Here is a 57,671-nt window from a genome sequence, read left to right on the forward strand (position 1 = left end):
AAAACCGAGCAACAAAGAGTAAATGGCCCCTAGGCAGAACCCTTCGGGCAGCGCCTGTTTGGCATTTATGCTACGTTATCGCCTATTTATGGGGAACAACCACACTGCATAGGCTCTGCCTTGCCTAATTCCCAAACAGACTGCTGCAAATTCAACCTCGAAAGATAAACAGGCCCTAGAAAAATAAAACAATGTCACTCTCACAGGATCTAAATATGGCCAGCGAAATAAACTACATGAGCGGTTTTGGCAATGAGTTTGAAACCGAAGCGCTACCCGGTGCATTGCCTGTTGGGCAATTTACCCCACAAAAGGTGAAGTACAATTTATACACCGAGCAATTTAGCAGCACGGCCTTTACGGCACCGCGAGCCGCTAATCGTCGCACGTGGCTGTACCGCCTTCGTCCATCGGTGGTACAAGGTGAATACACCGCTATAGATAACGCACTAATAAGAACAGCGCCTATAACTGAAGCAATTACGCCACCTACAATGATGCGCTGGAGCCCTATTGATATTCCCACAAAGCCTACTGATTTTATTGATGGCTTAATTACAATGGCTGCAAATGGCAGTGCCAATGGGCAAACCGGTATTGGTATTCATGTTTATGTTGCTAACAGTTCTATGCAAGGGCGTTATTTTTGTAATGCCGATGGTGAGCTGTTGTTTGTGCCTCAGCATGGCGAACTGTTATTACACACCGAATGTGGAAAGCTCACAGTAAAGCCGGGGGAAATTGCCGTCATTCCTCGCGGGATTAAATTCTCGGTTGATTTAATTGATGAAACCGCACGTGGCTACATTTGTGAAAACTATGGTCATGCATTTGAACTTGCCGAGCGCGGCCCCGTCGGTGCAAATGGCTACGCCAACGACAGAGACTTTAAATACCCTGTTGCTGCATTTGAAGATAAAGAAGGTACCTTTGAATTAGTCACTAAATTTAACGGTCATTTATTTAGTTGCCCTATCACACACTCGCCTTTTGATGTAGTTGCTTGGACCGGTAACAGCGCACCGTACAAATACGACTTAGCACGTTTTAATGTTATTAATACCGTGAGTTTTGACCACCCAGATCCTTCTATATTTACTGTACTTACCTCCCCTTCAGCCACTGAAGGCATGGCAAATGTAGATTTTGTAATTTTTCCACCGCGCTGGATGGTGGCAGAGAATACATTTAGACCTCCTTACTATCATCGCAATATTATGAGTGAGTTTATGGGCTTAATAGAAGGGGTTTACGATGCAAAAGAGCACGGGTTTGTACCAGGAGGCGCTAGTTTGCATAATTGTATGTCGCCACATGGGCCTGAAGCCGAGGTATTCGAAAAAGCATCTAACGCTGAGCTTGCACCGCAAAAATACGAGAACACGTTGGCCTTTATGTTCGAGTCTCGTTACATAATATCGCCCACTAAATATGCCCTTGAAGGAAAAGAGCGCCAAACTAATTACACTCAGTGCTGGCGTAGTATCACAAAACATTTTACAGGCGAGGAATAATAACAATGAAACTATACAGCTACTTTCGCTCATCTGCCGCATACCGTGTACGCATAGCACTTAATTTAAAAGGCATTGAGCATGATATGCAATTCGTTAATTTACTTAAATCTGAACAGCTAGCGCAGCCTTACTTAGATAAAAATGTGCAAGGTTTACTTCCTGCTCTTGAAACGGACGAAGGCGTATTAGCGCAATCACTGGCTATTTTAGAGTGGTTAGATGAAAGCTATCCGCAAACGCCGTTAATTTATGGCACTGCATGGCAAAAAGCGCAAATTCGTAATATTAGCTATGCAGTGGCATGTGATATTCACCCAGTAAATAATTTACGAGTGCTGAAGTATTTAAGCAACGAATTGGAGGTAGACGAGCAAGCTAAAGCCGCCTGGTATAGGCATTGGGTAGAGCTTGGATTTGAAAAAATTGAATTGATGCTAAGTGAAAACAATGAGTTTTGCGTAGGCAATACACCCACTCTCGCTGATATATGCTTAGTGCCACAGGTATTTAATGCGTTGCGTTTTAATGTAGATATGGCTGCGTATCCAAAAATTGCAGCCATTTATGCACGTTGTAATGCATTACCCGCTTTTAGTGACGCCGCGCCGCAAAATCAGCGCGATGCAGTTTAACTTTTTAATGCGCAGTGAATAACACTCACGTGCTCTATTAAATCAAGACCCAGTTCGGTTAAATAGCCGCCATCTGGGCTGTCTATCACGCCTTTATCAAACAACCTTTGCGCCGCGCTTAATAAATTTGGTTCAGCATCCGAATGTAACTTAATCCCTTGCATTTTGCTCTCACGTGGAAATTTAGCTAATAACGTAAATTCATCTATCATTGTTTGATTAAATTGCATGTGTTCACCTTTTTATAATTGTGTGTTTAAGTCAGTGTTGTTTAACGCTATTACTTACCCTAGCATGTTTTTTAATCGTGTGTACTATTTTTAAACTATCAAAATTCGAGGTCGCTCATGCGTCATATTATGGTTTTATTTATTTTTTTAATTGCGTTCACTTTGGCCCCTAGCAGTTATGCAAAAACAGTCAAAACCCATTCTATTATTGACGCTAATGAGATTATTAATAATGGTGATATTTGTTGGTACGACAACAAACGTTATAGTGAAGGCGCGCTGGTACAAGTACATTCTTTTACCTTAGTGTGCGCTGCTAATAACCCGCAGCATAATAACAGTGAGCTAATTTGGCTAAAATTAGATAAAAAAGGCAATATTGTTTATCCCACAAAGCCTAAAACCATTACGGTCAATTAGCGCTAAAAGAGGATTTACGCTACAATGCGCACAGTTTAAATAAGTAGTATGGCTATGGATAATCAACCAAAAAATCCTCTTCATGGGGTAACGTTAGAACAAATTTTAGTAGAGCTTGAGCAGCGCTTAGGGTTTAAAGCCATGGGCGAGCAAGTAAACATTAAATGTTTTACCGACTCACCGAGTATTAAATCAAGCTTAAAATTTTTGCGTAAAACCCCTTGGGCTCGCGATAAAGTTGAAGCTCTCTACTTACATACGTTAAGTAACAAACCGCTGCGTAAACCCAAAAGCGCTCAGCGCCCTAAGCCTGCCAGCCAAAGCGATAGCAGTGGTTTTGTTTGGCCAAGCATTAAAAAGTAATACACAAAAATGCACGTTAAATACGTGCATTTTGTATTTTATAACTCCTTACTAATTACTTTTAACGAGGCAGGGTCAACTGTAATAGTAAGCGTATCCGCTGTTTTTATTTCACCATCCAGTACATACTTAATTTCTTCGTCTGCGGTTATCGTTACTTTTTTAGCGTTGGTATGATGCGAGCTAATTGCTAAATGCGTTTGTGTAATACTACTAAACATAAGTTCAGCAATGCTTAACACGCGGGTGGTGTTTTCATCACTAGGTAGCAGCCAATTAATGTCTAATAGGCCATCTTCGTGATCGGGCTGACCACCTCCTTGGGCTAATAACGTAGTAAATGGCGCAGCATTAGCCACAATAAAACTATTTGTATTTACCTCCTGCGTTTGATTATCATCAAGGGTGACATAAAGGGTTTGCGCTTTTTGCTCACTAAATGCCTGAAAAAAACCACTTAAATAGGCAAGCTGACCCGATTCGTTTTTTGAGTCTCTATCTGCTTTTTCTACCATTGATTGCTCATAACCAATCCCAGCTAACAACAGCATAAGCTCGTCATTACAATAGGCCGTATCAATTGTTTGGGTTTGCCCATCAATAATAAGATCGCAGGCCTGCTCAACAGGAATGATTTTAGAGCTAATCCCCATAAGCACATGCGCTAATGCATTGGCTGTGCCCATTGGGATAATACCCAGCTTGCACTGAGTGTTTACCAACACACTTGCTACTTCTGTCACGGTTCCATCGCCGCCACAGGCAATTATTATATCTGGCTTATCTTTAATGGCTTGTTTAGCAAGCTCAATACCGTCTATTTCTTTGGTGGTGGTTAATACTTCTAAATCATAATACGCCGACAACCTAGCCACTATTAAATGCTCTTTGTCTTGCCACATTTTGGTACCCGACACGGGGTTTGCAATAATAACGGCTTTGTTTTTAATAACTAGCTCGCCCTTTTTATGTCGCTTTGCTAAATGACGAAGCTGATGCTTATTAAGATTTGCGGTTTCGCGGGTTTCTTTTATTTGCGCGAGCACTTGGTGAACATCGGCGTTTTTATCTTGGCTCAGTAAATACGCTGCCATAACAAATACCGAACGCCCTCTGCCCAGTGCACAGTGAACTACCACGCGGCGGTCTTCTTTAATATGATGATGTATCCAGTTAATGGCTTGGTTTAATTGCGAATGGGTAGGCACACTATGATCAAGCACCGGAATATTTAAATAGCTAATATTTTCTTGTGTAGAGCTCCATTCTAAGCCATCAAACTCACACGTTACATCTAATATTGCCGTTATGCCGTTTTCTTTTAACGTATCTATATCAGAGGGGAACAATCGGCATGCTAAAAATAAATGGTCGTTAATTTTTTGAATGGGAGGGACTTTATCGTGCTTGCGAGAATACGCATTGTAAATTTGAGCACCCAGTAAAAAAGGCACAAATGCCCAGCGAATATAAAATGGGATGACACCATTTTCACGCTTTCTAAAAATTTTCGCCAAATTAAAAATGTAAGCACCACTGACAAGAATTAACGACAATGCACTCCAGTAAAATACCACTGCAAAATATACCGAGTTAACCTCCCACCCTATAAATATAAAAATTAACGCTAAAATTAAATAACTCGTTGCAGCCCACATATTTTCTCCTTTATTTTTACTGTTTTGGCACATTTTTTTACAGCTGTGTATAAGTGTAGTAGCAATTTACACGCCAACAAAAGTTGTTTTTTAGGAACAAAAACAACACTAAGTAACTGATATAAAATAAATAAAAGTAGCTAGCTTTAGCTGTATTCGCATATTAGGCGCTTTTTACACAGTAATCGGTCATTTTTTCTCACTACTCAAAGGTAACTGTTTATATTTAAAACTTGTTTCAATGTGTACAGCAGCTAATATAAATGTCAGCTTAAAAGTTTTTGCATCCAATCACTCTTTTCACACGTTTATTGAGAGTGTGTTTATCTTTATTGGTTAAATTTATAACAGCCTGTTTAATCTCTATTTCAAAGCGATTAAGTTGCGCTTAAATAAAACAATTTTTAATTCACGAAGCCCAACACACCTCGGTAATAATAAAAACAACAGGAACCTTATGGAAAACGACAATTTACTTCCTCTTTTGTGTAAAACAGCACAGGGTAACAAAGCCGCGTTTGCTGATTTGTATCAGCAAACAAGCGCAAAGCTTTTTGCGATTAGTTTAAATATGCTGTCAAACCGCGCGCACGCAGAAGAAGTACTGCAAGAGGCATTTATAAAAATTTGGCATAACGCGTCAGAGTACAACTCATCTAAAGGCACAGTTATTAGCTGGATGATAAGCATTGTGAGATACCGCAGCTTAGATGCATTGCGTTATCACAAGGTAAGAAAAGAGCAGGCAATGGGTGACGATGAATACGATGAACAAGCTGTCGATGTTAGTTACGACGAACAAACCAAACTTGTTAATTGTATTGAGCAACTTGACCCCCAACAAAAACAAGCCATTCATTTAGCCTATTACAAAGGGCTAAGCCATGGTGAGTTAGTCAATCACATAGAAACGCCCTTAGGCACAGTTAAAAGCTGGATCAGGCGTGGTTTGCAGCAGTTGCAGAGGTGTTTAACATTATGAATTATAATAAACCAGAATTACTTGATGCTTTAGCAGGGCAGTATGTATTAGGTACTTTAAAAGGCCTGGCACGAAAACGTTTTCAGCGCTTAATGCTCAGCTTACCGCAAGCCCGAGAAGCCACTATAATGTGGGAGCAAAATTTAAATGATTTAGCCAGTGCAATTACACCTCAAACACCCAGCGCGCAAGTGTGGCAAAATATTTTAAATACATTAGAACACACCAACCAACCCGTTAAAACGGTCATCAAACCAGCTACATCGCTATGGCGCAATTGGTCATTTATAGCCACAGCTGCCTGTATTATCTTAGCATTTTTGGTTATTCAGCCCACAACTCAGCCCCAATACAGCCAACAAATTGCAGTAGTACAAAATCAAGATAAGCAATCACTGTGGTTTATTAACGTAGATGAGCAAACATTATCGGTTAAAGCCAGTGATAAACTCGTTGCGCAAACCGATAAAGACTACGAGCTGTGGATGATTTTAAAAGGGCAAGACACGCCAATTTCGTTGGGTCTACTGCCTAAAAACGGTGAAAAACAGTTACTCAAAGGCACGCGCTTTAAGGCACAAGACATTGCCCTACTCGCTGTTAGCTTAGAGCCTTTAGGTGGCTCGCCAAACGGCCTACCAACACAAGTACTGTACACGACAGATTTAGTTATTTTATAACTAAATAAACGCGACTGGTTGGTCAAACTTTGTTTGGCCAACCTTTTTATTTACCTTGGGTAACCATTAATATTTGATTAAACTAAAGTAGACTTAATCGCAGTGCGATGCTTATCATATTGTGTGCTCAATACCTGCTGCGTTATTTTAATTGCATACACCCCCTGTAATAAGTATAAAACCAAACCGCTTCAGCCCCTTAACACTCTCTTATCACTTCCTTATCTAAATGCAAAACAGCCTGCTGAAAATTTAATCTTGAACGTTAAACACCCCTTTATTAACAAAATAAAAAAATATTTAACTTTTTTGCATCCATTGTGCTTTTTGTTTCGTTATTAGTTATGACTCCAATCAAAACTAAAGGAAAAAGTCATGAAAGCTTTAACTCCATCTATACTCGCAGTAGTAGTATGCAGTACCTTAGTAAGCACCTCTAGCGAGGCATCAAGTCATCGTGAAGCGCCGAACATTAGCCGCTTTCCAACCTTAGACTCTACCGACTTTTACGTATTTAATAGTTATGAAGCAGGCAGAGACGACTACGTTACATTTATTGCCAACTATATTCCTCTACAAGATGCCTACGGCGGCCCTAACTACTTTGCTATGGACCCAGATGCAACCTACAGTATTCATATTGATAACGACGGTGATGCAGTTGAGGATATTACCTTTGCTTTTAATTTTACCAGTATGCTGCCAAACGATAATCAAGGCGTGCAATTAACCGTTGGCCCAGAAGATAATCAGCGTACTGTATCTGTACCTCTTAAAAACGTTGGTGGTGTAGCAGCAGGTGATGATAGCGCCGCTAATTTTAGCGAGTCATATACACTCAGCATTATAAGCGGTCCACAACGCACGGGTACCAGTACAGCATTAAGTAATACCACCACCAGTTCAACCACGTTTAATAAACCGCTTGATTATATTGGTGACAAAACATTTGGTTCAATGGCTGATTACCAAACCTATGCAGATCAGTTTGTTTATCAAGTTTCGGTACCAGGCTGTGACAGTATGGCCAAAGTATTTGTTGGTCAGCGCAAAGACCCATTTGTCGTTAACTTAGGTAAAACATTCGATTTAGTAAATTACGTTCCCGTTGAAGGTGATAGTGCGCCAGGTGCTGGGGATGGCGGTGGTTTCCCTGGAGGGATTACACAAAGCAGTGAGAATGACGACCTCGTAGATAAAAACGTTACCTCAATTGCAGTTGAAATGCCTAAAAGCTGTATTGTAGGTGAAGGCAACGGCGTAATTGGTTCATGGACAACAGCGAGCCTACCTCAAGCACGCATTTTAAACCCTAACGCTAAATTTGCAGATAACGCGGTAAATGGCGGTGCATTAACGCAGGTTTCACGCCTAGGTAATCCATTAGTTAATGAGCTAGTTATTGGTATTAAAGACAAAGATACCTTCTCAACGGCTCACCCTAAAGACGATGCACAGTTTTTAGATTACGTTTCGCACCCGTCTTTACCAGAGCTGTTAAATATTTTATTTAAAGATGCAGTAAATACCACACTTGGCGCTAATTTAGAAACTCTTGCTCCAACTAACTTTCCACGTACTGATTTAATCACCGCATTTTTAACTGGTTTTGCAGGGGTAAACCAACAAGCCACCGTAACGCCATCAGAAATGCTACGTTTAAATACTGCAATTGCAGCGACAGCACAAACTGATCAGTCTGCATTTGGTGTAGCCGGTGATGATTTAGCAGGTTTTCCAAACGGGCGCCGTCCAGGTGACGATGTCGTTGATATTGCACTTCGCGTGGTAATGGGGCGTTTATGTCACCCTATTCCTGTAAATGGTGAAGACACCGACTTAGGTCTATGTACACCAGAGGATGCTGATGTAGGTACAGTGCCATTCACTGATGGTGCTCCAGTTGATGCGAGCATGATGGATGCCACTTTCCCATACTTAGCCACCCCACTTGCAGGCTCTAAATAAGGAGTAACGTATGCGTAATTTAAACCTTACCCATAGCAGTATATTGTTATGCGCTTTGGCACTAGGCGCGTGTAGCAGTGATGATGATAACAAACAACCCACACCGGTTGTAAATTCTGCGCCCAATGCTAGTGATGCAATGTTAACCACACAAACAGAAGTTGAAATTAACGACATGTTAGTGGCCACCGATGCTGATGGCGATACATTAACATACACATTAACTTCGCAGCCGACATTAGGTAACGCTGTAGTAAATAGCGATGGCAGCTTTACCTATACCCCAAACAAAGAAGCAACCGGTAGCGACAGCTTTATGTTTGGTGTATCAGACGGTGTTAACCAGCAAGTGACTGCAGCGGTAAATATAACCATTGAAGCACTGCAAGTGGACTTTGCACAATTTGCAAGCGATGCATTTAATCAAAGCCCCACTGCGCAACCGCTATCTACCAACGGACGTGTCTTTATCAATACAGACACAGACGTAAGCGGTATTTCATCAGGCGCTTCTGGTAACTAACTCAGTAAGTAAATTAAGCTGATGGCCATGGATGGCTTTTTTAAGAGGATAAAACAATGCGCAGTCATTATAAAAAAATGCTCTTTGTTTTTTGCGCTGCACTGTGTGTAAATAACGTGCTTGCAAAACCAATTACCCCAAAAGATAACGCAATTATTGCCTCAAGCAATGCAACATTAAGTGCTAATTTAACCCTTGAGCAACTCACTGCGCTGGTGCTAAATAGCCAATACATAGGCCAAACAGAGCGCTATCAAGGTGTATTAAAAAAACGCTTAAAAAACCTATATACCGCTTCTGCAACTGCACAAAGCGGTTATTTATATGCACGGGTACTTCAAAAGGAGCATGCGTTTTCGCGTGCCATAGACGTTGCTAATAACGTATTAAAAACCCAGCCAGATCATGTAAACACCCATTTATTACTCGCTAATATGTTGATGACACAAGGCAAATTTGAACAAGCTAAGCGCCATTGTGTGGCATTAATTGGTAACACCAGCCTATTAACGGCCAGCACGTGTGTGCTAGATGTACAAAGCCAACAGGGCAAACTGAGTGAAAGCTATCACGCGTTAGTTAAGCTTACGCAAAACAAAAACAGCAGCTTAGCGACAAAACATGTGCTCAGCGAAATGGCGTTTAGACTCAATAAATTCACCCGTGCGCAGCAGCATATAAATAATATTGATTTAAACACAGCCCCAGTGAGCCTTATTGTGCTGTGGGCCGATATTCAACTGCAGCAAAACAACCCTGAAAAAGTGCTTAATACACTCGGTAAACTTGCCAATAGCCACTCATCGCTTGAAGACGCTATTTTGCTCAAGTTAGCCATAGCTGAAAAACGCAGTAATAAGCACACTAATACGGTGTGGCAACCGCTCATGCAACAGCGCGTAAAATTACGTGAACAACGCCAAGATACCTTCCATGCCAACGACTTAGCTAACTACTATATTCATGTACAAGCAAACCAAGCCAAGGCACAATACTGGGCAAATATAAATTGGCAGCAAGCAAAAATGAGTACAGATAAACACTTACTAAGCCAAGCAAATACGATGGTTAGGGATTCTTTATGAGTAAAATAAACGCGTTATTTGTTTTATTTATAGTTGCACTATTTGCCAACTTTAGTGTGCAAGCACATCAGTTGAGCACAAGCTATATTTCACTGGATAATACCGACAACGAAAAACAATATACAGGCACCTGGCAAATAAATATTAGCGATTTAGAACAGCACATTGCGCTTGATGTTAACCAAGACACACAAATAAGCTGGGGCGAATTAAAATCACAAAAATCAGCTATTAATCGCTATGCCAAAAATACTCTATTGGTTTTACAAAATGAGCAAACTTGCCTATTAACAATCACCGATAACTACCAATTAGATAATCATTTTAATGAAGCATATTTAGTGTTACCGCTAGTTTTTAGCTGTAACACTGATGCAGATGTAACGTTAACGTACCGCGCTTTTTTTAACCAAGACGCAAACCACAAAGTTATTGTAAATGTAAATCAGGTTTCGCGGGTTTTCACTATAGATGAGCAACAACACACTTTTACCACTGGGCAATCGAGTTATTTAACGACTTTTAACCAATATGTTTATCAAGGCGTGTTACATATTTGGATTGGTATTGACCATATTTTATTTTTAATTGCACTACTTTTAACCTGCGTTTTAACACGCAATGATAGTCACTGGCAGGCAATAGCAAGTAAAAAGCACATTATTAAGCACACTGCGTGGATTGTGACTGCGTTTACCCTTGCGCATTCACTTACCCTTACTGCTACGGCTCTTAATCTTGTTTCGCCAAGTAGCCGCTGGGTAGAGCTAGGTATTGCAATCTCGGTATTATTTGCGGCTTTAAACAATGTATGGCCGGTTATATTACGCCTTGGCTGGCTTACTTTTGCGTTTGGTTTGTTACATGGAATGGGCTTTGCCAGTGTACTGGGTGAGCTTGGGCTCTCGAGCGATTATCAATTGCTCAGCATTTTAGCGTTTAACTTAGGTGTAGAGCTTGGGCAGCTGAGTATACTGTGTATTGCACTGCCGGTGTTACTAACAATGCGCAATAAACCTATTTACATAAAATGGGTGATGCCAATTGGCTCTCTTGCAATCGCTGCAATGGCGCTATTGTGGTGCGTAGAGCGCATTTAGCATTAAAAAAGCGAGTCGTTTGACTCGCTTTTTAGTTTTCTATTACTTGGTTTTATCAAACGGCATTAGCAAGGTTTTCATCGCAGGCCTTAGCGCGATTAACACCGTTTCTTCGGTGAGCTCAGGGTAGAGCATCTTACGAAGCAGTAACCCCGCCATCATCGAAAAAATAACGTTAATGCGGCTTTCAAGCTCGTGTTCATCAGTGTCTTTAAGTGCACTACGTTCACTGGTGAGTAGTTGGCGCATGCGCCCCCGTGCTTGAATATCCATATCTCGTAAAAGCGAGGCCACTTTACTATTGCGACCCGCTTCCGCCATCATGTCTAAATCAACCACACAGGCACCGGTATCCATATGCCTTTGTACACCAATGTTTAAGCCATCTATAAGCGCTTGTAGAACATCACCTGGGTGATCTTCAAACTCCTGAAAGATAGAAAACATTTCTTCCATGTCTTTAGCAATAATACTTTCAATTATTGCCTCTTTGCTTTCAAAGTAGTTATATATATGCCCAGCGCTCATGCCTGCCGTACGGGATATTTCGGCCATGCCTGCGCCATGATATCCCTTGCGTTTAAAACACTCTGAGGCAGCACTAAGCACCTGCTCTCGCCTAGCTTGTGCTAATGCTGGGTCTATATGCCTTTTAGCTTTCGTGCTCACAACCCTACTCCGGTATTAAGCGCATATTTAATACAGCGTAAGCTCATTGCATAGCTTAACTTAACAACACCTTTCATTTTACTGCTCTTGCACAGGTGTTTTAGCTATATTCCAGCCGCCACCTAAAGCTTTATACAAATTAATTTGGCTGGCAAGGTAAGCCTGCTGACCTGTTATTAACTGCTGTTGAGCCGAGTACCACGTACGCTGTGCATCAAGTACCTGTAGGTAGCTATCAGCGCCTTTTTCGTAACGCATTTTTGATAAATCGTACGTTAGCTGACGCGAACTAATTAGCATATCGAGGGCATCAAGTTGCTCTTTGTAGCCTTCTCTATCTGCTAATGCATCGGCGGTTTCACGAAACGCATTTTGAATTTTTTGCTGGTACGTCGCCACCGCAATTTCTTGATCGGCCTTTGCCACATCAAGGTTTGCCTGATTACGTCCCATAGTAAAAATTGGTAAGTTGATTGACGGTACAAAGCTCCACGTCCCTGAGCCTGAATCAAACAAGCCACTTAAATCACTAGACGTACTGCCCGCAGTCGCGGTTAAGCTAATGCTTGGGTAAAACGCCGCACGCGCTATACCTATATTCGCGTTAGCGGCTAATAAAGCATGCTCAGCGGCTTTAATATCAGGGCGCTGCGTTAATAAATCAGAGGGTAAACCAACAGGTACTTCTGGTAAATCCAGTAAATTAGTTAACGAGTTAGTCGGTAATAAATCACTCGATACAGGACGCCCTACCAGTAAATCTAACGCGCTTTTATCACGTTTTAACAAGCGTTTATATGTTGCTATATCTACTTTTGCAGTGGCAACCGTACTTTTAAGCTGCTCAAGCGTAATTGCCGATGTAGCGCCTAAATCAAAGCTTTTTTGCGTAAGCGAGAGCGACTCCTGCTGCGAGCTTAATGTTTCTTTAGCAAGCTCTAATAGCTGCAAGTCAGTTGCGTAGTTTAACCAAGCATTGGCAAGCTCAGCAATGAGTGAAATTTGCGTGCTGTATTGCGTAAGCTCAGTGTTATAGAGGTTTTGCAGGGCTTGCTCTGACTGGTTACGTACCTTGCCCCAAATATCTAATTCATAAGAGGTAATACCAACCGTTGCGCTGTACTGTGAGCTAATACCTGCTTCACCCGTACTGGTTAAATCAGCCGGTAAACGTTGGCGCGTAGCCCCACCATTAAAATCTAATGAAGGGTATAAACCCGAATCTTCAATTTGGTATAAACCTCGTACACGCTGCACATTTAATACCGCAATTTGCATATCTTTATTATGCTCAAGGCTTAAGCTAATCAAGGTTTGCAATTTTTCATCATTAAAAAATTGCTGCCAATGTAACTGCTGCGCTGCTGCTTGCTCAGTGTCAGATACATAAGTATCTGGCACTGGTAAAGCAAGCTCTTTTTGCTCAGGGGCTAGTTGGCAGCCACTTAAAACAACTAATGTAATTGCGCTTAAAGTGAAGCGTTTAATGCTCATTGTGCGCTCTCCTTCTTATCGTCGGTGTTTTTCATTGGAAATACACGACGAACTAAAACAAAGAATAACGGCACAAATACCACCACTAGAATAGAAGAGGCAAGCGTACCACCTATAATCGAAATACCCAGTGCATTTTGCGCTCCTGAACCGGCACTTGAGGCAATAGCAAGCGGTATAACACCACAAATAAAGGCCATTGAGGTCATTAATATTGGACGTAAGCGTAAGCGTACTGCTGCAATAGCCGCATCGACCAACCCTAAGCCTTCTTGCATTTTATGAATCGCAAATTCTACGATTAATATTGCATTTTTAGAGGCTAATCCTATGGTGGTTAATAAACCTACCTGAAGATAAATATCGTTAGATAAACCTGCCATTACCGCGGCAACCGTAGCTCCAAATATACCTAATGGCACAATAAGCATAACCGCAAATGGTACAGACCAGCTTTCATAAAGCGCTGCTAAACATAAAAATACAAACAATAGCGATAAACCGTAAAGTAACGGGGCTTGGCCACTGCTAGAGCGCTCTTGAAACGAAATACCCGTCCACTCAGAGGCAATTCCATTAGGAAGTTGTTTAACTAAGCGCTCCATTTCATCCATTGCTTGGCCAGTACTGTAACCTGGTGCAGCAGTACCTTGAATTTCCATTGCTGAAAAGCCGTTATAACGCTCAAGACGTGGTGAACCATAGGTCCAATACGAACTTGCAAAGGCTGAAAATGGCACCATATCGCCGCTGTCATTACGTACATACCACTTGTTTAAATCCTCTGGCACCATACGTCCTTGCGCTTCACCTTGAAGGTAGACCTTTTTAACGCGGCCACGGTCAATAAAGTCATTAACGTAACTACTACCCCACGCAGTTGATAGCGTGCTGTTAATATCAGCCTGAGACACACCCAGTGCTTGTGCTTTAGCAAGGTCAACATCAAGTTGCAGCTCGGGCATATCTTCTTGTCCGTTAGGGCGTACACCCGCCAAAATTGGGCTTTGACTCGCTAAACCAAGTAATTGATTACGCGCTGCTAATAAAGCATCGTGGCCAAGTCCAACCCTGTCTTGTAAGAAAATATTAAAACCATTTGCAGTACCTAGCTCAACAATGGCTGGCGGCGGGAAAGCAAACACAAACGCTTCTTTAATCGTTGAGAAATAGCCCATTGCTTTACCTGCCACACCTTGCACAGATAAATCATCACGTTCGCGCTCATCCCAATGCTTAAAGTTTACAAACCCTATTGCTGAGTTTTGACCAGAACCTGCAAAGCTAAATCCGGTTACCGTAAAAATACCGTTAACAGCTTCAGATTGATCGTTTAAATAGTGGTTTTCTACTTTTTTAACCACTTCTAATGTTTCTTCGGTAGTTGAGCCTGCAGGCAGTGAAACCTGGTTAAACAAAATACCTTGGTCTTCATCAGGTAAAAACGCTGTAGGTAGGCTTGAAAAGATATACACCATGCCCGCAACAATAAGGCCATAACATAAAAGGTAGCGCTTAGATAAGCGGATCATACGGCTTACAAAACTTTGCGCGCCGGCATTTGTTTTATCAAACCCGCGGTTAAAACCACTGAAAAAACGGCCAAACATCGAGCTATTATCATGCACGTGGCTAGGCTTTAAAAGCGTGGCACACAATGCAGGTGTTAAAATAAGTGCTACTAATACCGAGAGCCCCATTGCTGATACCAGCGTAATAGAAAACTGACGATAAATAACACCGGTAGAGCCACTAAAGAACGCCATCGGAATAAATACAGCCGACAGCACCATGGCAATACCTACTAGCGCGCCTTTAATTTCATCCATCGATTTACGTGTTGCTTCAAGCGCAGAGAGTTTTTCTTCACTCATTACACGCTCAACGTTTTCTACTACAACAATCGCATCATCAACCAGTAGACCTATGGCAAGTACCATCGCAAACATGGTTAATGTATTTATTGAATAGCCAAACGCGTACAAAATACCAAAAGTACCTAACAACACCACAGGTACAGCTATAGTTGGAATAAGCGTAGCGCGGAAGTTTTGTAAAAACAGATACATAACAACAAATACCAGCACAACCGCTTCTATTAATGTATGCACTACTTTTTCAATCGATAACGAAACAAACGGAGTAGTATCATAAGGAACAACAACATCTAAGCCTTCAGGAAAAAACGCTTTTAACTCTTCAATAGCAGCTTTTACACCTTCTGCGGTATCGAGTGCATTTGCCCCACTGGCAAGCTTAATACCTAAGCCTGATGCTGGTTGTCCATCGTAACGCGCTACAACACGATAGCTTTCACCACCAAGCTCTACACGGGCTACATCTTCAAGGCGTACAAACGAGCCATCGGCGTTTGCCTTAACTATAATGTCTTCAAACTCTTTTGCTGTTTGTAAACGGCTTTGTGCAGTAACGGTAGCATTAAGTTGCTGACCTTCAACCGCAGGCATGCCGCCTAATTGCCCAGCAGACACTTGGGCGTTTTGAGCACTGATTGATGCACTAATATCAGCAGGGGTTAACTTGTAATTTTGCAGCTTAGCTGGGTCTAACCAAATACGCATAGCATACTGAGAACCAAACAGCTGAACCTCACCTACCCCTTCAACACGCGAAACAATATCTTGAACATTAGATGACACATAATCACCAATATCGATATTCGTCATGCTGCCATCTTTTGATACAAAACCCAGTACCATTAAAAAGTTACGTGCAGACTTAGCCACCGATACACCTTGCCTTTGCACTTCTTCAGGTAGCAAAGGAGTGGCTGTGGCTAACTTGTTTTGCACTTGTACCTGTGCAATATCCGGGTCAGTTTCGGCGCTAAATGAAAGCGTAAGGGTTGCTGAACCACTCGACTCAGAAGTCGATGACATATATAGCAAACCATCAAGGCCTTTCATTTTTTGCTCAATAACTTGGGTAACCGTATCCTCTAGGGTACGTGCTGATGCGCCCGGGTATGTTGCAGTAATACTAATTGCCGGCGGGGCAATTGACGGGTACTGAGCTATTGGTAAACTTTGAATAGCTAAAACACCTGCAAGCATAACCACGATAGCAAGTACCCATGCAAAGATGGGTCTGTCGATAAAAAATCGTGACATTAAAACTCTCCGTTATTGCGCTTTGTCAGCTGTTGCTGATGGTGAAACTTCAGTCGGTGTTACCGGCGCTCCAGGGCGAATTTTTTGTAACCCTTCAATAATCAGTTTATCGCCATCGCTTAGCCCGTCGGTTACTAACCAGTTTGAACCAATCGTTCTGTCTACTTTTAAAACGCGGCTTTCAACGGTGTTTTCTTTGCTAACAACCATGGCTGTTGGCTCGCCTTTTGTATTACGGCTAACCCCACGTTGCGGCACTAAAATAGCGTCTTGTTTTACGCCCTCAACCACAGAGGCACGCGCATACATGCCCGGTAATAATAACTTATCAGGATTTGGGAATTTAGCGCGTAAGGTAACCGACCCTGTGCTTGGGTCTACAGTCACTTCAGAGAACTGTAACGTGCCTTTAAGTGGGTAAGTTGAGCCATCTTCCATTTGCAGTTCAACATCTGTTTGCGATTGTGAATCAACACTCAATGAACCTGAAGAAATAGCTTTTTTAAGTTGAGTTAGCTCGTTGCTTGATTGGGTTAAATCAACATAAATAGGGTCAAGCTGGGTCACTGTTGCCAGTGCTGTTGTTTGATTAGCGCTAACAAGCGCACCAACAGTAACGCTCGATTTACTAATTTGGCCACTGATTGGAGAAGATACATGGCTGTAGTCTAGGTTAATTTGCGCCGATTTAAGCTGTGCTTTTGCCGTTAATAGCTCTGCTTGTGCTTGCTTTTGCGCTGCATCTGCTTCGTCAAAGTCTTGCTGACTTACGGCTTTAATTTTTAAAAGCTCGCTATAACGCGACGCTTTTGATTTAGTGCTGGCAATACTTGCCTCAGCGCGGGCCACAGCTGCTTCGCTTGCTGCTAGGTCAGCTTCAAACGTAGCGGGGTCAATTTGATAAAGCGCTTGGCCTTGCTTAACTTGAGCACCTTCTTTAAATAAACGCGATTGCACAATGCCACTTACTTGCGGGCGGATTTCCGCAATTTGAAAAGCACTAATGCGACCGGGAAGCTCCTTTTTTAGTGTAAGCGCTTGGCTTTTTAATGTAATTACACCAACAGGTACTGCTTGTGGAGCTGAAGCTTGTTGCGAGTCAGCTGCTTGGTCGCAACCTGTTAAAGCAACAGATCCAACGAGGGCTGTTAATACAAATAAAGCGATGCGAGAACGCTGCATGTTAAATACCTTTTAGTCTATTTATGTCTAGAGTGAACGATCATTCTAAAGTAAATCTAAACGAGAATAAATTAAAACGGGTGCAAATTTACACTAACTTACAGTTGCAAAATTAAACTACGCCATAGGTTGTAGAAGGTGTTAATTTGATGAAAAATAAAACGGACAAGTATGAAAAATAAACTTTATTGCGGTGCGTTATTTATTAACCTGCAACAAAAAAGCCAAGCTAAGCTTGGCTTTAATACAAATTTATAACTATTTACTTATACGAGACACCAACAATTGCTCAACCCTTATGCCCTCAACATCAACCACCTCAAATTTAAAGCCATTAAAGGTAAAGTGCTCAGCACGTTTAGGTATACGCTTCATTGTGTATATTAAAAAGCCAGCCACGGTTTCAAAGTGCATTTGATCGGGAAATTCTTCAATGTCTAATACTTTTGCTAAATCAGAAATCGGGGTTAAGCCATCCACTAACCATGAGTGCTCATCGCGGGCAATAATAAGTTCATCGCCTTGATGGGTAATTAAATCTCCCATAAACCCTTTCATTAAATCTTTTACGGTAACAATACCGACTAACAAGGCATATTCATTTACTACCACAGCAAACGGTTTAGCTGCACTTTTAAATGCATTTAGCGCCTCAGACAGGCTTAGGGTTTCTGGTAAATAAAACACGTCTGTTTCAATCAGCTCTTGCTTAATATTAGCTGGCTCACCTTTTAGTACTTGTCGTAGTATATCTTTTGACTCAACAGAGCCGTGTAATTTATCTAAATTACCCGAGACCACTAAAAAATGATTATGGGGGTTTTCAATAATTTTAGTGGCTATATCGTGGCTGCTTTCATTTAAGTCAAAATAAACTATTTGGTCGCGTGGGGTCATTACACTTGATAAAAAGCGTGCTTCTAGTTCAAACACATTGCCAATTAGCTCATACTCTTGTTGTTGTAAGCTGCCGTATTCTGCGCCCGCGTCCATCATCGCCACAATGTCTTCGGTGGTAACAATGTCTTCTCGCTCTGCGGGTACTTTAAATAAACGCAGTACAAAATTAGTTAAACCATTAAAAAACATCACTAATGGCGTAAGTGCAAAAGTAACCCATCGCATTATTGTTACCACACGCACAGCCACCGCTTCGGGCATGATCATCGCTAAACGCTTTGGCATTAAATCAGCAAATAATATAAACAGCGAGGTAATGGTAAAAAACGAAAATAAAAAGCTAATTTTTTCAAGGTGTACACCTTGATAAAAAAGCACCAAGATACTTTGTACATAAGGCGATAGCGCTTGTTCGCCCACTATTCCGCCTAAAATAGCAATCGCGTTTAGGGCAATTTGGATCATCGCAAAAAACGCCCCAGGGTTTTCTTGCAGTTTTAATACCGCGGCCGCGTTATCACTGCCTTCATCGGCCATTACCCGCAGTTTAATTTTACGCGACGCTGCAATAGCAATTTCCGACATGGCAAACAACGCACTGATCAAGATCAATAAGCTAATCCCGATTAAATCACCCATTTAACGCTCCAAAAAGTTAGCGCTTTTTCAATAAAAAGCAGCTGATTATAGACGCTTTTTTAAACGCGGCAATTTATATTTATGCTTTTACAGGCTAAATTAATAAGCCATTGAATTAGCGTTGTTTATTTTTCTTTTTTGCTTCATCGAATGCCAGCGAAAGTCTGTCTTGTAGGCTTTGCGGCATGTTTTTATTACACGCAAAGTAAAGGGGGGAGTGTTGTGTATTGAGCGTAAATATAGGCTCTAATAATTTAAGCTTTGGCTCAAACTGTGCGCGGTAGTTAAATTGTTTTTTACTTAAAATAACAAAGTCGAGAATATCGTGCCGTGTGCTTATTAATTTATCTATTTTGTCTAAGCTATCAATTATCAATAAGTTTTTAGCCTCACTAAAGCCACGCTCTAGCAAATAATGGTGGCTAAAATTATCCCTAAGCACCGCTGTTTTATATTTTTTAGCATCGTTAAGCGTTTTTAAGCGAATGTTACGTGATTTAAGGGCATAAATAGCAGAGTCAAAACTTTCAAGCTCAGCCACCCAGCTAAACTTATCTTCTCGCTTTGGTAGCCTTACAATAGAAAATATACAGGTATTCGTATCTCTTAATACTGCGTTATAAGACACAGCCCAACTATGCGCTAACATAGTGTATTTAATATCTGTATTGGCGAGCGCGTTTCTCACTTTATCTACAGAGCGCCCTGCAAGTTGGTTGTTTTCGTCAATGTATTGAAAATCGGGGAATACTTCGGTCACTATTGTAATTTCAGCTGCATTGAGCCTTATGCATGCAAAACACAACAAAAATAAGTACAGCTTCATTTAGCTTCGCCTCAAAACTAAAACAGATATACACCAACTATAGCCGAGGGTAACCGAACCGCTAGTTTTTAACCTAGCCCTATACGCTGATAGGACTAGATTTTTTAAAGACTAACCTGCTATCTATTCATTGCACTAATTAAGAACGCTGAAATTTTAGCGCCTTCACGTAATGTTGTTTCTGAACTTGCTTGGCCTACTAATGAGCTGTCGGTAAATGGCGCTATTTCCATCATGTCGGCGCCAGTAATTGGAAACTCATCGGCAATAGCTTGTAAAATATCCAGTGCATGTTGCGGGGTTAAGCCGTTATCTTCTGGTGTGCCCGTGGCTGAGGCAAATTCGGCATCGAGTGCATCTATGTCAAAGCTTACGTACACTTCATCTACTTTATCGGCTTTAAGCTGCGCAATGGTTTCATCAGCAACCGCTTTTGCACCACGCTCTATAATTTCATTAGCCCAATGTTGTTTTACACCAAAGGTGCTTTCCCAGTGCGATTTAGGTTTACCGCTTGAGCGAATACCAAACTGGATTAAATGATGCGGTGCAGGTAAAAACTCTAATATATGCGTACACCACGAGCCAAAGCATAAATCTATCCCTAAGCGCTCTACTAATAAATCGGTATGCGCATCAAAATGAATAATAGCGGTACGTTTACCTTGCTCACGCTTAGCTTTTAAATACGCTTTAGTTAGCGGGTAGCTAATTGAGTGATCGCCCCCAATACCAAATATGCCTTTATCTTTAAATGTGGCGTAAAAGCTGTCACACACATCTTCGGTAATAGAAAGCGGGCTTACGTAGTAATCATCGTTTTTATCGCCGTATAGGGCTTTTTGGCAGTTTGAAATAGTGGTGTCGTTTAAGTATTTATCATGCAATAAATGCGGTATAACACGCACATCACCTAAATCAAAAGAGCGGCACTGGGTTTGCTGATCAATCAAGGCTGAGCGTAAAAATAATGGCCCCCAGTTTGCGCCACGTAAAATACCGCCGCCACAATCTGAGCTAATACCTAACATAACCGCTTTGTGAGGAGATTCGGGTAATTGTGTTAAAGAATCGCGCCACAAAACATCAACATTTTCGCTTTGCCCATACAATTTATTACGTAATGCCGCTTTACGCTCTTTCGCGGTATTAACTGTAAATACACCATCGCCAGGTGCACATAAACAGTGCTCTACTTTACGTTTAAACGCGTCAAATTGTGTGCTCATAATAAATCCTATACTTGTGTGTTTTATTCATGTGGTTTTGATTAGTTATGCAAAAACTAAAATTATCGGCCTATTTGCAAATAACGCGTAATACGCTCACTTATTGCTCAAGCGTTATTTACACGCTTATTTAAAAGACGTTAAAATAAAGTCAAAATAAACCGTAACTGTTTGTTATTAAATAACTAAAAACGCTTTAAACCACGTATTGATAAATTTAAATTATCACCATAATCAATACATATAGACTCTCAATAAACAAGTCAACCACCCACCTTTTAACGAACTTTAAGCCTTTGATTTAATATTCAATGTGAATGAATAAAGCCATCATTTATAAGTATTTTTCAACATCGGACATACGTCCTGTACTTGGTTTACATTTGCCGTAATGATGCTAGATTGACAACAAATTTTTATAAAAAGGCTTAGTTATGGAAAAGGTATTTCACTTAGGATTATGTATTGACGATTTAAAAGGGGCTGAACTTGCTATTGTCCCTGGTGACCCAGATCGTGCTGCACGCATTTCTCAATTCCTAGACAACCCAACCTGCCTTGCTCAAACACGTGAGTTTCATGTTTATTTAGGCCAGTTAAATGGTCACTCTGTGGTGATTTGTTCAACCGGTATTGGCGGTCCTTCAACCTCTATTGCTGTAGAGGAGCTGGCACAGCTTGGCGTACGTACTTTCTTACGTATTGGTACTACTGGGGCAATTCAGCCACATATTAATGAAGGTGATATTTTAGTAAGCCAAGCGTCTGTCCGTTTAGATGGCGCAAGCCAACACTTTGCACCACTTAGCTACCCTGCGGTATCTGACTTTTTTGCCACTCAAGCTATGGTGCAAGCGTGTAAAAACCTAGATATCGACTTCCACATTGGTATTACTGCCTCAAGCGATACATTCTACCCAGGGCAAGAGCGTTACGATACGCATTCGGGTTATGTACCTAAGTCATTACAAGGTAGCTGTGAAGAGTGGCAAAACCTAGGCGTGATGAACTACGAAATGGAGTCTGCTACCTTATTTACCATGTGTGCAGCGCTAGGCCTTAAAGCGGCGTGTGTTGCCGGTGTATTGGTTAACCGTACTCGCCAAGAAATTCCAAATGTTGATCACGGTGAAATTGAGAAAAAATCTGTGGCTGTGGTATTAGAAGCTGCAAAAGTACTATTAGGCTAATGCCTTTTTAGCGCTTTAATAAAACGCATAAAGCACAGCAATTGCTGTGCTTTATTGTTTTTAGCTTAACCTGAACTCTGGTTACCTTAGCTTTGCGCTAATCACTTCTATTTCTGGCAAATTGCTAAAGCTTGCAAGTACCGCACGTGCTACTCCCCCTTGGTTTTCATGACCTTGGGTTTCTAACAGTGTAATTGCTTTAATTGTTTTATCGTTAAAGCTAAGACCCGCTAAAAACAACTGACTAAGCGCACTTTGTAGTGGCGAAAGGCTTGGGCTGTAAGCCGCGTTTTCTGCGTAACTGCCGTAAAAGTCACCATTATTAAAGGTGCTTATTTTAACTGCGCTAAAGTTGTTACTGTAAGGTACGTAGGCCATTAGCGCCATGGCTGCTAGTTTTTCATCAAGAGCTGTATCTGCAAATGTGTGTTGCTGCTGTTTTGGGTTAAACAGGCTAAAATCGTTGCCTAAATCTGTGGGGCCAAATGAATGCGGTAATAAATCAGCTAATTTAAAATGTTGCTCTGGTAGTAAAATATCAAACTCTTTTGCATCAGCCAGTTCGTTCATAAACTGCCTGCAATAACCACATGGGGCATCGCTAATTGCTATTTTTAGTATTTTTTTTGCGCCATTTAACCACGCATTGTTAATCGCTGACTGCTCTGCATGCACGACTAAACTAAGCGCTTGGTGATCAAACTCTACATTAGCACCAAAATAAAAATTTATATCACCTTGCTCATCAAGTGCTTTAACAATCGCTCCCACATGAAAATGAGAAACAGGAGCCACCGAAAATTCAGACGCTAAAGGCACCAAACCTTGTAATAACGAATCATCAGATACATTAAGTTGCGCGCATAATTGGCTAATATCGTTAGGATGTAAAATACCGCGCTGGGCTTTTAATTGGCTGCGTAATGCTTGAGTTTGCGTAACGCTTAGTGAGATATGTGAATTTGTGAGTGCTGTGTCTTGTTGCACAGTAAAAGTTGCTGATGCCATAACATATTATAATTATTTAATGGCTAAGTAGTTTAAAAGGTTAGGCGCCTAAATGCCAGCAAAAAAAGGGAGCACACTGTGCTCCCCTATTTTTTAGTTAAAGTTGACTAACCAGTATTGCGCATACCTGCAGCAATACCTGTCATGGTGATCATTAATGCATTATCAATATCACCTTCACTTACTTTATCGCTTGAGCGCGAACGACGCAGCAGCTCAACTTGCAGTACATTAAGCGGATCGGTGTACGGATTACGCAGCGCAATCGACTCTTTTATCCATGGTTGATCTGCCAATAAGCTATTTTGCGGGCTAAGCGATTGCACTAAGCTAATTGCTTCTTCTAGCTCTTTACGTAACGAAGTACCTAGTGGTTTGTACATGTCTTCCACCAGCGCGTTATCGTAATGCTCACTTAACCAGCTATCGGCTTTACTAAATACCATTTCTAGCATTTCAAGACGTGCTCTGAAAAATGGCCATTGCAGGCTCATTTCGTGCAGTGTTTCTATGCCGTATTTATCGAGTGCCGCTTTTAAGCCTGTTAATGCGCCAAGCCATGCAGGTAACATTAAACGGTTTTGACTCCATGCAAAAATCCATGGAATAGCACGTAAGCTCTCAACCCCACCATTTGGGTTACGTTTAGCAGGACGCGAGCCCAATGGTAATTTAGACAGCTCTAGCTCAGGCGTTGCCATTCTAAAGTAAGGAACAAAGTTTTCATCATGGCGAACCACATTACGATAGTGATCGCACGACTGCTCGCTTATCAACTTCATCACTTCACGCCATTCTTGCTTAGGCTCTGGCGGTGGTAATAAGTTACTTTGCAGTACGGCACCGGCGTAAATGTTTAAACTTTGCAGTGCTACATCGGGTAAACCAAACTTAAAGCGGATCATTTCGCCCTGCTCAGTTACACGCAAGCCACCTTTTAATGAACCAGGCGGTTGTGAATGCAGTGCTTGTGCAGCAGGTGCCCCACCGCGCCCTACCGTACCACCACGACCATGGAATAAAACAAGTTCAATGCCGCGCTCATCGGCAAGCTGCACTAGTTTATCCATTGCTTCGTACTGTGCCCAGCCTGCGGCCATCATGCCGGCATCTTTAGCTGAATCAGAATAACCAATCATGACATTTTGGGTATTTTTAATATGCCCGCGGTACCATACGTTATCAAGCAACGTGGTAATTACATCGCTACCAGCGTTTAAATCGTCAAGCGTTTCAAACAAAGGCGCTACTGGTAAATCAAACTGACAGCCACTTTCTTTTAAAAGCAGTTGTACAGCTAAAATGTCAGAGGCGGTACGCGCCATTGAAATAATGTACAAGCCAAATGTTTTTTCATCTTGCTTAGCTATTACATCAAAGGTGTCGAGTACTTCTTGCACCTCTGGACTTGGTTGCCAGTTTTTAGGAATAAGCGGGCGGCGAGAATTAAGCTCGGTAAGCAAAAATGCTTGTTTGTCTTGCTCTTGCCATTGGTTGTAATCGCCTAAGCCTAGGTGGCGTGTAAGCTCTGAAAACACATCGCTGTGGCGGTCTGAATCTTGGCGTACATCAAGTTTTGCCAAACGCAGGCCAAAGCTATTTATACGGTGCAGTAAGTCAAGTAATAAACCATCGGCGACAACTTTCATGTTGCATTTTAATAAAGAGCGATAGCATACCTCTACTGGGTGCTTGATTTGATTTATATCAGTGATTAAGTCTTCTGAATCGCTGCGCTTATTCTTAATTTTTGCACCTAAATGTACCACTGTTTCAGAGACTTGGTTTTTAAGCTTTTTAAGTACAGCGCGATAAGGTTCAAAGTCTTGTCCTGCCAGCTCAATTAGCTCATCGCTTGCATCTGACATGCTCAGCTCTGCGCTTAGCGTGTCAATATCACGGCTGTATAAATCAAGCGCCATCCAGCGACCATGGTCAAGTACTTGCTGTGTTACCTGTGCGGTTACAAATGGGTTACCGTCACGGTCTCCGCCCATCCAAGAGGTAAACTCAATGGGGCTGTAATCAATTGGGAGCTCTAAACTTAAATGCTCTTTAACTTGATCTGAAAACTCACGTAAAAAGCGTGGCACAGCATGCCATAAGCTGTTTTCAATAACAGCGTATCCCCATTTAGCTTCATCAACTGGGCTTGGGCGAGAACGACGAATATCATCGGTGTGCCATGCTTGACTGATAAGCTGAGCGATGCGATTTAAAATAGCTTCACGTTCGTGTGGTAAATTGTCTTTGCGCTCAAGCGAGGCTAAACAATCACTTAATTCTACGTGCTTATTAATAATGGTACGGCGCGTCACCTCGGTTGGGTGAGCGGTTAATACTAAGTTTATGTGGAGTTTTGAGAGTGTTTCGGCCAGATGATTACTATCTAATTGGCCTTCTTTTGCTTTTGCAGTTAACGTTTTTAATGTTTGAGTGAGAGGATTTAGTTGGCAAAAACCAACATCATTAAAACGCGAAACAGTGTGGAACTGCTCTGCTACATTAGCTAAATTTAAAAAATGATTAAATGAACGGGCAACCGGTAAAAGCTCTTCATCACTAAGCGCATGTAGTACCTCAATTAGCGCTTGTCTGTCGTCTTCGTTACCACTGCGAGATGACTTTGATAAAGCACGAATTTCCTCTACTTTATCTAAAATCGCTTGGCCTTGGGCATCTTTAATAGTTTGTCCTAGTAGCTGCCCAAGTAAATTAACATTACCTCGCAAGGCGGCATATTGTTCACTCATTTCTCAGTCTCCTTTGTTTCATGGAATGCTATTAATATCATCATGAGCGCAGATTTAATAGATCCATTTGCAATGGTGAATCGTAATTAGCTATATGTAAATTATTAGAAAACGGCTTTTATGATCATTTTTTACGACGCCAGCTGCCCGCTTTGCAATACCGAAATGCAGCACCTTAAAGATGCTGATACTAAACATAAAATTGTTTTAGAAGACCTTAATAGCCACGATTTTAGCGCACGTTATCCAAGTGTTAATAAAAACAAGGCCATGGCTATATTGCATGCACAGTTACCAACTGGCGAGATAATTTACGGCTTAGATGTTACCTATCAAGCGTGGAAAACAGTAGGAAAATACCGCTGGTTGAAAATTTTTCGCTTGCCAATAATTCGCTACTTCGCTGATGCCGCCTATATGTTTTTTGCAAAACATAGACAAAAAATTAGCCGTTTCCTCATGCCAAACGCCTCCTGTTTAAACGGCCAATGCACCGTTAATACAAAGGACAAACAATGAAAACAATTGTTTTATTTGGTGCCAGCAGCGCAATAGCACAAGCTTATATTGAGCACCTACAAATAAATGCACCCACAGTGCAAGTTATATGTGTTAGCTCAAAAAAGGCAGATACAAATAGTAATGTTGTTTACATAAAGAGCGATTACACAGCGCAAAGCTTAGCCAAGGTTACAACTTACTTAAAAGAGCAAAATGCCGATATTCAACAAGTCGTTATGTTTAATGGCACATTGCACAATAAAAACCACATGCCAGAAAAAAAGCTAGAAGAGCTAAACGCAGACTATTTTAACGAATTATTTAATTCCAACACACTCACTCCCTTACTGTGCTTGCAGAGCATTTTACCGCTGTTAACACATAAAACGCAGTGCACTATAACGGCGCTCAGTGCGCGTGTGGGCAGTATTAACGATAATAAATTAGGTGGTTGGTATACATACCGCGCATCTAAAGCGGCCTTAAACATGCTATTTAAAACCGCAGCGGTAGAACTGGCGCGCCGAGCTAAAAATACTAAACTGGTGTTATTTCATCCGGGCACTACCGATACTGCGCTTTCAAAACCATTTCAAAAAAACGTACCTGCGGATAAGCTTTTTAGCGCTGAATTTGTAGCTAAACAGCTTTTTACATTTACGTTTAATAACCCTCATTTAGAACTTAACGGTGAGCCCGCCTATTTAGATTGGCAAGGCGAAGCCATACCCTGGTAAGGACCTTTAATGCATTTTACTAAAGAGCGCATAAACGCACTTGAAAAACACACTCGTACTCATTTAATTAATTCACTTTCGGGTTTTAAAAGCGCCAACTTAATTGGCACGCAAGACAAGCAAGGCAATACAAATGTAGCTATTGTTAGCTCGGTTATTCATTTAGGGGCTCACCCGCCATTGGTTGGCATGATAATGCGCCCTAATAGCGTGCCTCGCCATACGTTTGAAAACATCATAGAAACCGGCTGTTACACCATTAACCAAGTTAATAAGGCCATATATAAGCAAGCTCATCAAACATCAGCTCGCTACGATAAAGGCGAGTCAGAATTTGACGCAACAGGTTTAACGCCAGAATACCTAAATGAATTTACAGCCCCTTTTGTGCAAGAGTCGCGATTAAAATACTCTGTGAAATACGTTGAGCACCAACACTTAGCCGTTAATGGCACCGAGCTGGTTATAGGTGAAATTACTGATGTGTATTTAGATGAAGCGGCGCTACAAAGTGATGGCTTTTTAGATTTACAAGCTATTGAGACTGTGGCTGTAACTGGGCTTGATAGTTACCACACTAGCAATAAATTATCGCGTTTACCTTACGCTAAAAAACCTTAGCATGCATGTTGTCGCATAATATTGAATTATGGTTTTACATTAAACACAATGCCTAACACCAATCTGCTTATTGGGGCTTTTTAACATTTTAGTGAAATTTAATTTGTTCAATTGCTCAAGTATTTATGCAGCTTGGTATTGAAACCAAGGAGACTTTTATGGCCACACTAGGCGTTGGTACACACACAAGCGAGCAAGCATTAGCGGGATTAAGCAATATGACCGCCAATGTAACCCCTATTCAAGCAGATGAATATTTACAGCGCATTGCAAAAGCACAAGCTTATATGCAAGCAAATAATATTGATGCAATTTATTTAAATGCAGGTACAAACCTCACTTACTTCACAGGTATGAAATGGTATGCAAGTGAGCGCATGGTTGGCGCCATTTTACCCGCTATAGGCGATGTACAATACATAGCCCCTTATTTTGAAATTGGCACCCTAAACGGCTTTAAAGTGATTGAAGGCCCCATTCATGGATGGCAAGAACACGAAAGTCCATATGCGTTATTTGTAAGTGTACTCAAGCAGCTCAACATTAATGACAATGCCACAATAGGCATTGATGAAAGTGCCCAATTTTTTATATTCGACGGTATTAACAAAGCGCAAAAAGGCCTAAATATAGTTAATGCACAGAGCGTTACTGCACATTGCCGCATGCATAAGTCGGTAAACGAATTAGCGCTCATGCAATGCGCAATGGATATGACTTTAGCTGTACATCAAGCAACTGCAAGCATGCTTTACGAAGGTATTACCACCACAGAGGCAGAAGCCTTCATTAAAAAAGCGCATCAAAAAGTAGGTGCCCCCGGTAACTATTTTTGTATTGTTTTATTTGGTGTGGCGACCTCATTTCCACATGGCGTTAAAGATGCGCAAGTGCTTAAAAAAGGCGATATGGTATTAATAGATACCGGTTGCAAAGTGCATGATTACCTTTCAGATATAACCCGCACCTATGTATTTGGTGAGCCAACAGTGCGCCAGCGCATGTTTTGGGATCATGAAAAAGCAGCGCAACTCGCCGCCTTTAGTGCTGCAAAAATTGGCGCTACGTGTGAAGCAGTTGATGCCGGCGCTCGTCACTATTTAGCGGCTCAAGGATTGGGGCCACAGTACCAAACACCGGGCTGCCCGCATCGTACGGGCCATGGTATTGGCTTAGATATTCACGAATGGCCTTATTTAGTCGGTGGAGACAAAACCCCACTTGCACCTGGCATGTGTTTTAGTAACGAGCCAATGCTAGTAATACCTGATGAATTTGGTGTACGTTTGGAGGATCACTTTTATATGACCGACAACGGCCCGCATTGGTTTACACAACCAAGTTATAGTATTGACGACCCGTTTGGGCTGAACGCTTAAACCCTTTATAAAGAGCAGCCATTAGCTGCTCTTTTTAGTTTGAGGATTGATAATGCATACTTCATCCCAATATCGTTTGTTATACCAAAGCAATCCGCAAAAGGATGAATATGAAAAACTTTAAAATTGATATCGTGTCAGACGTAATGTGCCCATGGTGCGTAATAGGTTACAAAAACCTAGAAACAGCGCTTGGCCAACTTAAAGACGAGATGAGTGCAGATATTACGTGGCATCCTTTTGAGCTAAATCCTGACATGCCGCTTGAAGGTCAAAATTTAAATGAGCACCTAATGCAAAAGTACAACCTAAGCGAAGAGCAAGGCGATGAAAATCGTAAAAACATGTACGAAGCAGGTCAGCGTGCCGGGTTTACCTTTAATTTTGATGGTGAGCGCATCATGATCAACAGCTTTGATTTACACCGCCTACTTACTTGGGCTCGTGAAGAAGATAAGCAAACCGAATTAAAGCTTGCCATGTTTGAAGCACACTTCACCGATTTAAAATACTTAAATCAAGAAGAGGCACTGCTTGATGTAGTAGAAAGTGTTGGCCTTGATAAAGAACAGGCGCGTAGTATTTTACACTCAGATAAATACGTTCAAACAGTACGCCAAGAGCAAGACCGCTTTAAGCAAATGGGTATTACTTCAGTCCCTACATTTATTATCAACGAAAAATATGCAATTAGTGGCGGACAACCAAGCGACTCATTTATTCAAGCACTAAAACAAATTAGTGAAGAAGAAGCCAAGCAAGACGCTTAGCAAGTAAGCTGCTGTTTAACATATATAAGGCTGCGCAATGCAGTCTTATATGATTTTAAAGGTGCAGCGTGACTTTACTGCCTACGTGAACCTATTTTTCTATAAGCTTTTAACAAAAACCCTCTGCTACTCAAACTTTACCTTCTGCGCTTTTATAAAAGTGCTGGCACTATACGTGCATTGCCTATTTTGTGTTCTTAATGAGTGTGCTGCGCGCTATTTTATTTCAAATACCACGTAAATATTACAATGTGCCATTAACTTCTTTCATACCGCCATTCACTCACTATTATTTAAGGGCTAATGAGTAACTAAATACGCATAAGGAGCAAGCATGGCTAAGTCAGCAACATTATACAGAATGGTAACTAATGAGCATATTTGCCCATTTGGACTCAAATCAAAAGATTTACTTAAGCGAAAGGGCTATAAGGTAGATGATAAGCCGCTGACTTCGCGCGAAGAAACCGATGCATTTCAACAAAAGCACAATGTTGATACCACACCACAAACATTTATCGATAACGAACGCATTGGCGGGTATGATGACCTGCGCGATTACTTTAATAAATCGGAGCCTGGTCAACAAGGTACTACTTATACTCCCGTAACGGCCATTTTTGCTGTTACCTTATTGCTTGCCTTTGCATTTAGCTACTCGACTGGCTTTGCACTTTTTTCTATGCATACAGTTATGCTGTTTGTCGCGTTAACAATGGGCGTACTGGCTATTCAAAAATTACGCGACTTATACAGCTTTAGTAATTCTTTTATAACCTATGATTTATTTGCGATGAAAGTAGTGAGATATGCTTATGTGTATCCATTTTTAGAAGCATTTGTAAGTATTGGCATGATTGCAGGGCTTTCAGCTTATATTGTTGCACCAATTTCTTTATTTATTGGGGGTGTTGGCGCCGTGTCGGTGATTAAGGCTGTTTACATAGACAAACGCGAGCTTAAATGTGCCTGTGTTGGTGGAGATAGTAATGTACCGCTGGGGTTTGTCTCTCTGACCGAAAACCTGTTTATGATTGCGGCGGGTATCTGGATGTTTATTAAATAACCTTAATTCAGGTTAAATAATGGGCTTGATAACTAAGCGGATTATTTTACATGGCTGGTCTTTTAGTGTAAAAAAGGCTACTAACTAAATAATAAAAGGAATTAAAATGAAATACTTACTGTCTATCATTGCCGCTCTAATCATTACTGGCTGTACTACAACTCCACTTCAAGACAGTCCTACCGCAACAGTAAAATCAACAGTTCCCCCTAAATACCCTGTTGCAGAGGTACGTAACAAAACAGAAGGTTTTGTTACCATGTCTTTTGATGTAGATAGTTATGGGCGCCCAAATAATATTAAAGTTATTAACGCTAAACCTGAACAAGTGTTTAATAGCGAAGCCAAACGTGCCCTATCTAAATGGCAATACTCACCTAAAGTTGTTAATGGTGTTGCTGTACCTGATAAAAATTTAGAAATGACAATTGAGTTTAATTTGGATAATTAATAATCGGGTAAGGTTATATCTTAAAGGCTGCAGTGTGCAGCCTTTTTAGTATTTGTCAGCGAGCTTATTAAGTACGATAAAGCACTTTAATTACATGCCAGCCAAATTTAGTTTTAACTAAATGTGGCTCTAAAATAGCGCCATTAAAGGCTATTTTGTCAAACTGCGGAACCATTTGCCCGCGTCTAAATTCGCCAAGGTCACCGCCTTTTTTACCTGATGGGCACGACGAGTATTTTTTAGCTAAGGTTTGAAATTTGGCACCTTTACCTAATTGCTTAATAATGTCTTCTGCTATTTCTTTGTGTTTAACCAATATGTGGAGTGCGTGCGCTGTACTTGCCATTTCAAAGCCCTGATAATTTAAAACGCGGCGATTTTAGCACAGCCACCTAAACCTAGCATCTACTTATAGCTGACCAATCAAATAATTGGCGTCACCCAATAGCACGCTTTAATTCACAAAACCTGATATTTGGTCTAAACAGCTATATTCAGGGGCCGAGAGCGGGCTTAACCTAGTTACTTTTCTAATTCGTGGTGCTTTACTTTTTTCATGACTGGCAATAAATCCCTCCACTAAAAGCATTCGATCACTACAATGCTTAACAAACCCCTCAGTTCCATCACCGTAAAATGGGAATACTAAGTATTGCTTTGACATTTTTTCTAGAGCTGCACGATCTTCATAAAAATCAAGGTGTCCGTAATGTCCAACTAAGCACACCTTAGTTCCAACCAAATCATTTTGATTCTTAAACAGTTGACCCCATGATACTTTTTTACATTCTATACTTTCCTGTAAGGGAAATGCTTTTACAGAAAAGACCACAACCATTAAAACTAACAATCTAGACATAGATATAAATTTTTTCATATTTGGATTCTATTAACTTTCCGGGAGGATTGCTCTATAACGCATCCGTACACTCTAAACTGCGAGGCCAAAAAACTCATAACCTATTGATTTGTATTAGTTAACACCTCAATATTAGCAGCTACCAACCAAAGGCAATAAGAAAAACCTAACCCAATTAGTTTTCTGCTTCTGCTAAGAGCCTTTTTAAAATCAGTTTTTTAATAACGTTCTTAAATTCACAGCTGAGAAAAATACCATAGCTATACACACAAACAACAAAAGATAAATACCGTAGCCTACACCAACCATTAGGTAGGATTTACTAGGCTCCTGAGGATTATAATAAACATTAACTTTATCCCTCGTTTGATATTTTTTAAGTTGTAAATCTCGCTCCGCTCTATCAAGCATAGAGTTGACGTTTGATACTCGATTTCCAACAAATAGCTTTTCATCAAGCATATAAGAGTATTCAACCTCTATAATATAGCGCTCTTGGTTATGTTGTATACGTAGTCCATGACTAGAAATAACAGTACCCTCAACCATAGGCCAACTTTTCGTAGTCAGACCTTCTGAAACAACGGTTACTAAATAAGCACTCCAAGCGAGTGAACTTAAAAGCATTACAACAAAAAAGACTCTACTTTTATTAAACATATCAGCACCTAATTTTTTGGGACTACACAATATATTTGTTTATGGAGACAATGATTCAACACGATAGTAAATTTCTTTACCTGCGATCAATTATAAATAATGTTTTGCGTCCTCTGGGTTGGGTATTCTGCAATACTGATATTTGCCAAATAAGGTATAGCGGTTTAAAGCAATTTTATCGTACAGCCAATTATTAAATGTATTGGGTAAAACACTAAATACAGTGGCTAGTTTGTAGGGGTAACCTAGCTGCTTAACCACTTCAAAAAAAGCATGGCTTTGCGTGTACGCTTTGCCGTTTTGTAGGTAAACCATTGAGGCGTATTGTGTGGTTGAAAAACCAAAATGAGTTAATAGCAGTGCCCCTTTTGGGGATTGCACGCTGCACAGTTTAAAAATGGCAGTGGTATCGTTACTAATAATAAAATTACACCACGCACTACATAATTTGCACTGTGCATCGAATAATATAATTTTTTGATTACGCATTAATGTAGCCGCATCATCACTCATTTTATACCCCTTAAGCGGTTACTGCTGAACCGGCTTTTTTTGTAACTTACGCTGCAATGTGCGCCTATGCATATTGAGTTGCCGCGCAGTGGCCGACACATTACCGTTATTACTATGTAGCACTTGCTGAATATGCTCCCACTCTAAACGCTCTGGTGACATAACTGGTGTGGCAACATCACTAACATTTTGTGTATTTAAATCTGCGTTTAGGGCCTTTAATAGCGTGGCCATATCAACGGGTTTAGTAAGGTAGTCGTTAGCACCTAAACGCATGGCCTCTACTGCGGTGGCTATGCTTGCAAACCCTGTTAATAATACAATATACGCTTGCGGTAATAAGCTGCGAAGTGGCTTAATTAAGGCAAGCCCGTTATCGTCACCCAATTTCATATCGAGCAAAATAAAATCTGGTAAGTGTTTATGTGCACTGAGTAATGCATCACTTTGGTTATGCGCAACTTCACAACTAAAGCCTTGTTTTGTTAAACGCCGAGCAAGTGTACTGGCAAGGTTTATATCGTCTTCAATTATCAGTAATTTCATGTAAGTGATTGCTCATTATTTGCTATGGCTAATTTTACTTTAGCCACAGCCCCGCCACCAGCATGATTATACAAAGTTAACGAGCCGTTTAGTCGCTCAAACGTTACATTAGAAAGTAAAACCGCAAGTCCCATACCTTGGCTGCTAGGCATAAGTTGCCCGCCAAGCTCTGCTAATTGTGATTGGCTAAAACCGCTACCAAAATCACGAATTAGCAAATATATACTTTCACTGTGTTGATTATCTTGCTGCCAGCTTAGCTCTAACTGGGTTTGGTTATTTTTTTGATTAGCAATGCATGCATTTTGTAGCAAATTGAGAATAGCAGACAATAGCATTGCATCACTTTTTAAGGTGACTGCTATTGGCTCACTTAACCAATTAATGTGCTGATCAGGGTATTGCAGTAATAATGTATCGGTGATCTGCTTTTGTAGCTGGTTTACTGTAATGTGCTCGGTGGTATTTTTATTACGAAGCTGAGCAGAGAGCTTTCTAAAGTCATTTAATTGCCTAGCACATTGCTTGAGCGGTGTGTGCATTTGCACCACGACAGGGTTATTTGGCTGATCTTCTAAAAGCTCTTCAAATAGTAATTGTAAGTTAGCGATAGGACTGGCTAGTTGATGGGTTATTTGCGCAGCTGCGCCATCTAGGATTACCAGTTGCTCGTTGCGCAATTGCTGCTCGCGAGCTTTAGCTATTGTGCGCTCTCGCTCCTTTAATGCTCGGCTCATAGCACCAATAACCAAAGCGATAACGCTTGCACTTAAAACAAAGTTAACCCACATGCCTATAAAATGCCCGCTCATATTCATTTGATGCATACTGTGATCGGGCATCCTAATGAGTAAAAAGCTATAAGCGGCAATTGCCAGTACGGCGGTATAAGCGAGTCCTTTTTCACGAAGGGTGACCGCTGCAATCATGATAGGTAGCAATAATAGCGATACAAACGCATTGGTTGCGCCACCACTTAATGAGAGCAAAATAGTTAAAAACAGCACATCCGCAGTGAGCTGCATTAACATCCCTATAGGGCGCGCTTGGCTAACATTTCGATAGGCGAATACGCTTACTAATTGAAATATCGCCTCTATAGCTATTACCACTAATAAAGGGAGTAACGCTATTTGGTGTTCTAATAAAAAATACACGCTTAGTACAGCAATTAACTGCACAGCAATAGCACCACTTCGCAGCATTAAAAGGCGACTAATGGTCGGGTCGGTTTGCATAAACAAGGTGTGATGTACCTATAAAATTTAATACGTTAAAAAAGTTAATCTTCATCCATTGATATAGTAAACAGCGCGCACGGGGTCCCTTGATGAAACACCATTTTCCATTGTTCATTACTTTTACGCCAAAGCGACATACGTAAGGAGTAATTAAACTCACTTCGGGCTGAGCGCCTATAAGCCGCTTGGTAACTAATTTGCGCGACATCATCGCTAAGCATTCGCCCTTTAAAGTGCTGATTATAAAACTGCGGAACAACCTCGGTGGGTAAACGTGTGAGTACATGCTGCTTATCAAATACGGTACCATTAGCTGCAATTTCAATAAATTCATCATCAAGTAAGGCATTTAATGCATGGCTTGATTGACGAACATCGGGGTCGAGCAACTGTCGTTCGGCCTCAATCAAGTGATTAAACAACGACACTTTTATTTTATTGCTCATGGGCTTCCTTAATATGTATGCAATTGCCACGTGTTTGTGTGTTTATACGTTAAACGGGCAGTAATTAATAATATCGGCTTACTTTAATGCACTCAAGCTAACACTTTAACGCAGTGCCATAAACGCAAGTCACTTACGTTTAAGTAAAGCCGCAAAATCATGCACTATTCAATTATATGCTGTTTAACACATCGCTACGTATAGTTTTAATACTTGCTTACTCTTTAAACAAGCTTTACGTCAAATTGCCCACAATTACTATTATTTACGAGACAAAACAGGTTAATAACTTCTCTTAAAGGGCAATTTTTGATATAACTCACCCATTAGCAATACACGTCAGACCACCATTTTAAGAGAACACACTATGGCCTACGCACATATTACTGGTTGGGGTAAATGTATTCCACCAGCAAGCATTAGCAACGATGAAATTAGCGAAATAGTTGATACCAACGATGAGTGGATCACCACACGTACTGGTATTAAATCTCGTAGGGTTAGCCATGTTAGCACCGCAGAACTGGCAACCGTTGCCGCAAAGCACGCCATCGATTGTGCAGGGATTGACGCAAAAGATATCGATTTAGTTATTTTAGCAACGTGTACCCCTTCTACTGTAGTGGCCAATACCGCCTCTTTAGTACAAAAAAACATTGGTGCTACCGGCGCTGCAGCTATGGATACCAATGCTGCGTGTTCTGGTTTTTTATATGCCCTTCAGGCAGCTACCGCTCAAATTCAGGCAGGTATGATTAAAAAAGCCGTGGTTATAGCTGCTGAGCGCATGACCTGGTATATAAACTGGTCACGCCGTGACAGCGCTGTATTATTTGGTGATGGTGCAGGCGCAGTAGTACTCGAAGCCGCAGATACACCCGCAGGCCTACTTGGTACTAAAACCGGTTGCGACAGCGAAGACAGAGACATTTTGCATATCACCAACTTTGGTAGTGATTTAAATAAATATGAGCCAATTGGCCCATCAGACTTACTATTTGAAGGCCGTGAAATATTCAAACGTGCCGTTAAAGGTATGAGCGAAGCGTGTGATGATGTATTAACGCAAGCCAATCTAAGCCTCGATGACATAAACGTATTAGTGCCACATCAAGCTAATTTACGTATTATTCAAGCAATTCAGCATCGTTTAAAAGTGCCGGATGAAAAAGTAATGGTAAACATTGCTGACTACGGCAATACCTCAGCCGCCACGATTGCTATTGCGTTATGTGAAGCCGTAGAGCAAGGCTTAATTAAGCCGCATTCAAATATTATGTCGGCAGCGTTTGGCGCAGGTTTAACGTGGGCAGCAAGCTATATAAAATGGGGCGAGCGTGTAACGCCGATTAAAGTAAGTGATGCAACTTTGCCACCGTGTGAGCTAACCGGCCTGGAGCTTGTAGCCCCCGCAGTTAAAGCCTGCAAAGACGCTGAGCCTAGCTAAACGTTTTTAAAGCACATAAAAATTAAACGCACTTTTTAGTGCGTTTTTGTTTTTAGGAGAACAAACTCATGGAGCTAATTACATGGAGCTAACTACATGGAACTATTAGGCATTCATCATGCTGCTGTTATTTGCAGTGACTACGCCCGCTCTAAGCACTTTTATAGTAACGTACTTAAACTTAAAGTTATTAACGAGCATTTTAGGGCCGCGCGTAATTCGTATAAATTAGATTTAGCGATGCCTGATGGCAGCCAAATAGAGTTATTTTCGTTTGATGGAGCACCTGCAAGACCAAGCTACCCAGAAGCGCAAGGCTTAAGGCATTTAGCATTTAAAGTTAAAAACGTTGCCCAAGCAAAGCAGTATTTAGAGTCACATAATATAACAGTGGAAGAGATAAGAGTGGATGAAATAACCGGCAAAAAATTCACCTTTTTTGCCGATCCAGATAACTTACCGCTTGAGTTATACGAGGTATAACCCTCGTATAACAAGGTTTATTTAAAGCGGCTTTGCAAGTAATTAAATACCGCACGAATACCTAACGCTTCGCCGCCAGTTGGGCGCCCAGGTAAAGCACGTAAATTCCACGCCATTACATCAAAATGTACCCAGGGTGTGGTTGGCTCTACAAACTCTTTTAAATAAAGCGCCGCGGTAATTGCACCACCAAATGGTGTGCTGGCACAGTTTGCCATATCGGCTACATCGCTCTTTAAAAAGCTTTTGTACTGATCAAATAAAGGCAATTGCCATACAGGGTCGCTTACATCCATACCGGCATCAATAATACCATTTGCTACATCGCGCTCTGTTGAGAAAAAACCCGGTAGCTCAGTACCTAAAGCAACACGACAAGCACCGGTAAGGGTCGCAAAGTCAATAATTAGCTCAGGGTTATCGTTTTGTGCTTCGCTAAGCGCATCACACAATACTAAACGCCCTTCTGCATCGGTATTGTCTATTTCAACCATAATGCCTTTACGCGTTTTAATTACATCACCTGGGCGAAATGCATTTCGCGATACCGCGTTTTCAACCGCAGGCACTAAAACACGCAGTCTAATTGGTAAATTAGCCGCCATAATTAGCTGCGCTAAAGCAATAACGTGCGCAGCCCCGCCCATGTCTTTTTTCATGTTACGCATGCCCGAGCTTGGTTTTAAATCAAGCCCGCCAGAGTCAAAACATACCCCTTTACCAACTAAGGTAATAAGTGGTGCGTTTTCATCGCCCCATTTTAAATCAAGTAATCGCGGTTTGTTTTCGCTCGCGCGCCCGACCATGTGTATTGTTGGGTAATTTTGCTCAAGTAGCTCATCGCCAATCCACTGGGTAAATTCACCGTTGTAATTATTGGCTAAATCTTCCATTACTTGCGATAAATGCTGCGGCATCATATCTACCGCAGGTGTGTTTACTAAATCACGCGCTAAATAAATGGCATCGGCTTGTTGCTTAATACGCTGATACAGCGCTTCATCGGCAATGGCTAATTGTGCTTTGGCCGTTGGTTTTTCTTTATATTCACTAAATTCATAGCCGCCTAGCACAAAACCAAGTGCGACTTGCTCTATAAAGGCATCATCGCCTTGAATTTGATACGTGCCCAGCGGTAATTTATTGGCAAGCTCGCCTGCGGCCCAAAAATCGTCTTGGCTTTGTAATAAACAATAAACGTGGCTTAGCTCACCGGTTTGCGCGTCAGGCACAAGCGCTAAACCTTGCTTTTCAAAGCCGCTATTTGTTAACCATGTTTGGATAAAAGCTGGTTGTTGTGATTGCCAGTCAGTTAACTCGTTTTTAAGAATAAAAGATAAAGGAATACCAGAAGAAGTATGACGAAGTAATGCACTCATTGAAAAGCTCATATAATAAAAAATGGTAGCTCAAAGCATACCAATAAGACCGGCTAAAAGGTATAGCTAATTTTAGCCAGATTTATTCTTTATTTGGCGCTTTAGTGTGTTGTTTTAAATCCTCTTTAACTATTTCGGCGTCTAGCTCTTTAACTGGTTTATTAATGTTAAACGAGCTAGGCAATACATCTACACCTACCATTCTGCCTAGCTTTACAACCAATGGAATAGTAATAGGGGCAAACGGCAGTACGGCAAATACACCTAAGCCAAGCCCTTTTAAAATATCTACAAATTGCTCATTAGCACGCTTTAACTCTTCTTTGCTGGTTTGCCCCTGCGTGTAACGCCTATAAATGGTGAGCATTTCTATGGTTTCTTGCCTTTCTTGCGCAAGAGCAATTTTTAGCGCCACCATTGCACGACGAAAGCGAAGCTGTTGGCGCTTTTTACTAATTTTAACTACCCGCCAAGGCGCACGGTGAATAACTTTATATAATCGCATACCCTTTATTTTCACACATAAAGGGTTTTACACAAGAATAATTTACTTAATACGCCCTATACTTTACTCTTTTGCACCATAACAGTGCTCACAAGCTCATTTTTATGCAAAACAAACAAATAATAGTACTCCTCAAACCCCAAAAACCACAGCCTGATGAATGCTGCGGCGGAGGTAGCTGTAGCCCTTGCGTGTGGGACGAATACAGACAAAAATATCGTGACTGGCAAGCGCAAAACACACCACCCGCCTCACCAAAAGAAACAAGTTGATAACATCCACCCACCCACTTCGCGCATTAAATCTTCGAAAAAGCGTTAAAATCGCACTTTATTAGTTCAAATTAGTTACATACTGCACCATTGTTGCAAATATATTTTATTTTGAACTTTTTGTTATTAAAGAGTTAATTATTAATTGCCCTGAAAGTTTTTTATGTATAGGCTGTACATAGGACTTCACATGAGGTGGGCTTTTAGCTTTAAGAAGTTGAGTAGGTTGACTCTTTATCCCCATGTGAATACGTCCAAAATTATAAATAAGTAATGTTAATTACTGCATTACGTACAAAATATATTCTAACTGGGGAAAATTAGAATGAAACTTAAAAGCAATGCGCTAAATCAAGCAATTAAATTTGCATTAGCAACAACAACCACCGCAGGTTTGTTTATTTCAGGTTCTACTGTTGCAGCAGAAGAACAAAATGCAACAAAAGTTGATGCAAATGTTGAAAAAATAGCTGTGGTAGGCTCAAGGGCTGCACCGCGATCTGTGGCAGACTCACCAGTGCCTATCGATATCGTAGGTGGTGATGAATTAAGTAAAAATGGCTCTACAGATATGCTTGATATGCTGCAGGCAGCCGTTCCTTCATTCAATGCCCGCCAGCAACCAATTTCTGATGCAGCATCATTTGTAAGGCCCGTTAATTTACGCGGATTATCTTCAGATTCAACACTTATATTACTAAACGGCAAACGCCGTCATAGAGCGTCTGTCATCGCCTTTCAAGGGGGCGGAGTTAATGATGGTGCTCAGGGCCCCGATATTTCTGTGATCCCTAGTGTCGCTCTTAAGCAAGTTGAAGTACTCAGAGATGGTGCTGCTGCACAATACGGCTCTGATGCCATTGCTGGTGTAATGAATTTTGTTTTAAAAGATGCATCTGAAGGAGGCTCAGTATCTATTCGTCAAGGGCAATACTACGAAGGTGACGGGGATCAAACTGTTGTTGACGGTAATATCGGCTTGCCTTTTACAGATAGCGGCTTTGCTAATCTAAGCTTTCAATATAAAACGGCCGACGCAACTAGCCGTACACTGCAACGCCCTGATGCTTCTGCTCTAATCGAGGCCGGCAATAATTCAGTGGCTACGCCTGCACAAGTATGGGGTAACCCAGAACTTGAAGAAGATGTTACTTTATTTGCAAATGTTGGCTTAGATATAAGTGACCACAGCCGTTTTTACATGTTTGGGAATTACTCTGATAGGACTGCCACAGGGGGTTATTACTATCGTAACCCGCAAAACCGCTCAGGTGTCTATACTGACAGTAACGGTGATCTACTTGTTGGAGCAATGGATGGAAACGCTGATGCATGTCCAAACATTGCAATTACAAGTGCAAATGTACTTACTCAAGATGACTACATCAATAATGTCGCTAACAATGATAATTGTTGGGCCTTTAATGAGTTATTCCCTGGTGGCTATACTCCTCAGTTTACAGGTGAAATTAATGATACATCATTAACAATGGGCACAGAAGGCGAGATAACAGGTACATTTTTGAATGAAGCTCTTTACGACGTTAGCGCCTCTGTAGGGAGAAATAAATCTAGTTACACACTGGTAAACACAGTTAACCCTTCGCTAGGTGCAGATCAACCATTAGATAACTCTTTTGAAGCAGGTTCATATATTCAGCTAGAAAAGGCACTCAATATCGACATTGCAAAACTTTACGATGTAGGTCTTGATGACCCAATGAATGTAGCTTTTGGTGCTGAATGGCGCCAAGAGAGTTTTGAAATTATATCTGGTGAAGAAAACTCTTGGGAGCAAGGAGTCCTTGCTACACAAGGCTTTAGTGTTGGCTCGCATGGTTTCTCAGGCTTCTCACCTGAATCTCAGGGTATCTATAAGCGCCAAAGTAAAGCCGCATATTTAGATGTTGAAGCATATCTAACAGAAGACTTTTTAGTAGGCGGAGCTTTACGTTATGAAAAATTTTCGTCATTTGGTGATACTGTTAATTATAAGCTGACAGCACAATATTCAGTAACTGATGAGCTATCTTTACGTGCTTCGCATTCAACGGGGTTTAGAGCACCCACTGTTGGTCAAGCTAATGTAGTGAATACCCAAACATCACTAGTAAATGGTGAGTTGATCCAATCCGCAACTTACTCACCAACCCATCCAGTATCAGCACAAAAGGGTGGGGTAGAGCTAGAGCCTGAAGAGTCTCAAAGTTATGCTTTTGGTGGGGTATATCAAAGTGGTGACTTCTTCTTAACTATCGACTTGTATCATATCGAAGTAGATGATCGTATTGCTCAAACAGATAAGTTATTTATTACACAAAATGATGTTGATGCATTGCAAGGGTTGTACCCGAACCCAGAGCTGTTACTTGGGGGGTCAATTACGTTTTTTGCAAACGACTTTGACACAAAAACTCAAGGGGCTGATATAGTAGCAAACTATTCAATGGACTTATTAGATGGTTCAACTAAGTTTAGTTTAGCGTATAACTACAATACAACCGAAGTAGTAAACGCAGGCAATTATACATCAGATTTTAAAGTAAAACGCCTAGAGAAAGGCATTCCCGAGCATAGAGCCACTTTAACTGTTGCCCAAGATTGGGAAAATGTGAGTATGTTTGTTCGTGCTAACTACTTTGGCGAATACTTTGCGACTCATGCCGACGAGCCAGATATTGGCGATACATATGGTTGGTCTAAAACTGCTGATTCCGCAGTAACATTTGATGTAGAAGTAAGCTATTTTGCAACAGATTCGGTAACCCTTTCCGTAGGTGCTAACAATTTGTTTGATACCGAGGCTGAAAAGCTACAAGAAGTTTCGGCAGATGGCAACTACGGTTCTAGAGCTGTGGTTGGTGGTATCTATTACGAAAGTGGCCCGTTTGATTACAACGGTGGCTTCTACTACGCGAAAGCAACCTATACTTTCTAATATTTTTTCATGATAAACCAAGGCGAAATGTTAAGACATTTCGCCTTTTTTATTTTATATTAATTAAAAAACGATAATGCCTCATCATGCTAATTAAAAAAGCCAATCAATTACTACAAGAAAATAAACTCAAAGAAGCCGAGTTTCATTTTAAAGCAATTTTAAATAGTAACCCGCAAAGCGGCGAAGCATTATTTGGTTTAGGCAGGATAGCACTTAGGTTAGAGCGCTATGATGCAGCGGTATACTTATTACAAAAAGCATGCGAACGTTTACCCCATATGCTTGAGCCACTGCACGCCCTTGCCGATGCATTTAACGGTGTTAATTCTCCTAATGATGCGCTTAAAGTACTCGAATATGCTAAAAGTCTCGCAAGCCATAACCCAGAGCCTCATTATTATTTAGCTCAGCATTATTTAAGCTACGGCGAATTAGACAAAGCACACACCACATTTGCGCATGCGCTAAGCATGGGGCTATACCCCGTAACTGCCTATATTTTATTTGAACTAGTACAATTAGGCCGTTTCAATAAAGAACATAATTATGTGAGCAACCTGCACCACTTTTTAACGCAAACGAATAACGTGCGTTTAAAAATGGTGTGTTACTACGCGTTAGGTAAAAGCTACGACAAACTAGAAGATACAGAGCAAGCATTTAACTATTATGTGCTTGCCAACAAACTTCAAAAAAAGCTTACTCACTTTAAAACCAGTGACTTAGTGCCTTTTTATGAAACAATTATAACGCATAATACACAACAGATAATTGAATCTGCCGATCACACTTTTACCGGCACTATTACGCCTGTGTTTATTATTGGCATGCCCCGCAGCGGCTCAACCTTACTTGAGCAAATGATGGCCAGCCACTCACAGTTTGCCACATTAGGTGAAAACACCAGTATTGCTAACCAGGTGGTGGCATTTATAGAGCAGCAAACGCAAACCCCATACCCGCAATGCCTAAGCGTACTTAGTAAGGATTTAATCGCAAAAGCTCGCAATATTTATATTGAAGAATTAAAAAAAGCACAGCCTATACGCCCTTTCATTATTAATAAGCTACCGAGTAACTATCAGTCTATTGGCTTAATTTACTTGCTGTTCCCTAATGCTAAATTTATTAATTTAAGTAGGGATTTTAACGCCACTGCTTTTTCGGTGTTCAGTAACTACTTTGCCGAAAATGAGCCGTACTTTTGTGATTTAAAAGAATTTAAACTTTACCATGCGTTGTATGCAAAATTAATGGATCATTGGCGCAGCCTGCCCTCATTACCGCTATACGATATTCATTATGAGCAAATAGTTGCCGAGCCTGAGTCGAAGCTAAGTGCTTTATTTTCGTTTTTAGGGTGTGAGTATGAACCGCAATGCTTAGCATTTTATAAGCGTAAGGCTGCTGTTAGCACATTAAGCAAACAAGCCATTAGGCAGCCAATTAATACACAGGCACTTGCGCGTTGGGAGCGCTATAAAACACCGCTTTTAAAACAATTTGAATGAGCCTAATTGCCTAACTGTGCTCGTTAAACCAGCTTACAACATCTTTAAATTGCTCATCCCGTGCCTGAGGGTGAGTAAGCATATTAATATGATCGTAATCCACACTATGACCATGGCGCTTGCCATAAATTTTAAGGGTTTGTTTTCCAGGTCCGGACTCTGCCATAAACTTTTTAATATCAATAGGCTGCGCAAGAGCCTTATCGTTTACAGCGCCAATATGTAGTGTAGGCGGCACCTGCACTTTAGCTAAGGCTTTTGCATAGTCAAAACCATCATCGCTATCTATCCATGGCCTTTTTTTAGCCCACTGCATGCTTTGATAATGCGACTTTTGCGATTCGTTATCGCTGCCCCACTTATAGCCTTTAGCGTTTAAGTAACCCTGTTTTTTAGCCAATATGGGCGCCATAAAGTACCAAATTACATTTGCTTGTAGTAACTTTTTAGGGTGATTGTTAAACAAAGAGCGTTTAGAGCCAAAATAAGCACACGCTTTAACCTCTTTTAAATACTCAGGAAAACGTGCAAAAACGCTATTCATTAAAACGCCCCCCCAAGAGTGAGCAACCCAATAGTCTGGCTTTTTACCCTCGAATTGTTCAATGTAATTAATAAAGGCGGGGATATCTTCTACTATTGCCTCTGTTTGACCATATTTAGCCTGCGGCGAAATAAGCGGCTTGCTTTCTCCACGCCCGCGCAGGTCTGCTACATAACAGCAATAGCCTTGCTCAGCCAAATAAGGGGCTAGCCCTTTATTGCTATGAGTATAAAAAATTTTGCCATTTTCTACTGCGCCGTGCATAAAAAACACCACGGGGCCCGCTTGCTTGTCGTTTGCTATACGGCGTAAATGTAGCGTTTGCAGATTGCCTAGTTGAACAAAATGGGAGTGCTGTGTAATTGCCACAAATTTTCCTTTATTATTTTTAGCCACTCATCCTACCAGTACCACTGTTAATTCTAAAGTAAATGGTTGCACTTTTTAGTGGGGCATTTGATACAATTGCGCCATTATTTAATTGCTAAATTAATGCTATGAAATCAAAACAAGTCTCTAACAAGCTCCACCCACGCAATCAACATTTACATGGCTACGATTTAGACATGCTATGCGATAAGCACGATGCGTTAACCCCTTTCATCATCGTCACCCCTGCGGGGAGTAAGAGCATTGACTTTACCAATAACACAGCAGTAAAAACGCTTAACCAAGCGCTTTTAAAAGCGCATTATAAAATAGATTTTTGGGATATTCCTGAGCATAACCTATGCCCTCCTATTCCTGGTCGCGTTGATTACATTCATTACTTGGCAGACTTATTAAGCGACGACAACCAACAAAATATTCCAACTGGCAGGCAAATTAAGGTGCTCGATATTGGCACAGGGGCCAATTTGGTCTACCCGTTAACGGGTAATCATGAATACAACTGGCACTTTACTGGTAGCGATATCGATGCAAATTCTATAAAAATAGCGAAGCAAATCGCCCAATTTAATGGTTTAAAAATAACCCTAAAACACCAAAAAAACACATCATCTATTTTTGAAAACATTATAAATAAAAAAGATTTATTTCATTTAACCCTGTGTAACCCCCCGTTTCACGCAAGCGCAGAAGAGGCCAATAAAGGGTCGCAGCGCAAATGGAAAAACTTAGGAAAATCACCTAAAAACACCCTTAATTTTGGCGGGCAAAATAATGAGCTATGGTGCGAGGGCGGCGAAGCACAGTTTATTAGCAATATGATTGCTCAAAGTGAGCAATTTGCAGAGCAAGTAATATGGTTTACCTCCTTGGTTTCAAAAAAAGAAACACTTAAAGTGTTAGAAAATAAATTAAGCACCCTCCCTATTGCCGAATATAAAATTATAGGCATGGCACAAGGGCAAAAAGTAAGTCGCTTTATTGCCTGGAGTTATTTTGATAAAGCCACCCGTGAACAAATTTTTGAAGAGCTTGTTTAAACCCATAAAACAATAAAGCCTGTAGTACTTAATAAAGGAATAACCACCATGATAGATTTTCGCTCAGACACGGTTACTAAACCTTCAAAAGCCATGCGCGATGTAATGTATAGCGCGCCAGTAGGCGATGATGTGTACGGGGATGATCCTAGCATAAACCAACTAGAAGCCTATGCATGTGAGCGTTTTAGCTTTGAAGCCGCACTTTATTGTAGCTCTGGCACGCAAGCTAATTTACTTGCGCTTATGGCTCATTGCGAACGCGGAGATGAATATATTTGCGGGCAAAATGCCCATAACTATAAATTTGAAGGCGGTGGCGCTGCAGTATTAGGCTCTATTCAACCACAACCGATTGAGAATGAACCCGATGGCAGCCTCTGCTTTGATAAAATTGCCGCAGCAATAAAACCAAACGATAGCCATTTTGCCAACACCCGCTTACTTAGCCTTGAAAACACCATAGGCGGAAAAGTGCTCCCCCTTAGCTACTTAGCCAAAGCACGTCATTTTGTAAATGAGCACTCGTTAGCTCTGCACTTAGATGGCGCACGTGCGTTTAATGCAGCAGTTGAATTAAACGTTGATATTACAGATATAACCCAGCACTTTGACTCTGTTTCAATTTGCTTATCAAAAGGGCTAGGTGCTCCCGTTGGCTCGCTATTACTAGGCACAAAGGCGCTTATCACAAAAGCACGGCGCTGGAGAAAAGTACTCGGTGGTGGCATGCGCCAAGCCGGAATGCTGGCAGCCGCGGGGCAATACGCACTTGAAAATAACGTTTCTCGCTTAAAAGACGACCACGCTAATGCGCGTTATTTAGCAAGTAAGCTTAATGAGCTCAATGGGTTTAGCGTGGACATGAGTAACACCACTAACATGGTGTATGCGCGCTATTCAAGTGAGTTAAATATAGCGCATATTAGCGAGCAATTAGCACAACAAGGCATATTAATTAGCCCAAGCAAACAGCTTAGGCTAGTCACTCATCTTGATATAAACAAAGATGATATAGATACTTTTATACGAGCCTTAGCGGCCCATATTTAACTCAGCCTTATAGTGCTTGCGGCACACCGACACATAACGGTCGTTGCCGCCAATTTCTACTTGGTTACCATCGGCAATGGCATTGCCGTTTTCATCTGTACGCAACACATGATTGGCTTTACGGCCGCAATGGCACACTGTTTTAAGCTCAACCAGTTTATCGGCCCATGCTAGCAAGTACTGAGAGCCAATAAATAACTCACCTCTAAAGTCGCTTCGCAGGCCATAACACAATACCGGAATACCAAGTTCATCAACTACATCAGTCAGCTGCATAACTTGCTCTTTAGATAAAAACTGGCATTCGTCAACCAATACACAGTGACGCTTTTTTTCGTTTTGCAGATTTTGGATCAGCTCAAAAACATTTTTTGACGCATCAAATATATGCGCATCAGCTTGCAGCCCGATACGAGACGATACTTTTCCTACACCTGAGCGGTTATCAATTGCAGCCGTTAAAATAACTGGCTCCATACCGCGCTCACGATAGTTAAACGCAGATTGTAATAAGGTGGTTGATTTACCCGCATTCATCGCAGAGTAGTAAAAGTATAATTGAGCCATTGCCGTGCCTTAAGATAAAAAGTGCGCTTATGCTACCTTAATATGCGATTAATACCAATTTCATATCGCTATTTTAGTTAATAAGCGCTTTGATTTTCTTATTATTCAACAACTTGCAAATATTTTATATAAATTTGTGCACTGTCAAAGCGCGCTAACCATTGCCATATCTCTTTACTAAGCTGGCTATTTTGCTGGTAAAACTGCTTTGAAAAAATTAAATAACCGTCGGTTGTTTCATAAGGTGGGTAAAGGGGTTTTACATCGCTCCCTTTATGTTGATAGCTCGACACTTTTAAGTCATCTACTTGGCATAAATCAACACTTGCCTGTACCACTCCTTTATCAAGTAATTCAAATGCTTTGTCTTTTGAAAAAGTATTATGAATATAAAAAGGCTCTTCTTTTAGCGCGCTGTTTAAGCCATAGCCATTAGGAATGGCGATAGTGAACGCTTTATTTTGAAATACTTCACGTGTTTGCCATTGTTTATGAAAACGAGCCCGCCCTATTAAGCAGCTACTAAAACGACTCACTGCAAATTTTTCTAGCAACACCCCTTTTTCGTTTGTAGGGTACACAGCAAAACGTTCACGCCCATCACGATAGCTGGCAATAACGGCATTAACACGGTTAAGTTCTAAATCGTTTAGGCATCTGCGCCATGGTTTTCTAACAAAAGAAATAGCCACATTGGGTATGTCGGCATCCAGTTGCTTTAAAATTTCAATTGAGGCGCCAGGGTTATCTATAGGTACCTCTTGCCCAATGCCCAAAAACATAGGGGCAACGTCTTTATCTTCGTAGCAAAATATAAGTGTTTGAGGGTTAGCAAACACTGCTGAAGAAAACATCAAACCAATTATAAATAAATAATTTAAGCTGCTGATACTCATAATAATTTTTATTAGTAAATAATGTAAATTGTAGCTTGTGATAATAAAGCTGCCAGTACTGTAACTGTTAAATTATTCCTTCATGCTTTAGTAACCAACTTTTTCTCTCAAGGCCACCAGCGTACCCAGTAAGCTTTGAGTTTGCACCAATAATTCGATGGCATGGCACAATAATACTAATGGGGTTTTTGCCATTTGCAGCCCCGACTGCTCTTACCGCCTTAGGGTTATTTAATTGTTTAGCTATATCGCCGTAGGTCATGGTTTTGCCAAAAGGGACGCTGAGCAACGCTTGCCACACACCATTTTGAAAAGGCGTACCTTGCGTATCTAATGGCACATTAAAGGTTTTGCGCTGACCATTAAAGTATTCGTTTAATTGCTTTACGCAGATTAAAACCGCTTCATTTGTTACTTGCGCAACGGGTGTATGGGCATAGTGTGTTTTTGGGTAAAAACCAACATAGCTCACCCCGTTTTCAGTCGCTTGAATAATAACATCGTCAATCGGGCTCGAAATTGCGGTCTGTATAATCATGAAAGTTGCTGCCATAGTTGAAACGTTAAGTACGAGCGAAATGGAGCGCTCAGCTCTGGGTTAAATTGCTTAGCATTGATCAGCGCCTTTTTTACCCCGAGATCGCCGGCTAATAGTATATCTGGGTTACTTTGCCCGCGCAGTTTAGCGTAGTTAACAGTCCATGGGCCTATGCCTTTTATATCGAGCCAATTATCCAAAACCCTGTTATCGGGGTTATCAGCGCAGTACTTAGATAAATTTTTTAATGCATTTTTGCGCGATTGCGGCATTTTAAAAAATTCAAAGTCGCATGTCGCTAATTCCTCAGGCTGTGGAAAATACACTTTATCTGCGTGTTTGTCGCCTCGCTCTGCAACCAGCTTTGTTACTAAAGTGTGCGCTGCCCCCACGCTAACTTGTTGACCCAATACAGCGCGGATCCCCGCTTCAAAGCTTGACCATATCCCAGGTAAGCGTAGCCCTTCACTTAATGTAAATGCCCCATTAATACTGTTTTTTATGTGGCTTTCAATAGGGTTTATATCGGCATCTACATCAAGTACACGGCGTATGTTATTAATTACTTTTTGTAAGTGCTCAGTATTATTTATTACTATTTCAACTTTAAAATGGTTATTTTGCGCCTTAAAGTGCGCATTAAAATAACCTACCGCCCCTTTTAGCTTAAATGTTCGCCCGTAACTGGTTGGGGTTATCCACTCCATAGGCTCTATTAACCGCTTTGACAAAAAGCTGTGCAAAGCCTGCCAATTGTAAGGAGGTCTAAAAGGGAGAGTTAATACAATCACAGGGGTTGCCTCTTTTTTTGATTTTCTGAGCTTTGATGGCGCTATATTTAACTGTTGTAAAAAAGCATCGTTAAAACGTCGCACACTTTTAAACCCAGCGGCAAATGCAATATCGGTTATGGGTAATGTGGTTTCTTGAATGAGCTTTTTAGCAAACTGACATTGGTTAAATAACCGATACTGAGTAACAGACACACCAAAGTGCTGATTAAATATGCGTCGCAAATAACGACTGGTAATACCCAAACGAGTAGCTAGTATTTCGCAATTACAGCTATCACCTAAATCAATTAACTGCTTAGCTCTAAGCGCGGTCGTTTTTACCCCCTGCCAAGCAGCGCTGCCCGGAGCACTATCGGGCCTGCAGCGTATGCACGGTCTAAAGCCTGCTTGCGCTGCGTTGTGCGCATATTGATAATACACCACATTTTTTTCTTGAGCGGTGGGCGCGGGGCAAATTGGCCGACAATAAATACCGGTGCTTTTTACCGCAACGTAAAATAAGCCATCAAATCGTGCATCGCGGCTTTGCCGTGCTTTTTGCCAATACTGATTATTCATGTAGGGTCTTAATCAATAAAACGTACCTTAGCATAACAATTTTTAAAGCAGATACTGGCCGTTTTCGGCACTCATCTGCTTTTAAAAAAGTATTATCCAACCCACTTAATTAAGCGTTTTAGTATCACTATTGCTCTGCAAAATCGAGCAAGTCTTGGCCTGCTAGGCGGTAGATTATCCATTCGTTTTGGGCTTTTGCCCCAATGCTATTATAAAAATCTATAGCGGGTTTATTCCAATCCAGTACTACCCACTCAAAGCGTCCACAGTCGTTTTTTATAGCTTTATTAGCAAGGTGTTTCATTATTAGTTTGCCCGCACCATTGCCACGGCTATCGGGGCTTACGTATAAATCTTCTAGGTATAAGCCATTTTTACCCAGCCAGGTAGAGTAATTATAAAAATACACCGCAAAGCCAATAGGCTCATCATCTTCAAGGCAAATAACACTGTGTGCTGTTGCCCCCTCACTAAACAGCGTTTTTATAATTGCTTGCTCATCTGTTTTTACTGCATCGGGTTCTTTTTCGTAAATGGCCAGTTCGGTAATAAACTGTAAAATGGTTGGCGCATCGCTTTTTTTAGCATCGCGTATTTGTATTTGCTTACTCATGTTCTTAATCCTAAAAGTACTGCTCTATTTTTTCTTTTAAAATATCAAGCTGAATGGGTTTAGTTAAGTAGTCATCCATACCGGCATTAATACAACGCTCTTTATCTGAGTCCATTGCATTGGCGGTTAGGGCAATTATTTTTATTGCTTTGTGCTCATCCCCTGCTATACCGTCTCGTATATTAGCCGTGGCGTCAAAGCCATCCATTACCGGCATTTGGCAATCCATTAACACTAAATCAAAATACCCCTCGTTATGCTCGCTTAAGGTATTTATGGCTTCTTGACCATTTTGCGCCAGTATTACTTCGCAATTTAGCTTTTTAAGCATCAGTGTAGAAACATGCTGATTAACGGGGTTATCCTCAACTAATAAAATTTTTGCAGGTGTGTCTGATTTTTCTTTTCTGAGTGACGAAATATACCCTGGGGTCACCAAAGGAAGGGGCTCGGTGCTGTCTGAACTTGTAATAACCGATAACGCAGAAATTAAATCGGCGGTTGTAACCGGCTTAGGAAAATAAGCCTGAAAACCAATTTTTGAGTAGCGCTGAGCGCCTTCCATACCTGCAATACTGGTCATCATTACTAATGGCATGGCTTTATAGTCATCATGTGCTTTAAGCACTTTACACAGCTCCATTCCATCCATTTCTGGCATTTGCATGTCTAGCACAGCAATATCAAACATAGGCTGATTATTTTCTATGCGCTGTGCACATAGTTCAAGCGCCTGTTTTGCACTACTAGCAAGCGTAACATTAGCCCCCCAGTGCCCTAACTGCTGAGAGATAACTAAGCGGTTTGTCTCGTTATCATCAACCACTAATACATTTAACGAACTCATATTTATATTAGGGATAGTACGTTCTTTTTCGATGCCTTCAGCCACTTGCATGGTTGCAGTAAATTCGCTGCCTTTGCCAGGTTCGCTCGCCAGTGAAATTTTACCATTCATTAGCTCACATAACTGTTTACATATAGCAAGCCCCAGCCCCGTGCCTCCGTATTCTCGCGTGGTGGATGCATCCACTTGCGAAAAAGGGGTAAATAATTGCTGTTGTTTTGCTTCGGTTATGCCTATTCCTGAGTCTTTTACTTTTATATTTAGCATTAGGTCTTGGTCGGTTTTTTCTATAGATGCACTCACCACCACTTCACCCTGGCTGGTAAATTTAACCGCATTACTAATTAAGTTGGTTACCACTTGGCGGATGCGCCCGGGGTCGCCCATTAAATGTGAAGGCTCCAAGGAGACTAAATCTAAAATAATCTCAATGCCTTTTTCTTGTGCGGTAAAGGCCTGTGCCTCGGCTATTTCGCCAATTAAGTCGCGCGCATTAAAATGTATATGCTCAAGCTCAACTTTGCCCGCTTCCACCTTAGAAAAATCTAAAATATCGTTAATAACGCCAAGTAAAGAATGAGCACTGCTTTTAGCAATAGCGACCTTTTTTTCTATTGGTTTACTTAATGGCTCTAACTCTACCAGCTCTAACATGCCTAATACGCCATTCATCGGTGTACGAATTTCGTGGCTCATGGTTGCTAAAAACTGGCTTTTTGCTACAGCAGCATCTTGTGCTTGCACTAAAGCAACCTTCAGCTTTTCAGCGGTTTCTTTACGCTTTTGCGAGACCAAGGTACTACCGACTAACGTAGCCAAAGAGCGCAAATAGGTTTCTTCGCTTTGCGTCCAAGTGTGCTTAACCCCTACAGTTTCTGCGCATAAAATACCTAAATTTCCATCGCCTGATGAAATAACCGCATCCAGCATTGACTGAATATTTAATGGTTGAGTATAACTTTGCGTAAATTCAATGGTTGCCTTATGCGTATATACATCTTCAATTGCCACTAGGTTTTGCTCAAAAATAGCCTCATAGTAGCTTGGAAAATCAGCCTTTTTAAGAACGCCGTCAAAATCCACAAATCCATCTTTTCGAGTATATAAACCATGGCACGCCATTTCGTCGCACTGTTTGTTAAATATCCAAATAGAGGCACGCTCAACATTTAATACCTCTACCATCGACTTTATCGCCAGCTTTTTAACTTGCGCAACGTCGCTATTTTGTACTTCAGGCGAAACCGTTAATGACGCTAAATTTTTGTTATAGGCGTTTGCTTTTTCGCTTTCTAACTCTAGGCGTTTATGTGCATCAATACTTTGGAACGAGCCAAAGACACGCACGCATTTGCCGTCTTTAAACTCCGCCTGCCCCATCGACTTAACCCAGCGCTCTTTACCGGTATAAGTTAAAATTATCAGCTCAACACTCCAGCTTTCGCCTAAAGTCACCGCACATTCAAACAACGTGCTAATTTTATCGCGGTGCTCTCCTGGCTTATAAAAGTTAATGGCAGTATCAATGCTAGGTTCAAACCCGTCGGGAACTTCGTGTATTACTTTTACTTCGTCTGACCAATACATGGTTTGGTTTTCAAGGTTTATTTCCCATGCGCCAATTTGGCCTTGTTTACTCATTGCCTCAAGCAGGTTTTGTTGGCGGGTAATTTCTACTTGAGTATTATGGCGCTCAGTAATGTCTAAAATAAAGCCATCTAAATAAAGAACTTCGTTGTCATCGCCATAAATTGCTTGGCCTTTTTCGTGTACCCAACGAATACTGCCATCATTTCTTTTTACTCTGTATTCAATAGACCAGGGCAGCTTTTGTGCAATACAGGTACTTACTTGCAGCTCAACATCTTGATCGCCATCGTGAATAATAGCGGCAAAGCTTAGTGTTTTATTATTAATAAAGTCATCAGGCGTATAGCCTGTTATGTCTTTTACTTGGTCACTCATGTACAACATGGTCCAAGCTTTATCGAACTTACATCGATAAATAACCCCTGGAATATTTTCCACTAAAGAAGCAAAGCGATCGCGGCTATACTGTAGCTCAGACTCTATTTGCTTACGCTCGGTAATATCTAAATGTGTTCCAATCATACGACGAGGCGACCCATCTAGGTTCCAGTCGACTACTTTTGCAGTATCGAGTACCCAAACCCAGTGGCCATCTTTGTGTTTCATTCGCGCTTCGCTGACATAGTAATCAGTGTCACCATTAAAGTGCGCTTTTAACTTTTGCTCTGAAATAACCAAATCATCGGGGTGTGCAAACTTATACCAAGTATTAATAGTGGTAGGTTCTAACTCGCTGAGTTTATAGCCTATTATTTCTGCCCAGCGATTATTAAAAGTCACTTTGCTGGTATCTATAAACCAATCCCATATTCCTACGGCGGTGGTATCTATGACTAACTGAAGTTGGGTTTTGTGCTGTTCAAGTTCAAGCTCTTGTAATTTTAATGGCGTGACATCAGTACGAATGGCTATATAGCTTTGCGGTTTACCGTGCTCATCAAAAAATGGCGCTATGGTGGTGTCTACCCAATAAAAGCCACCATGTTTTGCTTTATTACATATTTGGCCGTTCCATACTTCACCCCGTTTAAGGGTTTTATACATGCTTTTAAAAAAGCCTTTGTCGTGCCTTCCTGAATTAAGTAAACGGTGATTTTGACCTATAAGCTCATGTTCTTCATAGCCGCTAATTTCACAAAACTTCTTATTTACAAAGGTGATGGTGCCCGCTAAATCTGTTACCGCTACAATGGCATGCTCATCAAGGGCACTTTTTTGCTCATCCAATTGTTTAAACGCAGTTTGCAAAGCAGAGCGCTGCTTTTGCAATATGCTCTGCTGCTCTTCTTTAAATGCCACCATTTTTTGAAGATCTACTGATAATCTATTTAACTCGTGGCTATCAGTTAAAGTAGGTACCTTTACTTTCTCGCCATCGGTAATTCGGGCCATTACTGAGGTAAGCTGAATTAAAGGCTTAGATAAGCGCCGACTAAACCACCACGCTGCGCATAAAATGAGAAGTAAAGAAACTGCATTTGTAAAAATAGCCAGCTGCTTATAATAAGTAGAGTCTTTGAGCATAATATGCAAAGGTTTTGCCGCTAAAAGCTGCCACCCTTGCACACCTAAAAAATTTAAATCACTAATATATGCATGGTATGTCGTGCCGTTGGCACTGGCGTAATCAAATACTTGCTTACTGGTGAGTGCCGTTTGCGAAAAAACAGGCGCCTCATCTGCATTTGTTACTGAAGAGCGCTCAATTTTATTATTATGTAGTACAAAAAAACTCACTTCGTTGTGCATGTTGTGAATGGTGTTTAAGCTTTTTAAAAGGCCATTAATATTTACTTCTGTGAGAATTACACCCTCTAGTTGTTGCGCCGCATTAAGCAAAGGCATAGCCACAATATTAAACTGTTTGCCATTTAACATAACAGAGCCAAAAGCGGCTGGCGTTGAGGTATTAACCGAATTTATAAGCGTACTAAGCTCACCTTTGTTTATCTGCCCGTAAGGCGAGATAATGGGCTGCTTAAGTGCCGATGCAGCGATAATTTCTATACTATTTACAAAGTCATATTGATTAACAAAATGATTTATTAATTTGCTTTGTTCAAGCGGGAAATTAGAAAGCTGATTTTTAAAGGTATATAAATCAGTAAGGTGATCATCAAACCATAAATTAGCAAACTCTGAGGCGATAGAGCTTAATTCATGAAGCTCTGCATTTGCATTTTTTTGCAAGGTATTATTAACGTGCTGTAAGCTAAACCAGGTCAGCAAGCAAAGTGGAACAATAGCAATAACTAAAAAAGTAATGATCAGCTTACTACGCACAGACTGAGCTGTGCCATTTAGCAGCCCATACTTTTTTCCTTCAACCATGCTATATATCCAATAACTGTAATTGTATTATTTATTACCTATATTAATGCACTAAAACCTAAAAGACGCAAGTTTTAGCCCCCAAAGCGTTTAAAATACATCACATAATTACAGTTTAAACATCAATAAGTTGCAATTAAAATTTACACGCAAAAATAAGCAAGAACGCAAACCGTGCATATTTTAATTTTTAGCTGGTATTTATTTCATTATTATAAAAATTAAAGCGCATTACTCATACGAACTTTTACTGACTTCAAGCCACTCAATTTATAAACTTTATTTAAGGGGCTAAAGCTTAGCGTGTTGTTCTCGGTTTTATATACAGTAGTTTGCTTACACAAAGGGTCACATTTTATAAATTGATAAACACCTGTTCTATCACTTACAATCGCTGTAACTGCTTATTATAGAGATTACTTTTGAAAATCTGGTTACGTCGAATTCACTTATACCTTGCCTTACTAAGTGGCCTTTTTTTGTTAATACTCAGTATTAGCGGTGCCATTTTACTCTATGCAAATGACATACAATATTATATTCAGCCCGATAAATTGCAGGTAGAACCACAAACCAAAACGCTTAGCCACGCAGAGTTAATCCGCGCAGTACAGCAGCAAACAGATAAAAAAATCACCCGCTTTATGCCCCTTAGTAACCCTAATGCCAGCTGGCAATTTAGATTAGGTGATGGCAGTAACGCCAGTGTGAACCCGTATACAGGCAAAGTAATTTTTCAATACCAAACAAATGACACGCTGTATGGTTTTGCCCTTGCTTTGCATCGCTGGCTATTATTTGAAACAGACTCTGGTGAAAAACCGCTAAAAAACGTGGTCTCTGTATGCGCCCTATTATTAATAATAAATGTGTTAGTGGGTTTTTATTTATGGGTAAAGCCTAAAAACCGCCTAAAACGACTGGCGATTAAACCTAAAGCCAAATTTAAAGTACTTATGTATCAGCTACACACCGTGCTTGGTGTTTATGTTTTATTACCGCTATTGCTTATAGCCTTTACAGGTATCACCTTTAATTGGAAAAGCGCGACCAAAACATTAGTAGAAACCGTGGCATTTTCTCAAGTACAAAATAGGCCTAAAGCGCCAAAAGTGATAGCAAAATCAACAGCAAGTATTAACTACGACCAAGCAATAAATAAAGCCCTTGATGTATTTCCTGATGGGATTTTGTATCGTATTTACTTACCTAAAAAACACAATGACCCAATCGCTTTACGCCTGCAAAACCCAGGAGAAAGCCATGCTTATAGCTGGGTGTGGGTAAATCCATACAACGCTAAAGTGCTTAGCGCGTATGATGCCAGTAAAGCAAATGCAGTCACCCATGTATGGAACTTTAAATATGTGTTTCATACTGGCGCATTTGCAGGGCCGATTGTA

53 protein-coding genes (1 of these 53 running past the window's edge) are annotated in these 57,671 nt (G+C 40.9%); 26 read left to right on the top strand and 27 right to left on the bottom strand.

Annotated features, from left to right (window positions below; genetic code table 11):
* Positions 1 to 215 precede the first annotated feature (215 nt).
* A complete protein-coding gene (gene hmgA / locus B4F91_RS11165) occupies positions 216 to 1,514 on the top strand; it encodes a homogentisate 1,2-dioxygenase (RefSeq protein WP_264389820.1) in 1,299 nt (432 codons plus the stop codon).
* Positions 1,515 to 1,519: 5 nt separating this feature from the next.
* Complete coding sequence (gene maiA, locus B4F91_RS11170) at positions 1,520 to 2,149, top strand: maleylacetoacetate isomerase (protein ID WP_064386614.1); 630 nt, start codon at positions 1,520 to 1,522, stop codon at positions 2,147 to 2,149.
* Here the strand turns inward: maiA and B4F91_RS11175 are convergent.
* Positions 2,146 to 2,379 carry a TIGR02647 family protein gene (locus B4F91_RS11175; RefSeq protein WP_004588741.1) on the bottom strand — a complete coding sequence of 78 codons (234 nt, stop codon included), beginning with the start codon at positions 2,377 to 2,379 and terminating at the stop codon, positions 2,146 to 2,148. The two genes, maiA and B4F91_RS11175, sit on opposite strands and share 4 nt — an antisense overlap.
* 117 nt (positions 2,380 to 2,496) lie before the next feature.
* On the opposite strand from B4F91_RS11175, the gene B4F91_RS11180 reads away from it, so the two are divergent.
* Positions 2,497 to 2,799 (top strand): DUF1496 domain-containing protein, encoded by a 303-nt coding sequence (locus B4F91_RS11180; protein WP_004588742.1) that lies wholly within the window; start codon positions 2,497 to 2,499, stop codon positions 2,797 to 2,799.
* 54 nt (positions 2,800 to 2,853) lie between these two features.
* Positions 2,854 to 3,162 (top strand): VF530 family DNA-binding protein, encoded by a 309-nt coding sequence (locus B4F91_RS11185; RefSeq protein WP_004588743.1) that lies wholly within the window; start codon positions 2,854 to 2,856, stop codon positions 3,160 to 3,162.
* Between the two features lie 38 nt (positions 3,163 to 3,200).
* Here B4F91_RS11185 and B4F91_RS11190 read toward each other — a convergent pair whose 3' ends face one another.
* Entirely contained in the window at positions 3,201 to 4,820 is a 1,620-nt protein-coding gene (locus tag B4F91_RS11190; RefSeq protein ID WP_121638437.1) for a diacylglycerol kinase family protein, read from the bottom strand.
* Positions 4,821 to 5,277: 457 nt separating this feature from the next.
* Here B4F91_RS11190 and B4F91_RS11195 point away from each other — a divergent pair, with 457 nt between their 5' ends.
* The 6 genes from B4F91_RS11195 to B4F91_RS11220 all read left to right on the top strand — a co-directional run bounded on the left by B4F91_RS11195 (position 5,278) and on the right by B4F91_RS11220 (position 11,158).
* The gene (locus B4F91_RS11195) at positions 5,278 to 5,802 is read left to right on the top strand and encodes a sigma-70 family RNA polymerase sigma factor (protein ID WP_024031922.1); all 525 of its coding nucleotides are present in this window, start codon (positions 5,278 to 5,280) and stop codon (positions 5,800 to 5,802) included.
* Positions 5,799 to 6,482 (top strand): anti-sigma factor, encoded by a 684-nt coding sequence (locus B4F91_RS11200; protein WP_054981836.1) that lies wholly within the window; start codon positions 5,799 to 5,801, stop codon positions 6,480 to 6,482. The genes B4F91_RS11195 and B4F91_RS11200 overlap by 4 nt, the downstream gene beginning before the upstream one ends.
* A gap of 375 nt (positions 6,483 to 6,857) precedes the next feature.
* Positions 6,858 to 8,450 carry a DUF4331 domain-containing protein gene (locus B4F91_RS11205; protein WP_286938985.1) on the top strand — a complete coding sequence of 531 codons (1,593 nt, stop codon included), beginning with the start codon at positions 6,858 to 6,860 and terminating at the stop codon, positions 8,448 to 8,450.
* Positions 8,451 to 8,460: 10 nt separating this feature from the next.
* Positions 8,461 to 8,973 carry an Ig-like domain-containing protein gene (locus tag B4F91_RS11210; RefSeq protein WP_138579117.1) on the top strand — a complete coding sequence of 171 codons (513 nt, stop codon included), beginning with the start codon at positions 8,461 to 8,463 and terminating at the stop codon, positions 8,971 to 8,973.
* A gap of 56 nt (positions 8,974 to 9,029) precedes the next feature.
* Positions 9,030 to 10,058 (top strand): tetratricopeptide repeat protein, encoded by a 1,029-nt coding sequence (locus tag B4F91_RS11215; protein ID WP_273586288.1) that lies wholly within the window; start codon positions 9,030 to 9,032, stop codon positions 10,056 to 10,058.
* Positions 10,055 to 11,158, top strand: a complete 1,104-nt coding sequence (locus B4F91_RS11220; RefSeq protein WP_286938987.1) for a HupE/UreJ family protein — start codon at positions 10,055 to 10,057, stop codon at positions 11,156 to 11,158. The genes B4F91_RS11215 and B4F91_RS11220 overlap by 4 nt, the downstream gene beginning before the upstream one ends.
* A gap of 42 nt (positions 11,159 to 11,200) precedes the next feature.
* Here the strand turns inward: B4F91_RS11220 and B4F91_RS11225 are convergent, their stop codons facing one another.
* The 7 genes from B4F91_RS11225 to B4F91_RS11255 form a co-directional block, all read right to left on the bottom strand.
* Complete coding sequence (locus tag B4F91_RS11225; protein WP_024031928.1) at positions 11,201 to 11,827, bottom strand: TetR/AcrR family transcriptional regulator; 627 nt, start codon at positions 11,825 to 11,827, stop codon at positions 11,201 to 11,203.
* Positions 11,828 to 11,905: 78 nt separating this feature from the next.
* Positions 11,906 to 13,321 carry an efflux transporter outer membrane subunit gene (locus B4F91_RS11230; RefSeq protein ID WP_121638433.1) on the bottom strand — a complete coding sequence of 472 codons (1,416 nt, stop codon included), beginning with the start codon at positions 13,319 to 13,321 and terminating at the stop codon, positions 11,906 to 11,908.
* Positions 13,318 to 16,452: an efflux RND transporter permease subunit gene (locus tag B4F91_RS11235; protein WP_054981829.1), complete on the bottom strand. Its 3,135-nt coding sequence runs from the start codon at positions 16,450 to 16,452 to the stop codon at positions 13,318 to 13,320. The genes B4F91_RS11230 and B4F91_RS11235 overlap by 4 nt, the downstream gene beginning before the upstream one ends.
* A gap of 12 nt (positions 16,453 to 16,464) precedes the next feature.
* Complete coding sequence (locus B4F91_RS11240; protein ID WP_064386607.1) at positions 16,465 to 17,634, bottom strand: efflux RND transporter periplasmic adaptor subunit; 1,170 nt, start codon at positions 17,632 to 17,634, stop codon at positions 16,465 to 16,467.
* Between the two features lie 258 nt (positions 17,635 to 17,892).
* Positions 17,893 to 19,173: a hemolysin family protein gene (locus tag B4F91_RS11245; protein WP_286938988.1), complete on the bottom strand. Its 1,281-nt coding sequence runs from the start codon at positions 19,171 to 19,173 to the stop codon at positions 17,893 to 17,895.
* 115 nt (positions 19,174 to 19,288) lie between these two features.
* Positions 19,289 to 19,999 carry a substrate-binding periplasmic protein gene (locus B4F91_RS11250; RefSeq protein ID WP_286938989.1) on the bottom strand — a complete coding sequence of 237 codons (711 nt, stop codon included), beginning with the start codon at positions 19,997 to 19,999 and terminating at the stop codon, positions 19,289 to 19,291.
* 119 nt (positions 20,000 to 20,118) lie between these two features.
* Positions 20,119 to 21,228, bottom strand: coding sequence for an arginase family protein (locus B4F91_RS11255; protein WP_286938990.1), 1,110 nt, complete (start codon positions 21,226 to 21,228; stop codon positions 20,119 to 20,121).
* A gap of 434 nt (positions 21,229 to 21,662) precedes the next feature.
* Between B4F91_RS11255 and udp the strand changes: the two genes are divergently transcribed.
* Complete coding sequence (udp, locus tag B4F91_RS11260; RefSeq protein ID WP_004588758.1) at positions 21,663 to 22,418, top strand: uridine phosphorylase; 756 nt, start codon at positions 21,663 to 21,665, stop codon at positions 22,416 to 22,418.
* Between the two features lie 81 nt (positions 22,419 to 22,499).
* Here udp and cdd read toward each other — a convergent pair whose 3' ends face one another.
* Both cdd and ppc read right to left on the bottom strand, forming a co-directional pair.
* The gene (gene cdd, locus B4F91_RS11265) at positions 22,500 to 23,426 is read right to left on the bottom strand and encodes a cytidine deaminase (RefSeq protein ID WP_029771848.1); all 927 of its coding nucleotides are present in this window, start codon (positions 23,424 to 23,426) and stop codon (positions 22,500 to 22,502) included.
* 107 nt (positions 23,427 to 23,533) lie between these two features.
* Positions 23,534 to 26,179: a phosphoenolpyruvate carboxylase gene (gene ppc, locus B4F91_RS11270; protein ID WP_286938991.1), complete on the bottom strand. Its 2,646-nt coding sequence runs from the start codon at positions 26,177 to 26,179 to the stop codon at positions 23,534 to 23,536.
* A 120-nt stretch (positions 26,180 to 26,299) separates the two neighbouring features.
* Here ppc and B4F91_RS11275 point away from each other — a divergent pair, with 120 nt between their 5' ends.
* From B4F91_RS11275 to B4F91_RS11305, 7 genes are all read left to right on the top strand, one after another.
* A complete protein-coding gene (locus tag B4F91_RS11275; protein WP_248461930.1) occupies positions 26,300 to 26,698 on the top strand; it encodes a thiol-disulfide oxidoreductase DCC family protein in 399 nt (132 codons plus the stop codon).
* Positions 26,695 to 27,417, top strand: coding sequence for an SDR family NAD(P)-dependent oxidoreductase (locus B4F91_RS11280; protein WP_248461929.1), 723 nt, complete (start codon positions 26,695 to 26,697; stop codon positions 27,415 to 27,417). Before B4F91_RS11275 ends, B4F91_RS11280 begins: the two co-directional genes overlap by 4 nt.
* A gap of 9 nt (positions 27,418 to 27,426) precedes the next feature.
* Positions 27,427 to 28,038 (top strand): flavin reductase family protein, encoded by a 612-nt coding sequence (locus B4F91_RS11285; protein WP_004588763.1) that lies wholly within the window; start codon positions 27,427 to 27,429, stop codon positions 28,036 to 28,038.
* Positions 28,039 to 28,196: 158 nt separating this feature from the next.
* The gene (locus B4F91_RS11290; protein ID WP_248461928.1) at positions 28,197 to 29,417 is read left to right on the top strand and encodes a M24 family metallopeptidase; all 1,221 of its coding nucleotides are present in this window, start codon (positions 28,197 to 28,199) and stop codon (positions 29,415 to 29,417) included.
* A 110-nt stretch (positions 29,418 to 29,527) separates the two neighbouring features.
* Positions 29,528 to 30,187: a DsbA family oxidoreductase gene (locus tag B4F91_RS11295; protein ID WP_286938993.1), complete on the top strand. Its 660-nt coding sequence runs from the start codon at positions 29,528 to 29,530 to the stop codon at positions 30,185 to 30,187.
* Between the two features lie 334 nt (positions 30,188 to 30,521).
* Entirely contained in the window at positions 30,522 to 31,253 is a 732-nt protein-coding gene (locus tag B4F91_RS11300; RefSeq protein WP_286938994.1) for a MauE/DoxX family redox-associated membrane protein, read from the top strand.
* A 106-nt stretch (positions 31,254 to 31,359) separates the two neighbouring features.
* Entirely contained in the window at positions 31,360 to 31,704 is a 345-nt protein-coding gene (locus tag B4F91_RS11305; protein ID WP_286938996.1) for a TonB family protein, read from the top strand.
* A 67-nt stretch (positions 31,705 to 31,771) separates the two neighbouring features.
* Here B4F91_RS11305 and B4F91_RS11310 read toward each other — a convergent pair whose 3' ends face one another.
* The 7 genes from B4F91_RS11310 to B4F91_RS11340 all read right to left on the bottom strand — a co-directional run bounded on the left by B4F91_RS11310 (position 31,772) and on the right by B4F91_RS11340 (position 35,969).
* Positions 31,772 to 32,050 (bottom strand): peptidylprolyl isomerase, encoded by a 279-nt coding sequence (locus B4F91_RS11310; RefSeq protein ID WP_004588770.1) that lies wholly within the window; start codon positions 32,048 to 32,050, stop codon positions 31,772 to 31,774.
* A 108-nt stretch (positions 32,051 to 32,158) separates the two neighbouring features.
* The gene (locus B4F91_RS11315) at positions 32,159 to 32,581 is read right to left on the bottom strand and encodes a hypothetical protein (RefSeq protein ID WP_286938997.1); all 423 of its coding nucleotides are present in this window, start codon (positions 32,579 to 32,581) and stop codon (positions 32,159 to 32,161) included.
* Between the two features lie 192 nt (positions 32,582 to 32,773).
* The gene (locus tag B4F91_RS11320) at positions 32,774 to 33,223 is read right to left on the bottom strand and encodes a DUF3592 domain-containing protein (RefSeq protein ID WP_286938998.1); all 450 of its coding nucleotides are present in this window, start codon (positions 33,221 to 33,223) and stop codon (positions 32,774 to 32,776) included.
* A 90-nt stretch (positions 33,224 to 33,313) separates the two neighbouring features.
* Positions 33,314 to 33,736 carry a thiol-disulfide oxidoreductase DCC family protein gene (locus tag B4F91_RS11325; RefSeq protein ID WP_286936267.1) on the bottom strand — a complete coding sequence of 141 codons (423 nt, stop codon included), beginning with the start codon at positions 33,734 to 33,736 and terminating at the stop codon, positions 33,314 to 33,316.
* Positions 33,737 to 33,754: 18 nt separating this feature from the next.
* Positions 33,755 to 34,282: a response regulator transcription factor gene (locus tag B4F91_RS11330; protein WP_029771697.1), complete on the bottom strand. Its 528-nt coding sequence runs from the start codon at positions 34,280 to 34,282 to the stop codon at positions 33,755 to 33,757.
* Entirely contained in the window at positions 34,279 to 35,520 is a 1,242-nt protein-coding gene (locus B4F91_RS11335) for an ATP-binding protein (protein ID WP_286936268.1), read from the bottom strand. The genes B4F91_RS11330 and B4F91_RS11335 overlap by 4 nt, the downstream gene beginning before the upstream one ends.
* Before the next feature lie 44 nt (positions 35,521 to 35,564).
* Positions 35,565 to 35,969 carry a DUF4440 domain-containing protein gene (locus B4F91_RS11340; protein WP_004588774.1) on the bottom strand — a complete coding sequence of 135 codons (405 nt, stop codon included), beginning with the start codon at positions 35,967 to 35,969 and terminating at the stop codon, positions 35,565 to 35,567.
* A gap of 367 nt (positions 35,970 to 36,336) precedes the next feature.
* Between B4F91_RS11340 and B4F91_RS11345 the strand changes: the two genes are divergently transcribed.
* Together B4F91_RS11345 and B4F91_RS11350 are read left to right on the top strand one after the other, a co-directional pair.
* Positions 36,337 to 37,416 carry a ketoacyl-ACP synthase III gene (locus B4F91_RS11345; protein ID WP_288635759.1) on the top strand — a complete coding sequence of 360 codons (1,080 nt, stop codon included), beginning with the start codon at positions 36,337 to 36,339 and terminating at the stop codon, positions 37,414 to 37,416.
* A 96-nt stretch (positions 37,417 to 37,512) separates the two neighbouring features.
* Positions 37,513 to 37,899, top strand: coding sequence for a VOC family protein (locus B4F91_RS11350; protein WP_264389802.1), 387 nt, complete (start codon positions 37,513 to 37,515; stop codon positions 37,897 to 37,899).
* A gap of 17 nt (positions 37,900 to 37,916) precedes the next feature.
* Here B4F91_RS11350 and B4F91_RS11355 read toward each other — a convergent pair whose 3' ends face one another.
* A complete protein-coding gene (locus B4F91_RS11355) occupies positions 37,917 to 39,278 on the bottom strand; it encodes a leucyl aminopeptidase family protein (protein ID WP_126009088.1) in 1,362 nt (453 codons plus the stop codon).
* 82 nt (positions 39,279 to 39,360) lie between these two features.
* Positions 39,361 to 39,783: a hypothetical protein gene (locus tag B4F91_RS11360; protein ID WP_024031949.1), complete on the bottom strand. Its 423-nt coding sequence runs from the start codon at positions 39,781 to 39,783 to the stop codon at positions 39,361 to 39,363.
* A 104-nt stretch (positions 39,784 to 39,887) separates the two neighbouring features.
* Between B4F91_RS11360 and B4F91_RS11365 the strand changes: the two genes are divergently transcribed.
* From B4F91_RS11365 to B4F91_RS11375, 3 genes are all read left to right on the top strand, one after another.
* Positions 39,888 to 40,055, top strand: coding sequence for an oxidoreductase-like domain-containing protein (locus tag B4F91_RS11365; protein WP_096042878.1), 168 nt, complete (start codon positions 39,888 to 39,890; stop codon positions 40,053 to 40,055).
* 325 nt (positions 40,056 to 40,380) lie between these two features.
* Positions 40,381 to 42,993 carry a TonB-dependent receptor plug domain-containing protein gene (locus tag B4F91_RS11370; protein WP_286936960.1) on the top strand — a complete coding sequence of 871 codons (2,613 nt, stop codon included), beginning with the start codon at positions 40,381 to 40,383 and terminating at the stop codon, positions 42,991 to 42,993.
* Between the two features lie 86 nt (positions 42,994 to 43,079).
* Positions 43,080 to 44,507, top strand: coding sequence for a tetratricopeptide repeat-containing sulfotransferase family protein (locus B4F91_RS11375; protein ID WP_286936959.1), 1,428 nt, complete (start codon positions 43,080 to 43,082; stop codon positions 44,505 to 44,507).
* Positions 44,508 to 44,517: 10 nt separating this feature from the next.
* Here the strand turns inward: B4F91_RS11375 and B4F91_RS11380 are convergent, their stop codons facing one another.
* Complete coding sequence (locus tag B4F91_RS11380) at positions 44,518 to 45,420, bottom strand: alpha/beta fold hydrolase (protein ID WP_286936957.1); 903 nt, start codon at positions 45,418 to 45,420, stop codon at positions 44,518 to 44,520.
* A 128-nt stretch (positions 45,421 to 45,548) separates the two neighbouring features.
* Here B4F91_RS11380 and rlmF point away from each other — a divergent pair, with 128 nt between their 5' ends.
* Positions 45,549 to 46,481 (top strand): 23S rRNA (adenine(1618)-N(6))-methyltransferase RlmF, encoded by a 933-nt coding sequence (rlmF, locus tag B4F91_RS11385; RefSeq protein ID WP_286936956.1) that lies wholly within the window; start codon positions 45,549 to 45,551, stop codon positions 46,479 to 46,481.
* A gap of 48 nt (positions 46,482 to 46,529) precedes the next feature.
* The gene (ltaE, locus tag B4F91_RS11390) at positions 46,530 to 47,534 is read left to right on the top strand and encodes a low-specificity L-threonine aldolase (RefSeq protein WP_286936954.1); all 1,005 of its coding nucleotides are present in this window, start codon (positions 46,530 to 46,532) and stop codon (positions 47,532 to 47,534) included.
* Here the strand turns inward: ltaE and B4F91_RS11395 are convergent.
* From B4F91_RS11395 to B4F91_RS11420, 6 genes are all read right to left on the bottom strand, one after another.
* Positions 47,517 to 48,101, bottom strand: coding sequence for a thymidine kinase (locus B4F91_RS11395; protein ID WP_004588785.1), 585 nt, complete (start codon positions 48,099 to 48,101; stop codon positions 47,517 to 47,519). The genes ltaE and B4F91_RS11395 overlap by 18 nt on opposite strands.
* A 101-nt stretch (positions 48,102 to 48,202) precedes the next feature.
* Positions 48,203 to 48,997 carry an amino acid ABC transporter substrate-binding protein gene (locus B4F91_RS11400; RefSeq protein ID WP_288635760.1) on the bottom strand — a complete coding sequence of 265 codons (795 nt, stop codon included), beginning with the start codon at positions 48,995 to 48,997 and terminating at the stop codon, positions 48,203 to 48,205.
* A 67-nt stretch (positions 48,998 to 49,064) separates the two neighbouring features.
* Complete coding sequence (locus B4F91_RS11405; RefSeq protein ID WP_121638410.1) at positions 49,065 to 49,535, bottom strand: methylated-DNA--[protein]-cysteine S-methyltransferase; 471 nt, start codon at positions 49,533 to 49,535, stop codon at positions 49,065 to 49,067.
* Positions 49,532 to 50,887 (bottom strand): DNA-3-methyladenine glycosylase 2 family protein, encoded by a 1,356-nt coding sequence (locus tag B4F91_RS11410; RefSeq protein ID WP_286936950.1) that lies wholly within the window; start codon positions 50,885 to 50,887, stop codon positions 49,532 to 49,534. Before B4F91_RS11410 ends, B4F91_RS11405 begins: the two co-directional genes overlap by 4 nt.
* Before the next feature lie 127 nt (positions 50,888 to 51,014).
* Positions 51,015 to 51,500: a GNAT family N-acetyltransferase gene (locus B4F91_RS11415; RefSeq protein ID WP_029774246.1), complete on the bottom strand. Its 486-nt coding sequence runs from the start codon at positions 51,498 to 51,500 to the stop codon at positions 51,015 to 51,017.
* 10 nt (positions 51,501 to 51,510) lie between these two features.
* Positions 51,511 to 56,268, bottom strand: a complete 4,758-nt coding sequence (locus tag B4F91_RS11420; protein ID WP_288635761.1) for a PAS domain-containing protein — start codon at positions 56,266 to 56,268, stop codon at positions 51,511 to 51,513.
* A 422-nt stretch (positions 56,269 to 56,690) separates the two neighbouring features.
* Here B4F91_RS11420 and B4F91_RS11425 point away from each other — a divergent pair, with 422 nt between their 5' ends.
* A protein-coding gene (locus B4F91_RS11425) for a PepSY-associated TM helix domain-containing protein (protein ID WP_286936945.1) crosses the window boundary here: on the top strand, positions 56,691 to 57,671 show its 5' portion. Its footprint extends 90 nt past the window's final position; the window shows 981 of its 1,071 coding nt (coding positions 1-981); it begins with the start codon at positions 56,691 to 56,693; its stop codon lies off the right edge, out of view.

It is taken from the genome of Pseudoalteromonas sp. UBA6610, assembly GCF_002433295.1.
In the GTDB taxonomy this organism is placed as follows: Bacteria; Pseudomonadota; Gammaproteobacteria; order Enterobacterales; family Alteromonadaceae; genus Pseudoalteromonas; species Pseudoalteromonas atlantica.

Excerpts from the sequence above, each read along its gene's own strand:
- B4F91_RS11420 (WP_288635761.1), bottom strand. The coding sequence starts at position 56,268 with ATGGTTGAAGGAAAAAAGTATGGGCTGCTAAATGGCACAGCTCAGTCT.
- B4F91_RS11285 (WP_004588763.1), top strand. The coding sequence starts at position 27,427 with ATGCATTTTACTAAAGAGCGCATAAACGCACTTGAAAAACACACTCGT.
- ltaE (WP_286936954.1), top strand. The coding sequence starts at position 46,530 with ATGATAGATTTTCGCTCAGACACGGTTACTAAACCTTCAAAAGCCATG.
- B4F91_RS11395 (WP_004588785.1), bottom strand. The coding sequence starts at position 48,101 with ATGGCTCAATTATACTTTTACTACTCTGCGATGAATGCGGGTAAATCA.
- maiA (WP_064386614.1), top strand. The coding sequence starts at position 1,520 with ATGAAACTATACAGCTACTTTCGCTCATCTGCCGCATACCGTGTACGC.
- B4F91_RS11190 (WP_121638437.1), bottom strand. The coding sequence starts at position 4,820 with ATGTGGGCTGCAACGAGTTATTTAATTTTAGCGTTAATTTTTATATTT.
- B4F91_RS11255 (WP_286938990.1), bottom strand. The coding sequence starts at position 21,228 with ATGAGCACACAATTTGACGCGTTTAAACGTAAAGTAGAGCACTGTTTA.
- B4F91_RS11350 (WP_264389802.1), top strand. The coding sequence starts at position 37,513 with ATGGAACTATTAGGCATTCATCATGCTGCTGTTATTTGCAGTGACTAC.
- B4F91_RS11215 (WP_273586288.1), top strand. The coding sequence starts at position 9,030 with ATGCGCAGTCATTATAAAAAAATGCTCTTTGTTTTTTGCGCTGCACTG.
- B4F91_RS11325 (WP_286936267.1), bottom strand. The coding sequence starts at position 33,736 with ATGAGTGATGATGCGGCTACATTAATGCGTAATCAAAAAATTATATTA.
- B4F91_RS11310 (WP_004588770.1), bottom strand. The coding sequence starts at position 32,050 with ATGGCAAGTACAGCGCACGCACTCCACATATTGGTTAAACACAAAGAA.
- B4F91_RS11230 (WP_121638433.1), bottom strand. The coding sequence starts at position 13,321 with ATGAGCATTAAACGCTTCACTTTAAGCGCAATTACATTAGTTGTTTTA.
- B4F91_RS11210 (WP_138579117.1), top strand. The coding sequence starts at position 8,461 with ATGCGTAATTTAAACCTTACCCATAGCAGTATATTGTTATGCGCTTTG.
- B4F91_RS11375 (WP_286936959.1), top strand. The coding sequence starts at position 43,080 with ATGCTAATTAAAAAAGCCAATCAATTACTACAAGAAAATAAACTCAAA.
- B4F91_RS11235 (WP_054981829.1), bottom strand. The coding sequence starts at position 16,452 with ATGTCACGATTTTTTATCGACAGACCCATCTTTGCATGGGTACTTGCT.
- B4F91_RS11240 (WP_064386607.1), bottom strand. The coding sequence starts at position 17,634 with ATGCAGCGTTCTCGCATCGCTTTATTTGTATTAACAGCCCTCGTTGGA.
- B4F91_RS11175 (WP_004588741.1), bottom strand. The coding sequence starts at position 2,379 with ATGCAATTTAATCAAACAATGATAGATGAATTTACGTTATTAGCTAAA.
- B4F91_RS11370 (WP_286936960.1), top strand. The coding sequence starts at position 40,381 with ATGAAACTTAAAAGCAATGCGCTAAATCAAGCAATTAAATTTGCATTA.
- B4F91_RS11305 (WP_286938996.1), top strand. The coding sequence starts at position 31,360 with ATGAAATACTTACTGTCTATCATTGCCGCTCTAATCATTACTGGCTGT.
- rlmF (WP_286936956.1), top strand. The coding sequence starts at position 45,549 with ATGAAATCAAAACAAGTCTCTAACAAGCTCCACCCACGCAATCAACAT.
- cdd (WP_029771848.1), bottom strand. The coding sequence starts at position 23,426 with ATGGCATCAGCAACTTTTACTGTGCAACAAGACACAGCACTCACAAAT.
- B4F91_RS11295 (WP_286938993.1), top strand. The coding sequence starts at position 29,528 with ATGAAAAACTTTAAAATTGATATCGTGTCAGACGTAATGTGCCCATGG.
- B4F91_RS11415 (WP_029774246.1), bottom strand. The coding sequence starts at position 51,500 with ATGAGTAAGCAAATACAAATACGCGATGCTAAAAAAAGCGATGCGCCA.
- B4F91_RS11340 (WP_004588774.1), bottom strand. The coding sequence starts at position 35,969 with ATGAGCAATAAAATAAAAGTGTCGTTGTTTAATCACTTGATTGAGGCC.
- B4F91_RS11330 (WP_029771697.1), bottom strand. The coding sequence starts at position 34,282 with ATGAAATTACTGATAATTGAAGACGATATAAACCTTGCCAGTACACTT.
- udp (WP_004588758.1), top strand. The coding sequence starts at position 21,663 with ATGGAAAAGGTATTTCACTTAGGATTATGTATTGACGATTTAAAAGGG.
- ppc (WP_286938991.1), bottom strand. The coding sequence starts at position 26,179 with ATGAGTGAACAATATGCCGCCTTGCGAGGTAATGTTAATTTACTTGGG.
- B4F91_RS11275 (WP_248461930.1), top strand. The coding sequence starts at position 26,300 with ATGATCATTTTTTACGACGCCAGCTGCCCGCTTTGCAATACCGAAATG.
- B4F91_RS11250 (WP_286938989.1), bottom strand. The coding sequence starts at position 19,999 with ATGAAGCTGTACTTATTTTTGTTGTGTTTTGCATGCATAAGGCTCAAT.
- B4F91_RS11300 (WP_286938994.1), top strand. The coding sequence starts at position 30,522 with ATGGCTAAGTCAGCAACATTATACAGAATGGTAACTAATGAGCATATT.
- B4F91_RS11365 (WP_096042878.1), top strand. The coding sequence starts at position 39,888 with ATGCAAAACAAACAAATAATAGTACTCCTCAAACCCCAAAAACCACAG.
- B4F91_RS11405 (WP_121638410.1), bottom strand. The coding sequence starts at position 49,535 with ATGATTATACAGACCGCAATTTCGAGCCCGATTGACGATGTTATTATT.
- B4F91_RS11355 (WP_126009088.1), bottom strand. The coding sequence starts at position 39,278 with ATGAGTGCATTACTTCGTCATACTTCTTCTGGTATTCCTTTATCTTTT.
- B4F91_RS11180 (WP_004588742.1), top strand. The coding sequence starts at position 2,497 with ATGCGTCATATTATGGTTTTATTTATTTTTTTAATTGCGTTCACTTTG.
- B4F91_RS11200 (WP_054981836.1), top strand. The coding sequence starts at position 5,799 with ATGAATTATAATAAACCAGAATTACTTGATGCTTTAGCAGGGCAGTAT.
- B4F91_RS11185 (WP_004588743.1), top strand. The coding sequence starts at position 2,854 with ATGGATAATCAACCAAAAAATCCTCTTCATGGGGTAACGTTAGAACAA.
- B4F91_RS11195 (WP_024031922.1), top strand. The coding sequence starts at position 5,278 with ATGGAAAACGACAATTTACTTCCTCTTTTGTGTAAAACAGCACAGGGT.
- B4F91_RS11315 (WP_286938997.1), bottom strand. The coding sequence starts at position 32,581 with ATGAAAAAATTTATATCTATGTCTAGATTGTTAGTTTTAATGGTTGTG.
- B4F91_RS11335 (WP_286936268.1), bottom strand. The coding sequence starts at position 35,520 with ATGCAAACCGACCCGACCATTAGTCGCCTTTTAATGCTGCGAAGTGGT.
- B4F91_RS11345 (WP_288635759.1), top strand. The coding sequence starts at position 36,337 with ATGGCCTACGCACATATTACTGGTTGGGGTAAATGTATTCCACCAGCA.
- B4F91_RS11410 (WP_286936950.1), bottom strand. The coding sequence starts at position 50,887 with ATGAATAATCAGTATTGGCAAAAAGCACGGCAAAGCCGCGATGCACGA.
- B4F91_RS11280 (WP_248461929.1), top strand. The coding sequence starts at position 26,695 with ATGAAAACAATTGTTTTATTTGGTGCCAGCAGCGCAATAGCACAAGCT.
- hmgA (WP_264389820.1), top strand. The coding sequence starts at position 216 with ATGGCCAGCGAAATAAACTACATGAGCGGTTTTGGCAATGAGTTTGAA.
- B4F91_RS11400 (WP_288635760.1), bottom strand. The coding sequence starts at position 48,997 with ATGAGTATCAGCAGCTTAAATTATTTATTTATAATTGGTTTGATGTTT.
- B4F91_RS11245 (WP_286938988.1), bottom strand. The coding sequence starts at position 19,173 with ATGGGTGATTTAATCGGGATTAGCTTATTGATCTTGATCAGTGCGTTG.
- B4F91_RS11205 (WP_286938985.1), top strand. The coding sequence starts at position 6,858 with ATGAAAGCTTTAACTCCATCTATACTCGCAGTAGTAGTATGCAGTACC.
- B4F91_RS11290 (WP_248461928.1), top strand. The coding sequence starts at position 28,197 with ATGGCCACACTAGGCGTTGGTACACACACAAGCGAGCAAGCATTAGCG.
- B4F91_RS11360 (WP_024031949.1), bottom strand. The coding sequence starts at position 39,783 with ATGCGATTATATAAAGTTATTCACCGTGCGCCTTGGCGGGTAGTTAAA.
- B4F91_RS11220 (WP_286938987.1), top strand. The coding sequence starts at position 10,055 with ATGAGTAAAATAAACGCGTTATTTGTTTTATTTATAGTTGCACTATTT.
- B4F91_RS11320 (WP_286938998.1), bottom strand. The coding sequence starts at position 33,223 with ATGTTTAATAAAAGTAGAGTCTTTTTTGTTGTAATGCTTTTAAGTTCA.